Raw genomic sequence first — 55016 nt, 5'->3', positions numbered from 1 at the left:
GCGACACCCGGCGCACGGTCTGCCTGATCCCCTCGTCCGCGCACGGCACCAACGCCGCCAGCGCCGTGATGGCCGGGATGAAGGTCGTGGTCGTCAAGACCGCCGACGACGGCGAGATCGACGTCGAGGACCTGCGCGCCAAGATCGAGCAGTACCGCGACGAGCTGTCCGTACTGATGATCACCTACCCGTCCACGCACGGCGTGTTCGAGGAGCACGTCGCGGACATCTGCGCCCAGGTCCACGAGGCCGGCGGCCAGGTGTACGTCGACGGCGCCAACCTCAACGCGCTGGTGGGCCTCGCCAAGCCGGGCCACTTCGGCGGCGACGTCTCGCACCTCAACCTGCACAAGACGTTCTGCATCCCGCACGGCGGTGGCGGCCCCGGTGTCGGTCCGGTCGGCGTCCGGGCGCACCTCGCCCCGTACCTGCCCAACCACCCGCTCCAGCCCGCCGCGGGTCCGGAGACCGGCGTCGGCCCCATCTCGGCGGCGCCGTGGGGTTCGGCCGGCATCCTGCCGATCTCCTGGGCGTACGTCCGCCTCATGGGCGGCGAGGGCCTGAAGCGGGCGACGCAGGTGGCCGTGCTGGCCGCCAACTACATCGCCAAGCGCCTGGAGCCGCACTACCCGGTGCTGTACACCGGCCCGGCCGGGCTGGTGGCGCACGAGTGCATCGTGGACCTGCGGCCGATCTCCAAGGCGACCGGCGTCAGCGTCGACGACATCGCCAAGCGGCTGATCGACTACGGCTTCCACGCGCCGACCATGTCGTTCCCGGTGGCCGGCACCCTGATGATCGAGCCGACCGAGAGCGAGGACCTCGCCGAGCTCGACCGGTTCTGCGACACGATGATCGCGATCCGCGCGGAGATCGAGAAGGTCGGGTCGGGCGAGTGGCCCGCCGAGGACAACCCGCTGCGCAACGCCCCGCACACCGCGGCGGCGCTGGGCGGCGAGTGGACGCACGCGTACAGCCGTGAGGAGGCCGTCTTCCCGGCCGGTGTCTCCGCCGCGGACAAGTACTGGCCGCCGGTGCGCCGTATCGACGGCGCGTTCGGCGACCGCAACCTGGTCTGCTCCTGCCCGCCGCTGGACGAGTACGACAACTGACCGCCATGACGAAGGGCCGGTACGGGGTTTCCCGTACCGGCCCTTCGTCGTGCGGTGCCTCAGGCGGCGGTCACGACCTTCGCGGCGCTCAGCGGCCGGTGCGGCGCGATGATCTTGCCGTCCGGCAGCAGTTCACCGGTGTCCTCGAAGAGCAGGACGCCGTTGCACAGCAGGCTCCAGCCCTGTTCCGGGTGGTGGGCCACCAGGCGGGCCGCCTCCCTGTCGGCGGAGTCGGCGGTCGGACAGGCTGGCTGGTGCTGGCACATGGGTCGGTTCTTTCGCTGCGGTGTGGTGTGTGTCCTGCGGCTCGATGCGGTGTTCATGGCCGCCCCCCGTTTGTCGGTCGGTCCGTTCCCAGTGTTGCCCCACGGGCGTCAATCCGCAGGGATTTCGCGGCAGCGCTTCCTACTGCTTAATGACGTGTCACCCGCGTGGATGGTTCAGCTCAACCCCACTGTCCCTTCGGGTGGTTCGGCATGGCCCCAGCGGGCTAGTCCGATCGGACCGGGGTGATGTCACGCCGTTGACTCCAGCAACGGAGGCGGCACCAGTCGCAGGGTCAGCACGGGCAGCAGGTCGGCGACCCGGTACGGCAGGTGCGAGGCGATCCCCGGGGGCGCGGGCGCGAGCGGCACCAGCAGGTCCCCGGGGGCGGGGGCGCCGGCCGCGGGGTCGGCCTCCGGATCGGCGTGCAGCCACAGCGTCAGCATGTACAGGTCGGGTACGGACAGCAGGCGCGGCTGGTGCCGGGTCGCCATCGTCTCGGCCTGGCGCAGCGCCCGCTCCGTCGAGACCAGGTAGGGGCCCTCGAAGAAATGGGAGAAGGCCCAGCCGTCGGGCGTCAGGACGGTGTCCGCGGCGGCGACCGCCCGGTCGCCGTTGCGGATCTGGAATCGCCAGCCGGTCAGCCGGGTACGCGGTGCGCCGACGGGCGGGACCGTCTGGTCGCGGACGTCCAGGACGTGGACGGGCAGCGGGAGTTCGGGGCTCAGCGGTCCCTGGACGGACCGGAGAGCGGGGGTGTGGGCCTCGCGGACGGCGGGCGAGCCGAGCGCCGCGAGGACACTGCGCAGGGCAGCCGCGGGGGCCGGGGAGACATGGAGCGGCATGGTGGGTCGCCTCTCAGTCAAGAGACAGGGTGATGCGGGGGAGGGTGCGGACGGCAGTGTCAGCTTCGGGGTCAGAGGGTGCCGGAGGGCCGACGGGCCGTGGCCGGACTCGACTCTCTGCCTCGTCGCGGAGTTTATACGACACGTGTTCACGCGATGTTTCCGCTAGCCGTCGGCGATATTGCCGACAAGGCCGAATCCGGTCTTCAATTCGCGAGGTATCTGTGGATTTCCCGCGGGGCCCGAGGCCACTGCCAGCGGCGTTGTCCGGCACGCGGTAGGCCGAATGGCGCCGCCGTTTCCACCGTCCGCCGGCCGCGTCCCGCGGGCCCGGACCCGGTGCCGGAGGCGGTAACCGCCCGCTGCCTCATGCCTCCGGAATGTGCCGGACAAACATCGTAACCAGCCTACCGTCCACGGCCTGCCGATGTGGGCGTTACAGATCAGTCCGGCTGGGCATTATCGTCCGTGACGCGAGCGGAGGATGCCGCGCGCCGCCCACTCGAGGAGGGACACTTCGATGGGGGAGAAGATCGCGGCAGGCGGCTTCGACCTGTCCGATCGGCAGAGGTACCGCAGGAAACTCCAGGAGTGCCTGACGGGACTGGAGCGACTCCTTGCCGACAAGAGGTTCGACCGGCCACGCAATCTCGTGGGGCTGGAGATCGAGCTGAATCTGGCGGGTGCCGACGGCATGCCGCGGATGATGAATGCCGAGGTGCTGGAGAGGATCGCGAGCCGGGATTTCCAGACGGAACTCGGAATGTTCAACCTTGAGGTGAACATCGCCCCGCACCGGCTCGGCGGCCGCGTCTTCGACCAGCTCGCCGAGGAGTTGCGCACCGGCCTGGCGTACGCGCACCGCAAGGCGCAGGAGGTGGACGCCGGCATCGTGATGATCGGCATCCTGCCCACGCTGGCCCAGGACGACCTGGTGTCGGCGAACCTCTCGGACGTCGACCGCTACCGGCTGCTCAACGACGAGATAGTGACCGCGCGGGGCGAGGACTTCACCCTCGACATCGAGGGCGTGGAGCGGCTGAGCTGCACCGCGAGCTCCATCGTCCCGGAGGCGGCCTGCACCTCGGTGCAACTGCACCTCCAGGTCACCCCGGAGCGCTTCGCCGACGTGTGGAACGCGGCCCAGGCCATCGCCGCAGTCCAAATCGCGGTGGGGGCCAACGCCCCGTTCCTGTTCGGCCGGGAGCTGTGGCGCGAGTCCCGCCCGCCGCTGTTCACCCAGGCCACCGACACCCGCCCGCCCGAGCTCCAGGCCCAGGGCGTACGGCCGCGCACCTGGTTCGGGGAGCGGTGGGTCTCGTCGGCGTACGAGCTGTTCGAGGAGAACGTGCGGTACTTCCCCGCGCTGCTCCCGATCTGCGACGAGGAGGAGCCGCTGCGTGTCCTGGACGAGGGCGGCGTCCCGGCCCTCGCGGAACTCGCGCTGCACAACGGCACGGTCTACCGCTGGAACCGGCCGGTGTACGGGGTCGTGGACGGCGTGCCGCACTTGCGCGTGGAGAACAGGGTGCTGCCGGCCGGCCCGACCGTGGACGACGTGCTCGCCAACGCGGCCTTCTACTACGGCCTGGTGCGCGCGCTCGCCGAGGAGGCCCGGCCGGTGTGGAGGCGTCTCTCCTTCGAGGACGCCGCCGCGAACTTCGACGCGGCCTGCCGGTACGGCATCGAGGCCGAGCTGCGCTGGCCGCGACCGGGGCGGGGCGGCGGGGTCACCACGGTGCCGGCGGTGAAGCTGGTGCGGGACGAGCTGCTGCCGCTGGCCGCCGCGGGCCTGGACGCGTGGGGAGTGGAGCCCACCGACCGCAGGCGCTACCTCGGGATCATCGAGGAGCGCTGCAAGCGCAGGGTGAACGGCGCCTCCTGGCAGGTGGAGACGTTCCACCGGGCGCTGGAGGCCGGGCTCGGGCGGGAGGCGGCGCTGGCCGCCACCACCCGGCAGTACTGCCGGCTGATGCGCCAGGGGCACCCGGTCCACACCTGGCCGGTCGGCTTCCCCGGGGAGCCCTCGGCGCGACTGGAGGGCTGAGGGCAGGGGAGGCCGTCGCGCGGGCCCCGGCCGGGTCGGCGGCGCGACCGTCGGGCAAGCTGTGACGTCCCAGACGGTCGACCCGAGGCAGGTGCGCGTACGTGGCTGGATCTCTTCCCGCGGAGAGCGTGGGGGTACGGACCCTGCGGTCCGAGACGGTGCTCGTCCTGGCCCTCTCCCTCGGGGCGAGCGGGGTGTCCGCGCTGATCAGCTTCATCGGGTCGCTGACGAAACCGGGCGGGCTGAAGGACCAGGCGGCGACGCTCAACGGCTCGTACGCACCGGGGCGGCCCTGGCTGGACCTGGCCTGGCAGCTCTTCGGGATCGCGACCGCGCTGGTGCCCGTCGCGCTGGTGGCGCACCTGCTGACCCGCGAGGGCGCGGGGCTGCGGGCCATCGGTTTCGACCGGAGCCGGCCGTGGCCGGACCTGGGGCGCGGGGCGCTGGTCGCGGCCGGCATCGGCAGCGCGGGACTCGCCTTCTACCTGGCCGCGCGGGCGGCGGGGGCGAACCTCACCGTGGTGCCCGAGGCGCTGCCCGAGGTGTGGTGGAAGTACCCGGTGCTGATCCTGTCGGCGGTCCAGAACTCCGTACTGGAGGAGGTCATCGTCGTCGGCTACCTGCTGCGGAGGCTGGACCAGCTCGGGTGGAGCCCCGGGGCGTCGCTGGCGGCCAGTTCGGTGCTGCGGGGCTCGTACCACCTGTACCAGGGCATCGGCGGGTTCATCGGCAACATGGTGATGGGCGTGGTCTTCGTGCTGCTCTACCGGCGGTGGGGCCGGGTGGGGCCGCTGGTCGTGGCGCACGCGCTGCTCGACATCGTGGCGTTCGTCGGGTACGCGGTCCTGGCGGGCCGGGTGGGGTGGCTGCCCACGGCGTGAGGCGCGGTGGGACGAAGGGGCGTACGGAGGTGTCCGTACGCCCCTTCGTCGTGCCGGGGCCCGCGCGGTGCGGCCTCAGACCAGCAGGTCGCCCTCGATGACCGTCACGGCGTCACCCGTCAGCAGCGTCCGCCCGCCCCGCAGCGCCGTGCGCACCAGCCCGGTCCGGGCCCCGCCCTGGAGGCCGGTCAGCTCGTCACGGCCGAGGCGCGCGGACCAGAAGGGCGCGAGAGCGGTGTGCGCGCTGCCGGTCACCGGGTCCTCGTCGATGCCGAGTGCCGGGAAGAAGCAGCGGGAGACGAAGTCGTACCCGCGACCTGGGTCGTCCGCGGCGGCCGTGGCGATGACGCCCCGGTCCGACAGGGTGGTCAGGGCGGCGAAGTCCGGTGCGAGGGACCGTACGGACCGCTCGTCCGGCAGCTCGACCAGCAGGTCACCGATGTGGGCGGCGGTGTCGTGGACGGACACCACGTCCGCGCCCAGCGCCTTGGCCAGGCCGTCCGGGGCGGGGACGGGCGTCAGTGTCGAGGTGGGGAAGTCCAGCGTGAGGGAACCGTCCGGGGCCGCGGTGGCGGAGAGCGGGCCGCACCGCGCGGCGAAGCGGACGGTGCCGGTCGCACGCCCGGTGCTGTGCAGGACGTGCGCGGTGGCGAGCGTGGCGTGGCCGCACATGTCGACCTCGGCGACCGGCGTGAACCAGCGCAGCGCCCAGTCGGCCTCGCCGCCCGGGGGCAGCGGGTGGGCGAAGGCCGTCTCGGAGAGGTTGACCTCCGCGGCGACCTGCTGGAGCCGGTGGTCGTCCGGGAAGGCGTCCAGGAGCAGGACGCCGGCCGGGTTGCCGGAGAAGGGGCGATCGGTGAAGGCGTCGACGATTCGAATCCGCATGGGCCGACCGTAGGGCCGCCGCGGCCCTCGGGACCAAGGCCAATCCGTGGTGGGCGGCCTCTTCCGGGGGATCCGGCCGTCCGGCCCGTTCGAGGGGTGTTGCCCGACGAACTATTCCGATATATCGTTGACGCATCGCGACAGATCAACGATGGAAGGAGCGTGCGAGATGCGTACGCACGGGAACTGTGGACCCGGCCATCGGGGCCGGGGTGGGGAGCGCCACGGGGAGTTCGACGGGCGGCGAGGCGCCTTCGGCCCGTTCGGGCCGGGTTTCGGCGGCGGGCCGTTCGGCGGCGGCCCCTTCGGTGGCGGGCGCGGCCGGGGCGGCGGCCGTGGACGAGCGCGGCGCGGTGACGTCCGGGCCTCGATCCTCGCCCTGCTGAAGGACCGCCCGATGCACGGCTACGAAATGATCCAGGAGATCGCCGAGCGCAGCGGCGGTGCCTGGCGGCCCAGCCCCGGCTCGGTCTACCCGACGCTCCAGTTGCTGGAGGACGAGGGCCTGATCGCCAGCCGCAGCGACGGCGGCAAGAAGCTGTTCACGCTCACCGACGAGGGGCGCGCCGAGGCCGAAGCGGGCGCGGACGCCCCGTGGGAAGAGGCGGGGCGCGGCGTCGACTGGGAGGCCGTGCAGGAGGTCCGGCAGGCCGGCTTCGGGCTGCTCGAGGCCTTCGGGCAGGTCTGGAAGACCGGGGACGCCGACCAGCGGCGGAAGGCGCTGACCGTCATCAACGACGCCCGCAAGAAGCTCTACCTGATCCTGGCCGACGAGCACTGAGCCGCCGGCGGCGGAACGACGGAGGGTCCCACGGCACCGGCCGCGGGACCCTCCGTCGTTCCGCCGTCCCCCGCCCGCCCCGCGGCGACGGTCCGGGCCGCCTCGGCCGGGAAGCCCGTGAGCCTCACGTCCGCCTGGTTCCGCCGGCCGTCGGCGCCGTGGTCCCGGTGGGGGGCGCGCGTTCCGGCGGATCCAGGAGCCGTCTCAACAGGTGTCACGGCCTTTACGCTCCTGACGCGACGCTGCCATGATGTGCCGATGCACGCGTCTCAGGGGAGAAGCGCCGGCCTGGGACTCGCCCTGGCATCGGCCTTCGCATTCGGTGGATCAGGTGTCGCGGCCAAGCCGCTGATCGAGGCGGGGCTCGACCCGCTCCAACTGGTGTGGCTGCGGGCGACCGGCGCCGCGCTCGTGATGCTGCCCGTCGCCTGGCGCCACCGCGACCTGCTGCGTACCAGGCCCGCACTGCTCGCCGGCTTCGGCCTGCTCGCCGTGGCGGGCGTCCAGGCCTGCTACTTCGCCGCCATCTCGCGCGTCCCCGTGGGCGTCGGACTGCTCATCGAGTACCTGGCGCCCGCGCTGGTGCTCGGCTGGGTGCGGTTCGTGCAGCGGAGGGCGGTCACCCGGGCCGCCGCGGTCGGCGTGGTCCTCGCGGTCGGCGGGCTCGCGTGCGTGGTGGAGGTGTGGTCCGGGCTGCGCTTCGACCTGCTCGGCCTGGTGCTCGCCCTCGGCGCCGCCTGCTGCCAGGTGGGCTACTTCGTCCTCTCGGACCACGGCGGCGACGGAGCGGAGCCGGCCGACCCGCTGGGCGTCATCGCCTACGGCCTGCTCTTCGGCTCGCTCGTCCTCACCGTCATCGCCCGCCCGTGGGGCATCGACTGGTCCCTGCTGGGCGGCACCGCCGACATGGGCGGGTCCACGATGCCGGCGTGGCTGCTGCTCGGCTGGATCGTGCTGATCGCCACCGTCCTCGCGTACGTCACCGGCGTCATCTCCGTCCGGCGGCTCTCCCCGCAGGTCGCGGGCGTGGTCGCCTGCCTGGAGGCCGTGATCGCGACCGTCCTGGCGTGGGTGCTGCTGGAGGAGCACCTGTCCGGGCCGCAGGTGCTGGGCGGCGCGGTCGTGCTGGTGGGGGCCTTCATCGCCCAGTCGTCCACGCCCAAGGCGCCTTCCGGTCCGGTGGCCGGGTCGGACCACGTGCTGCCCGAGGACGAGGTGGCGGCCGGACGGGCCGCCCCTTAGCGGGCGGACCGCCCGTCAGCGGCGGGTGGCCGCGCCCCCGGCGCCCCGCCCCGCCGCCCCGGCCTCCCCGCGTCAGAGTGCGGTGACGTAGTCGGGCACGGGCACGGACGGATCCAGGTCGGAGGCCGGCACCGGGGTCCCGTAGGCCGTCGCCAGCGGGACGACGCCGGTCCAGTGGGGGAGCGCGAGGTCCTCAGGCTCGTCGTTGGGGCCGCCGGTGCGGAGCTTGGCGGACACCTCGTCGAGGTCCAGGCGGAGGACGGCGGTCGCGGCGAGCTCCTTGGCGTTCGCCGGGCGGGAGTCCGCGGAGCGGCCCGGGACGACGTGGTCGACGAGGGCGTCGAGCGCGATGCGCTTCTCCTCGGGGTCGGTGACCTGGTGGGCGATGCCGTGCACCACGACCGAGCGGTAGTTGAGCGAGTGGTGGAAGGCGGAGCGGGCCAGCACCAGGCCGTCGACGTGGGTGACGGTCAGGCAGACGGCGAGGCCCGGGTCGGCCTGGCCCGCCATGCGCAGCGGACGCGAGCCGGTGGAGCCGTGGACGTAGAGGCGCTCGCCGACGCGTCCGTACAGCGTGGGCAGGACGACCGGTGCGCCGTCGCGGACGAACCCGAGGTGGCAGACGTACGCCTCGTCGAGTATCGCGTGCACCAGTTCGCGGTCGTACGAGGCGCGGTCCCGGGAGCGGGTGGGGACCGTGCGGTCGGTGGGCCGGTAGTCGGTGGTGTCCTGCGGCATTGCGCTCTCCATTGCACTAGTGCATAATCCCGTTTGTGCTAGGAGAGTATCGGATCGTCGGCCGCCGCGCATCGGAGATCGCCGCCAGTGTCGAGCGGGGGGTCAGCTCGGGAGGACTGGAGCCGGGTCAACTCCTGCCGCCCATGCGGGAGTTGGCGGCGGTGCTGGGGGTGAACCCCAATACGGTCGCGGCCGCCTACCGCACCCTGCGCGAGCGCGGTGTGATCGAGACGGCCGGGCGCAGGGGCAGTCGGGTGCGGCCGCGCCCCGCCACCACCGCGCGCGGGTCGCTCCGGATCGACGCGCCGGCGGGTGTACGGGACGTGGGGCAGGGCAACCCCGACCCGGCCCTGCTGCCCCCGCTCGGCGAGGCGCTGGCGGCCGCGGCGCGGCGTGACGCCGAGGAGCCCGGGCTCTACGGGCGGCCGGCGGTGGACGGGGACTTCGCGCGGCTCGCCCGGGCGGCGCTGGACGCCGACGGCGTGCCGGACGGCCCGGTCGCCGTCGCGTCCGGTTCGCTGGACGCCGTCGAGCGCGTGCTGAACGTCCACCTGCGGCCCGGGGACGCCGTGGCGGTCGAGGACCCCGGCTGGGGCGCCCTCCTGGACCTGGTGTCGGCGCTCGGGCTCAAGCCCGTGCCGGTCGCCGTCGACGACGACGGCCCCCTGCCGGACGCCGTGGAGCGGGCCCTGCGGGACGCGGGGGCCCGCGCGCTCGTCGTGACCGACCGGGCGCAGAACCCGACCGGCGCGGCGCTGGGCCGGGCGCGGGCGGCCGAGCTGCGGCGGCTGCTGGCCCGCCACCCGGGCGTGCTGCTGATCGAGGACGACCACGGGCACGGTTTCGTCGACGTGCCGCTGCACCCGCTGGCCGGGGTGACGGACCACTGGGTGATGGTGCGGTCCGTCGCCAAGGCGTACGGGCCCGACCTCCGGGTCGCGGCCCTGACCGGCGACCCGGTCACCATCGACCGGGTGCAGGGGCGGCAGCGCCTCGGGCCGGGCTGGGTGAGCCGCCTGTTGCAGCGTGCGGTGGTGCACCTGTGGGAGACCGGCGCGGTGGACCGGGGCGCGGTGGCGGCGGCCTACGCGGAGCGGCGCGACGCGCTCGTGGCTGCCCTGGCGAGGAGGGGCGTCGAGGCCCACGGGCGCAGCGGGATGAACGTCTGGGTGCCGGTGGCCGACGAGACCGGCGCGGTGGCCCGTCTGTTGCACGCGGGGTGGGCGGTGGCGCCGGGTGCCCGGTTCCGGATGGCGGCCGGCCCCGGCGTGCGGCTCACCGTCTCGGGGCTGCCGTTGGCGGACCTGGAGCCGCTGGCCGACGCGGTGGCCGCGGCGGTCGGCCCGGTGGAGGCGCGCAGCCACGGCTGATCCCGTCCGGCCGGGCGGCCGGGCGGTTCCGTACGTCGTCGTCAGCCGCGGTCCCGTACGCCGCCGTCGTCAGCCGCGGCGCGGCGGGCCGGCCTTCGGGCGGCTCTGGGTGAGCGCCGCTCCGGCCAGCACGACCAGTGCCCCCACCGGGGTGTTCCAGGTCAGCGCCTCGTCCAGGAGCGTCACGCCCGCCGCGGTGGCGATGACCGGGATGAAGTACGTGACCATCTGGCCCGTGGTCGGGCCGACCTCGGCGACGATCCCGTACTGGAGCAGCACCGCCAGACCGGTGCCCAGCGCCCCGAGGGCGACAACCGCGAGCAGCGGAGCGACCGGGAAGGACGACGGCCAGGACGTGAACAGCGGTGTCACCACGGCCAGTTGCAGCGTGGCCAGGAAGAGCTGCGCCCCGGTCAGGGCCAGGTGCGACTCGCTGCGCCCCGCGAGCGTACGGCGGACGTAGATCCAGCCGATGGGGTAGCTGAGCGAGGCCAGCAGCGCCATCGCGGTGCCGGTCGCGTCCAGCCCCGAGAAGCCCTGCCAGGCCCCGAGGACGGTGAGCACGCCGAGGAAGCCGATCCCCAGGCCCGCCACCCGGCGGCGCGTGGGCCGGTCCTCGGACAGGGCGACGAGCGACAGCGCCATGCCCCACAGCGGGGAGGTGGCGTTGCAGATGCCGGCCAGCGTCGAGGGGATGGTGAGCTCGGCGTACGCGAAGAGGGAGAACGGCAGCGCGTTGAGGAAGAACGCGGCCGCCGCCAGGTGACCCCACGTGCGGGCGCCGCGCGGCAGCCCGGCGCGCTTGACCGCCATGGCGACGGCGAGCACCGCCGTACCGAACAGCAGACGCCCGAAGGTCACCTGGAACGGGGCGTACGCCTGGGTGCCCACCTTGATCAGAAGGAAGCTGAAGCCCCAGATGAGGGAGAGCAGCCCGAAACGGACGCGCCAGTCGAGGGCGCGGCGGCGCCCGGGCGGCGCGGCCGGGGCCGGAGCCGCGGAGCTTCCGGTGGAGGCTCCCGGGTGCTTGGTGGAGGACTCGGGGGAGGGGCCGGGGGAAGGGGAGTCCGCCGCGGGGGTGGGCGGCGTGGGGTGGGAGGGTGCGGTGGCGGCGCTCATGAACGACACCATGGCCCGGAGGATCCTCGTAGCACAAGCGAGATTTTCTGTGTGCCTTCGCTTAGCATTGCTTACATGTTGAACCTGGAGCGCCTGCGCACCCTGGACGCCCTCGCCCGCCACGGCTCGGTGAGCGGGGCCGCGGACGGGCTGCACGTGACCACCTCGGCGGTCTCCCAGCAGCTCTCCAAGCTGGAGCGGGAGGTCGGACAGCAGCTCGTCGCGAAGAACGGACGGGGCGTGCGGCTGACCGACGCGGGGCTGCTGCTGGCCGACCACGCGGCGCGGATCCTGTCCCAGGTGGAGCTGGCCCAGGCGGACATCGAGGCCCAGCGCGGCCAGGTGGTGGGCGAGGTGCGGCTCGCCGGGTTCCCCACGGCGGCACGGGGGCTGTTCCCGGGGGCGATCTCCGCCCTGCGCAGAGACCACCCGGACCTGGTCGTCCGCACCAGCGAGCTGGAGCCCGAGTACGGGGTGCGCCAGGTCCTGCGCGGGGACATGGACCTAGCCGTCGTGCTCGACTGGAGCAACAAGCGGCTCCCCGTCCCCGCCGGCCTGGCCAGGGCGGAGCTGCTGGACGACGCCGCCGACGTGGCGCTGCCCGCGGGGCACCGGCTCGCCGGGCGGGCGGAGGTGGACCTGGAGGAGCTCGCGGACGAGGACTGGGTGTCCTGGCCGGAGGGCGAGTTCTGCTACGAGTGGCTGATGTTCACGCTGCGGTCGAAGGGCGTCGAACCCCGTATCGCGCACCTGGCCGGGGAGCACCACACCCAGCTCGCCCTCATCCAGGCGGGCCTCGGCGTGTGCGTCACGCCGCGTCTGGGGCGCGGGGCCGTCCCGGAGGGTGTCGCCCTCGTGCCCGTGCGGCAGCAGATGCGGCGGCACATCTACGCGGTCTGGCGCGCGGACGCCGACCGGCGGCCCTCGATCAGGGCGGCCGTGGAGGCGTTGCGCGAGGTCGGCCGGTCGGCCGGCGGCTGACGGGTCAGGGGCCCGCCGGCGTCAGCCTGAGGAAGTCCCAGGACCCGACACCGTCTTCGGCGCCGTGTGCCCGGGCCACCCGGTGGTGGTCCCGGTGGACGCCCGGCCCGCCGGGGCCGGCCGGGCCGTGCCGCGGCCGGCCCCGGCCTCACGCGAGCTTGATCGAGTCGCCCTCGACCGTGATCGACGCGGGCGCCAGCGGCATGGTGGCCGGGCCCGCCTTGACGCTGCCGTCGGTCGCGTCGAACTTGCTGCCGTGGCACGGGCAGTTGATCACCCCGTTAGCGACCTCCTTCACCGCGCAGCCCGCGTGCGTGCACTTCGACGAGAACGCCTTGAACTCGCCCGCCTTCGGCTGGGTCACCACGACCGCGCCGAAGACCATGCCCCCGCCCTCGGGGACGTCCGTCGTCTTCCCCAGCACCTGACCCCCGCCGCCCCCCGTCCCGCCCGTGGCGGCGGCCGCGCCCGTCGGGCTCCCGCCCGCCTGGGCGTCGCCTGCCGAGGCGGCCTGCGTGTCGGACCCCCCGCACGCGGTGAGCACGGCGGCCAGGCCGGCCCCGCTCGCGGCCGCGACGACGGTACGGCGGGCCACTGCCCCGCTGCTCCCCTGCGATCCGGTCATTCCGGCATCCCCTTCCCTGGGTGTCGGGCGTCTGCGTGTCATGGGGGAGTACGGGAGGGCGGCGGGGGGTGTTCACCCGCTCAGGGAGCTTCTCAGGAACTCCGCTTCCGCCCTCAGCCGGCCGCTCACCACGTCCACCCCGGTGTCCCGGTGTGTCGCACCGGGCAGGGGGAGCACGCTGTGCGGCCGTCCGGCCGCCAGCAGCGCGGTGGAGAACCGCAGGGTGTGGGCCGCCACCACGTTGTCGTCGCCGAACCCGTGCATCAACAGCAGCGGCCGTGACAGCCGATGGGCGTACGGCACGTGGGAGGACCGCTCGTACTGCTCCGGCAGCACGTCCGGGTGACCGAGGAACCGTTCCTCCCAGTGGGTGTCGTACAGGCGCCGGTCGGTCGGCGCGGCGCCCGCGACGGCCGCGTGGAACACGTCCGGGCGGTGCAGCACCGCGCCGATCGCCAGGTAACCGCCGTACGACCAGCCCCGGATGCCCACCCGTCCCAGGTCCAGGTCCGGGTACCGCCCGGCGGCCGCGCGCAGCGCGTCGACCTGGTCCTCCAGGGGCGCGGTCAGCCGGTCGCCGCGGACAGCCGTCTCCCACGCCCGGCCGCGCCCCGGCGTGCCGCGCCCGTCCGTGACGAGCACCGCGAAGCCCTGCTCGGCGAACCACTGGGCCACCGCCCCGGGCCAGCCGGGGGCCCGCACGGCCAGTTGGAGTCCGTGGCCCCCGTACGGGCTGAGCAGCACGGGCAGCCGGTCCGAGCCGGGAGCGTGCCAGGACGGCAGGTACAGGTGCGAGCGCAGCTCCCGCACGCCCAGCGACAGGTGGACGGGGCGCGGGGTGACCAGCGGCGTCTCGGCGAGCACGCGGATGGTCCCGGCCGGCTCACCGCCACGCAGCACGGTCACGGCGCGCCCGTCCGGCGTGCGGCTGTCCAGCACGACGGTGTCGCCGCCGACCGCCGCCGTGTGGACCCCCGGCTCCCGGCTGAGGCGGCGGAACCCGGAGCCGGGTGCGTACGCCCACACATGGGTCTCGGCGGGGTCCTCGCCCGCGGTGAGGAACACCCGCTCGCCCACGGTGCCCAGGACGGCGCGGACATGGAGCCCCGGCGGGCTCGGCACGTCCCCGATCCGCAGTCCCCGCACGTCGTCCCGGACCACGGTCACCACCGGAACCCCGCCGCCGGTCCGGGCGGGGACGCCCGGGGTGAGCTCCACCCAGGCGGGGTCCGTCCGGCGCACCAGCGGGCGGGTCACGCCCGTGTCCGGTTCGACGGCCAGCAGCTCGGTCGTGCGCTGGTCGCGCGTCTGGACCTCGGCGAAGGGGCCGGTCCCGTCCCAGCCGGCGGCCGTGACGTACTCGAACGCCCGGTCCGTCCAGTCGCCCGGGGGATGGGTCGTGGGCGCGGCGCTCGCCGGTGTGAGGACCGGTGTCCGGCGCCCGTCGAGACGCAGGATGCACAGGGACACCTCCGCGTTGGGGGTGCCGGCCGCCGGGTAGCGGACGGCGCGCGGCGGCCGGGCCGGATCGGCCGGGTCCGCGAGGAACCAGCGCCCCACGCGCGCGTGGTCCGTCCGGACCACCAGGAGGGCGTCCCCGTCCGGCGACCACCAGTACCCCCGCGACCGCCCCACCGACTCGGCCGACACGTGGTCCGACAGCCCATAGGTGACCTCCGGCCCCTCCGGCGCGGCCAGCAGCCGGTCCTCCGCCCCGTCGGCGGTGCGGACCACCCGCACGGCGCCCCCCGTCACGTACGCCACCAGCGAACCGTCCGGCGAGGGTCTCGGGTCGACGGCGGGCCCCGCCGTGGGCACCCGCCACGGCGCACCGCCACCGGTGCGGACCGCCCACACCGCGCCGCCCAGCGCGAACACCGCCACGCGCGCGTGCCGGTCGGCGGCGTACCCCACCACCCCGGTCGACATCACCCCGGCGCGCTCCCGCCGCACCCGCTCCGCCACCGGCACGTCCTCCTCGCCGGCACCCTCCAGGGCGGCGGGATCGGCCAGGAGCCGCTCCTCCCCGTCCTCGTACAGCCACAGCCGCCCCACCGGGTCGGAGCCCGAGCCGGTGCGCACGAACAGCACCCGGGCGCCGTCCGGGGACACGGTGAACGCGCCCGGAACACCGAGCGAGAAGCGGCGCGTACGGGCGAACTGGCGCGGGAAAGCGGGGACGTTCAGGGTGTCGGTCGGGGTCATGGGGCAGATCATGACAGGGACGTAACCTGGGGGGATGCTCTCCGAAGTCACAGCGACCCGCTATGTCACGCCCTTGCGTGAGGGCGGCTCCCTCCCCGGGATCGTCGAGGCCGACGACCTCGGCACGTACGTCATGAAGTTCACCGGCGCGGGCCAGGGCCGCAAGACCCTCGTCGCCGAGGTCGTCTGCGGCGAGCTGGGCCGCCGGCTCGGCCTGCGCGTCCCGGAGCTGGTCACCATCCAGCTCGACCCCGTCATCGGACTCGGCGAGCCCGACCAGGAGGTGCAGGAGCTGCTCAAGGCGAGCGGCGGACTGAACCTCGGTATGGACTACCTCCCCGGCTCCATCGGGTTCGACCCGCTCGCCTACACGATGGACCCGGAGGAGGCGGGCCGGGTCGTCTGGTTCGACGCGCTGATCAACAACGTCGACCGGTCCTGGCGCAACCCCAACATGCTGGTCTGGCACGGACAGCCGTGGCTGATCGACCACGGCGCCACCATGATCTGGCACCACAACTGGCCGGGCGCCCGGGCCTCCGCCGCCAAGCCGTACGACGCCTCCGACCATGTCCTCGCCCCCTTCGCGCCCGACGTCGCCGCCGCGGCGGCCGAGCTCGCCCCCCTGGTCACCGAGGACCTGCTGACCGAGGTGGCCGCCGACGTCCCCGACGAGTGGCTGGTCGACGAGCCGGGCTTCGACACGGCCGACGCGCTGCGCCGCGCCTACGTCGAGGCGCTGCTGCCGCGCGCGGCCACCATCCACGAACGGATCACCCTCGGGGAGCGGACCGGGCGGCGGCCGTCCCAGGCACCCGGCTGGCTCACCGACCACCTGGCCCCCTGGCCGCACCCCACCAAGCAGGACCGCACGAAGGACAGCAGCAAGTGACCGACCGCGACGTCTTCGAGTACGCGCTGCTGCGCGTCGTCCCGCGCGTCGAGCGCGGCGAGTGCTTCAACGCGGGCGTGGTGGTCTACTGCCGCGCCAAGGCCTTTGTGTGCGCCCGTACGCACCTCGACGAGGCCAAGCTGCGCGCGCTCGACCCGCACGCCGACGTGACCGGCGTCCGGGCCGCGCTGCACGCTGTCGAGGGGGTCTGCGCGGGCGGCGAGCGGGCCGGCCAGGCGGCGCGGGACGACGCCGGACGGCGCTTCCGCTGGCTGATCGCGCCGCGCTCCACGGTCGTCCAGCCGGGGCCCGTGCACACCGGGCTCACCGCCGACCCCTCGGGCGAGGCGGAGCGGCTGCTCGACCTGCTGGTGCGCTGAGTGACCGGGCGCACCCGGTGGGCCGTTGACACCGGGTGCCAGGGTCTCTAGCGTCTCGTCTGCTGAAGGTACTAAGCGGTCGCTCACCGGCATGGACGTGCCGGTCGAACCGCTTATCCGGGATCCAAGGGCGAGGAGAACCAGCATGTCCACCACCGAGCAGCGCGTCGCCGTCGTGACCGGGGCCGCGCGGGGCATTGGCGCGGCCACCGCGGTCCGGCTCGCGGCCGAGGGCCGCGCCGTCGCCGTACTCGACCTCGACGAGGCGGCCTGCAAGGACACCGTCGAGAAGATCACCGCGGCGGGCGGCAGGGCCATCGCCGTCGGCTGCGACGTCTCCGACGGCGCCCAGGTGGAGGCCGCCGTCGCGCGCGTCGCCGCCGAGCTCGGGGCGCCGACGATCCTCGTCAACAACGCGGGCGTGCTGCGCGACAACCTGCTCTTCAAGATGAGCGAGTCCGACTGGGACATGGTCGTGAACGTGCACCTCAAGGGCGCGTTCCTGATGGCCAAGGCGTGCCAGAAGCACATGGTCGACGCGGGCTTCGGCCGGATCGTCAGCCTCTCCTCGTCCTCGGCGCTCGGCAACCGCGGCCAGGCCAACTACTCCGCCGTCAAGGCGGGCCTCCAGGGCTTCACCAAGACCCTCGCCAAGGAGCTCGGCAAGTTCGGCATCACGGCCAACGCCGTGGCGCCCGGCTTCATCGTCACCGAGATGACCGCGCAGACCGCCGCGCGCGTGGGCATGGGCTTCGAGGAGTTCCAGGCCGCCGCCGCCACCCAGATCCCCGTCCAGCGCGTCGGCCGGCCCGAGGACGTCGCCCACGCGATCGCCTTCTTCACCGGCGACGACGCCGGCTTCATCTCCGGCCAGGTCATGTACGTGGCCGGCGGCCCGCTCAACTGACGAGGAAGTGACGGACATGACCGCAACAGAACTGCCCCCGCTGTCGGGCAAGGTCGCCCTCGTCACGGGCGCCAGCCGCGGCATCGGGTACGGCGTGGCCGAGGCGCTCGTCGCCCGCGGCGACCGGGTGTGCATCACCGGGCGCGGCGAGGACGCGCTCAAGGAGGCCGTGGAGAGGCTGGGCGCCGACCGGGTGATCGGCGTCGCCGGCAAGGCCCACGACGAGGCGCACCAGGCGCTCGCCGTGGAGCGCACCATGGAGGCCTTCGGCCGCGTCGACTTCCTGGTCAACAACGCCGGCACCAACCCGGTCTTCGGCCCGATGGCCGAGCTGGACCTGAACGTGGCGCGCAAGGTCTTCGAGACCAACGTCATCTCGGCGCTCGGGTTCGCCCAGCAGACCTGGAGGGCGTGGCAGAAGGACAACGGCGGTGCGATCGTGAACATCGCGTCGGTCGCCGGTATCGCTCCCTCGCCCTTCATCGGCGCCTATGGCATGAGCAAGGCCGCCATGGTGAATCTGACCCTCCAGCTCGCGCACGAATTCGCCCCGAAAGTCCGGGTCAATGCGATCGCCCCGGCCGTCGTCAAGACGAAATTCGCCGAGGCGCTCTACGAGGGCCGGGAAGCGGAGGCCGCTGCCGCGTATCCGCTGGGCAGGCTCGGTGTGCCCGAGGACATCGGCGGGGCCGCCGCATTCCTCACCTCCGGCCAGTCGGATTGGATCACCGGCCAGACCCTGGTCGTTGACGGCGGAATTTTCCTCAATGCCGGAGTCGGCTGATCCCCTTTTTGCCGATTGACCGTTTAATGCGGTAAGTGCCCCGCCCGGCCACCTCATTGACCTGGCGGGGCACTGCGGTATGGTCGGCCGACCCATGGCTGAACGAGGAGCGTGCGCACGTGTTCAACCGGACCAGTCTGCAGGCGGCTGCAGCCCTTGCGTCCATATCCCTGCTGGCGGGATGCAGCCTCTTTTCGGGCGATGACGCCGATGGGGAGAACAAGATCGTTGTCGGCACGACGAGCGCGCCCACCACGCTCGACCCCGCTGCGGCCTGGGACAACTCCTGGGAGCTCTACCGGAACGTCTTCCAGACCCTTCTGAGCTTCCCCACCGGCAGTGCGACGCCCCAGCCGGACGCGGCCGAATGCAAATTCACCGACACCGTGAGCAAAGTCTTCGAGTGCCGGCTCAAGGACGGGCTGACCTTCTCCGACGGGGCCAAGCTCGACGCCGCCGCCGTGAAGCACTCGATCGACCGGATCCGCACGATCAACGCGAAGGGCGGCCCCGCCCCGCTCCTCGGATCGCTCGACAAGATCGTCACCAGCGGTGACACGCTCGTCACGTTCCACCTGAAGGAATCCGACGCCACCTTCCCGTTCATCCTGGCCACCCCGGCCATGTCCATCGTGCCGCCCGGGAAGTACCCCGCGGACGCGCTGCGCGAGGACGGCAAGGTCACCGGCTCCGGCCCGTACGTGCTGGACTCCTACCAGGAGGGCGCCCAGGCCGAGCTGACCCGGAACACCACCTACAAGGGGTTCGCCAACCGCAAGAACGACGCCGTCACCATCCGGTACTTCAAGGAGTCCGAGGCGATGGTCGGCGCGCTGCGGAAGAAGGAGATCGACGCGACCTACCGCGGTCTGACCGCGGAGGAGGTCGTCCAGCTCGAGGAGAAGAAGCCGGAGAACGAGGGCCTCCAGCTCGTCGAGTCCACCGGTGCCGACATCCGTTACCTGGTGTTCAACGCCGAGGACCCCTCCGTGAGCAAGCTCGCCGTCCGGCAGGCGATCGCCCAGGTCGTCGACCGTGACGCGCTCGTCGCCAAGGTGTACCAGGGGACCGCCGAGCCGCTGTACTCCATGGTCCCCAAGGGCATCGCGGGCCACACCACCGCCTTCTTCGACCGGTACGGCGAGCCGGACGTCACCAAGGCGAAGAAGCTGCTGGGCGAGGCGGGTGTCGACGGGCCGGTCAAGCTGACGCTCTGGTACACCACCGACCGCTACGGCTCCGGCACGGAGCCGGAGTTCAAGGAGCTCAAGCGGCAGCTCGAGGCGTCCGGGCTGTTCCGGGTCACCGTGCAGGGCAAGCCCTGGAAGGAGTTCCAGGCGGGCTACCAGAAGGGTGAGTACCCGGCGTTCGGACGAGGCTGGTTCCCCGACTTCCCGGACCCGGACAACTTCATCGCCCCGTTCGTCGGCAAGGAGAACGTGCTGAACACGCCGTACGTCCGGCCGGAGATCACCGACCAGCTTCTGCCCAAGTCCCGCAAGGTCAGCGACCGCGGCGCGGTCACGGAGGAGTTCGAGCGGGCGCAGCAGATCCTCGTGGACGACGTCCGGCTGCTGCCGCTGTGGCAGGGCAAGCTCTACATCGCCGCGAGCGAGGAGATCGCGGGCGGCGAGCGGGCGCTGGACCCGCAGACGGTCATGCAGATGTGGGAGCTCCAGCGCAAGACGAGCTGGTAGTACGGCCCGGAGGGCCAGGAACGGACCGGCCGGACGGCGGCCCCGCGCGGGGTCACCGCCCGGCCGGTCCGCGTTCTCCCGGTACGCCCTGGAGGCCCGCCCTCCCGGCGCGGCGTCGAGGAGGGGGCCGTCCTTCCGCCGGTATCCCGCCCGCCTTCCGCCGGTATCCCGGCCGTCCGTCCGCCCGTTCCTCCGGCGGAAGATCATCCGGCGGGTCCGTTGTCAGTGGTCACCGGTAAGTTCTGTGAACAGACAAGGCGATCACCCCACCGGAGGTTGTTGACGTGACCGACACCGACATGCTGCCCGAGTCCTGGCGCGGCGTCCTCGGCGACGAGCTGCAGAAGCCGTACTTCAAGCTGCTCACCGAGTTCGTCGAGGAGGAGCGGGCCAAGGGGCCGGTCTACCCGCCGCGCGAGGAGGTGTTCGCCGCCCTGGAGGCCACTCCGTACGACAAGGTCAAGGTCCTCGTCCTGGGTCAGGACCCGTACCACGGCGAGGGCCAGGGGCACGGCCTGTGCTTCTCGGTGCGCCCCGGCGTCAAGACCCCGCCCTCGCTGCGCAACATCTACAAGGAGATGCAGGAGGAGCTCGGCCACCCGGTCCCGGACAACGGCTATCTGATGCCCTGGGCCGAGCAGGGCGTCCTGCTCCTCAACGCGGTGCTCACGGTCCGGGCCGGCGAGGCGAACTCCCACAAGGGCAAGGGCTGGGAGAAGTTCACGGACGCGGTGATCACCGCCGTGGCGTCGCGGCCCGACCCGGCCGTGTTCGTCCTGTGGGGCAATTACGCGCAGAAGAAGCTGCCGCTGATCGACGAGACCCGACACGTGGTGGTCAAGGGCGCGCACCCCTCGCCGCTGTCCGCGAAGAAGTTCTTCGGCTCGCGTCCCTTCACGCAGATCGACAAGGCCGTCGCCGACCAGGGGCACGACCCCATCGACTGGCGCATCCCCGACCTGGGCTGACCGGTCCGGCCGCCGCGCTCGGGACGACCGGCCGGCCGGCGCACGGCCACACGGCGGCAGTGCGTGCGGGACGCCGCGGGCCGGGCGAGACTTTGCGGACACGACCCAGCGTCGGAACACCGGCCTCCGGGACTTCGCCGGCTCCCGGCTCCCGGGCCGGGTCGCCGACGGACGAGCGGAGGCCGCAGTGCGGGAGCAGCAGCAGGACGCGTCGGACGCGCCGGAGGACGCGGTCCTCACCAGGATGGGGCAGACCATGATGCTGCTCCATGGCGGTGACCGGGAGGAGGCGCGCAATCGTTTCGGTGCGCTGTGGCGGCGGCTCGGCCCCGACGGCGACCCGGTGCAGCGGTGCACGCTCGCGCACTGCATGGCCGACGCCCAGGACGACCCCTACGACGAGCTGGCCTGGGACCTGCGGGCGCTGACCGCGGCGGAGGAGGCGACGGGCGAGCCCCGCGCGGAGCTGCGGGCCCTGTACCCGTCGCTGCACCTCGACCTGGCGGCCGACTACGCCGGGCTGCGGCGCCCGGAGGTGGCGCGGATCCACCTGGACCGCGCCCGCGCCGCCTCGGTCACCCTGGCCGACGGCGGCTACGGCGACGCCGTCCGCGCCGCCATCGCCCGCCTGGCCCGCCGCCTGGCCGCCGACTGAGCGGGGCCCGCGGGTGGGCGGGAGCCCGCGGTGGGCCGAGCGGGACTCCACGGGCCGCGCCGGGCCGGGGGCCGGTCGGGCGGGCGGGTGGCGTCAGTGGCCGTAGGCCTCCCGGCAGAGCTGGGCCTGGCGGCTGTGCGGGTCCCAGCCGCCGTAGCTCCGGCCGAGGGCGCAGACGTCGGGGACGGTGTCCGGGACGGCCGGCACCGCGGGGGGCCGGATCCGGGGGAGCTGGTCGCGCAGCCGTTCCGGTGACGGGACCCGGGCCGGGCGCTCGGCCCGCGGCGTGGCGCGCGGCGGCGCGGACGGCGCGGCGGCGGCCGGGGCGCCGTGGTGGGGCCCGGCCGCGGCAGGCCGCCCGCGCGGGGCGGGCGGCGTCACGGGGGGCGGAAGCGCGGCCTCCAGAGCCTCCCGCGCGGGGCCCTCGACGATCTGCGGCGCCACGTCCTGGCGCGCCGCCCCGCTCGCCTCCGGGGCCGCCGGTACGGGGCGCGGCCCCTGGTCCACCGACACGCAACCGGAAACGGCCGCCACGGCCACGGTCACCAGGACCTTCGCTGTCATTCTCGTTCGTTGCACCCCGCAACTCTGCGGGGTGACCGGGCGCTTGGGGATCCCTACCGGCCGTTATTGCTCCGCACGGGTGATGGGTGCGGCCGGCCGGTCACCGAGCATGCCGCCGAGCAACTCGCCGAAACCGGCGCGCAGTTCCGCGACGGTCGGGACGGCGGTGTGGAACGTCCCCACCGCGACGGAGAACAGCATCCCCTCGCACCAGGCCACCAGGGACAGGGTGTGGCGCTCCGGCCGCGCCGACCCGACCGCCCGCATCAGCGCGGTCAGCGGTTCCCGGAACCGGCGCCCGGTCTCGTCGTAGAACGTCCGCAGCTCGGGGCGCCGGGTGGCCTCGAGGCCCAGCTCGTACCGCGCCACGAGCAGCTCGCGGTGGCCGGTCAGGTAGCGGTGCAAGGTCTGGGACAGGGCGTCCAGCAGTCCGTCGATCCCCTCGCCCGGTGCCGGCATCCCCTCCAGGGACAGCACCTGCGCCTCCCGGTCGGCGAGCCGCCGCACCGCCGCCTCCAGCAGCGCCTGGCGGGTGCGGGCGTAGTTGGACGTGGAGCCCTGGGGCAGTCCGGCGGCCTCGTCCACGGCGCGGTGGGTCAGCCCGCGCATGCCCCGCTCCGCGAGCAGGGCGAGTGCGGCGTCGGCGATCAGGTCGGCACGTGCGGTCATGACCCCAACCTACCGCCCTCACTACATCCGTAGTACCTTGATGGTGTCACTACAGATGTAGTTCCGGCTCTCGGAGGAGTCATGGACAAGCGCACCGTCACGCCCCGTGCCGTCGTCGTCGGCAGCGGCATCGGCGGACTCACCGCCGCCATCGCCCTGCACCGGAGCGGCTGGCACGTCACCGTCCTGGAGCGCGCCCCGTCGCTGCGGCCCGTCGGCGCCGGCATCGGCCTCGCGCCCAACGCCCTGCGCGCCCTCGACGTCATCGGTCTCGGCGACGAGATCCGCGCCCTGGCCGCCTGGCAGGGCGACGGCGGCATGCGCACCGCCCACGGCCGCTGGCTCGCCCGCACCGACGCCCGGGCCGCCGCCGAGCGGTACGGCGGCCCGCTGGTCGTGGTCCACCGGGCCACGCTCATCGACACCCTCGCCGCCCGCCTCCCGGACGGAACCGTCCGCACCGGCGCCCCCGCCACGCTCACCGACCCCGGAACGGCCGCCACCGGGCACCGCGCCGTGGTCACCACCCCGGACGGCGACATCGAGGCCGACCTCGTGGTCGGCGCCGACGGCATCAACTCGGCCGTACGCCCCGCCCTGTTCCCCGCCCACCCCGCGCCCGAGTACACCGGACTCACGAGCTGGCGCGTCGTCGTGCCCGCCCCCCGCCGGCCCTTCGCCCCGCACGAGTCCTGGGGGCGCGGCGCACTGTGGGGCACCCAGCCGCTCAAGGACGGCCGTGTCTACGCGTACGCGGCGGCCGTCGCCCCGGCCGGCGGGCGGGCCCGCGACGACGAACGCGCGGAGCTGGTGCGCCGCTTCGGCGCCTGGCACGACCCCATCCCCGAGATCCTCGCCACCATCACCCCCGACCAGGTCCTCCGGCACGACATCCGCCACCTCACCACCCCGCTGCCCGCCTTCCACCGCGGCCGGACCGCCCTGCTCGGCGACGCCGCCCACCCCATGGCGCCCACCCTCGGCCAGGGCGGCAACCAGGCCATCGAGGACGCCATCGTGCTCGCCCACCACCTGGCGCCCCACCACGACACCGGCGCCGGCCTCGCCGCGTACTCGGCCGCCCGGGTGCCCCGCACCACCGGAGTCGTGCGCACCTCCGCGCGCGTGGCCCGGCTGCTGACCCGCACCAGCGCCCCGGTCGTCGCCCTCCGCGAGACGCTGATGGGCCTCGTCCGCCTCGCCCCCGGCCTCGGCCTGCGCGCGTTCGACGGCATCGCCGACTGGCGGCCGCCCCAGCACACGTATTCTGACCGGGCGCGCCGGCACGACGACGGTGGCGTACGGCGATAGGGAGAGCGTTGTGAGGATCGGCTGCATCGGACTCGGCGACATCGCGCAGAAGGCCTACCTGCCGGTGCTCGCCACCGTCCCCGGCGCCGAACTGCACCTCCAGACCCGCACCCCCGCCACCCTCACCCGGGTCGCCGCGACCTACCACGTGCCCGCCGGCCGGTGCCACACCGACCTGGACGCGCTGCTCGCCGCCCGCCCCGACGCCGCGTTCGTGCACGCGCCGACGTCCGTGCACGCCGAGATCGTCACCCGCCTGCTGGAGGCGGGGGTGCCCACGTACGTCGACAAGCCCCTGGCGTACGAACTCGACGAGTCCCGCCGCCTGGTGGAACTCGCCGAGCGGCGCGGCGTCGGCCTCGCCGTCGGCTTCAACCGCCGCCTCGCCCCCGCCTACGCCCAGTGCGCGGACCACCCGCGCGAGCTGATCCTCATGCAGAAGAACCGGATCGGCCTGCCCGAGGACCCGCGCACCCTCGTCCTGGACGACTTCATCCACGTCGTGGACACCCTCCGGTTCCTGCTGCCCGGCCAGGTCGAGCACACCGACGTACGCGCCCGGATCCGCGACGGGCTGCTGCACCACGTGGTGCTTCAGCTCTCCGGGGACGGCTTCACCGCCATCGGCATGATGAACCGCATGAACGGCTCCACCGAGGAGGTCCTCGAGGTGTCCGGCCAGGACACCAAGCGCCAGGTTCTCAACCTCGCCGACGTCGTCGACCACAAGGGCCAGCCCAGTGTCCGGCGGCGCGGCGACTGGGTGCCGGTCGCCCGCCAGCGCGGCATCGAGCAGACCGTGCACGCCTTCCTCGACGCCGTACGGGCCGGAAGGACGCTCAGCGCCCGGGACGCACTCGCGACCCACGAGCTGTGCGAGCGGGTGGTACGGGAGTGCCTGGAGCAGGCCGCCGCCTGACCACCCGGCCGGCCCCGGCGGCGCACAGCGCGGCCAGCACGGCCACCGCCGCGTACACGGCCCAGTCACCGAACCGGACGTACGGCGTCGTCGCCCCGGCGAGCGGGACCTCGTACACGGCGGCCCCGCTCACCTCCGTGCCGAGCGGCGCCCCCACCCGCCCGCCGTCCGGGCCGTACACCGCGCTCACCCCGGTCAGCGTCGCGTGCACCACCGGCCGCCCCGTCTCGGCCGCCCGCAGCGCCGCCAGCGACGCGTGCTGACCCGGCGCCCAGCTCTCCTGGAACGTCGACGTCGCCGACTGCGCCACCAGCAGCTCCGCCCCCTCCCGGGCCAGGTGCCGGCTCATGTCGGGGAACGCGGACTCGAAGCAGACCAGCGGGCCCACCCGCGGGCCCCGCTCCCCGACCGTCATCACCACCGGGCGCTCGCCGCGCCGCCGGTCCTCGGCCGCCGCCTTGCCGACGGAGGTGGCCCAGCCCAGCAGCGACCGGAAGGGGACGTACTCTCCGAACGGCACCAGCCGCATCTTGTCGTACCGGTCACCGGTGATGCCCTCCGGGCCGACGAGGACGCTGCTCTTGTAGATGCCCGGCCGGTCGGACCGGCGCGCGTCCACGTTCACCAGCACCGGGGCGCCGACCTCGCGCGCCAGCGCCGCCAGCCGGGCGCTGTACCCGGGCCGGGCCGCCAGGTCCGTACCGACGCTGCTCTCGCCCCACACCACCAGGTCCACGTCCCGGCCTGCCAGCTCCCGCGTCAGCTCCTCGCCCCGGTCGAACCGCCGCTCCGGACCGTCCGCCCCGCCGATGACACCGGGCTGCACCACGCCCACCCGCACCCGCCCGGCCGGCTCCGGGCCCGGCACCCACCGCGCCGCCGCCCCCACGGCGACCCCGCACACCACCAGGCCGGCCACGGCGGCGCGGCGCAGCGAGGGGACCGCCACCAGAAGGACCACCGCCGTGTTGACCGCCACCACCAGCAGGCTCACCAGCCACACCCCGCCCGCCGCGGCCACCCGCAGCACGGCCGGCACCTGCCATTGACTGGCGCCCAGCAGCCCCCACGGACCGCCCAAGCCCTCCCAGGACCGGGCCAGTTCCACCATCAGCCAGCCCGACGGGACGACGGCGAGCGCGGCCGCGCCCCGGGCCGGGGACGGCGCCCCGCCCAGCATCCGGCGCACCAGCACCCCCCACGGCGCCCACAACAGCCCGAGCAGCGCCGCCAGCAGCAGGATGAACACGTGCAGGCTCGGCATCAGCCAGTGGTGCACGGCCAGCATGAAACCGACCCCGCCCAGCCAGCCGTCCAGCGCGGCCCGGCGCCCGGTGGGAGCCGTACGGACCAGCAGCATCCACGGCACCAGCGCCAGGTACGCCCACCACCACAGGGACGGCGCCGGAAAGGCCGCCGCGGGCAGCGCCCCGGCGGCCGCCGCGGCCGTACCGCGCCACCACGGGGACAGCGGCGCACCCGCCCCACCACCCGGCCGGCCCACCGGAATCCGCATACCGCGCCTCCTCGCGCCCAGGGGCCCGCTGACGCCTCCAGTGTGCGGGAGCGGGTCATTCCGCCGACAGTACGCCCCCGGTGCGCCGCCACTTCTCGTGCACCACCACCGTGCTCAGCCGCCAGCCGCCCCCGGTGCGCGCCATGGCGAACGCGTACCGCCCGCCCGAGACGACGTCGTCCCCCGCCGTCATCCGCATCGGGTTCACGTAGTCGGCGAACGCCCGGGCACGGTCGCCTGGGTAGCCGCCCAGGTCCTCGATGGTCACCCGCCGGTTGACGATCAGGTGCTGGCGCACGGGGAAGTGCGCCATCGTCTCCGCCAGCCAGTCCGCCACCTCACCGGCCCGTCCGGCGACACCGCCCGCGGCCCGGTAGTCGGCGTGGCCGTCCTCGGTGAACAGCCCCCGGTAGGCGCCCCAGTCGGCGTCGTCCACGGCCACCGCGTACCGGGTGATCAGCTCGTCGATGGCCAGCCGGTCCATCACGGTCGCGAGGTCCACGCGCTGCGTCATCGCCTCAGTGTCGGGCAGCGGCGGCCGCGGGCCAAGAGCCGTGCACCGCCCCGTCCGGGGCCGTCCTCCCCGCGTCCTCCCGCCGTCCTCCGGGCGTCCTCCGGGTGTTCCTCAGGCCGCTTCCCAATGGTGGGCCCGCCCGCCGCGCCACTCCACCAGATGGGGGTCGTCCAGGGAGATGTCCGCCTCGTCCAGCCCGGCGCGGCGCAGGAACTCGACGAGGTCCGCGTCGTTGTGGGCCAGTCCCACGATCTGCCCCCGTACGGTCACGCGCCGTCCGCCGCCGGGGGAGGGGCGGTGCACGACGACGGGTGTCTGCCAGGCCATGGGACCAGGGTGCGCCGTACGGCGGGTGATCGCAGCCCGGGCGCCGCGCGGCCCGCTCCTCCGGGCGGCCTCCCGGGGCCAGGGCCCGGACGCGTGCCCGCGATTCACACGGGGTGTGAACGGAACGCATGCATATATGCGCCGTGCGCCCTCGTGCCCACCCCCGGTGCGCGGCAGGCTCTGTCGTACGTGTTCGGGACGGAGGACCCGGGCATCGGGGCCGCCGGTCACCCCCCCTGCCGGCGGCCCCCGCCCATGCCCGGCCGCTTTCCGCCACCCGTGCCCGGCCGCTCCCCGCCGCCAGGCCCGGCCCCGCCCGTGCCCCCGCCGTCACGGCACCCGGACCCGCCGCCTCCGCCGGGGCGCCGTCATGGGGCCAGGGACCGCCAGATGCGCTCCGGCAGGTCCCGGGCGGCCTCGTCGAGATCGACGTCCTCGATGCCGGAGAGCCAGCGGCGGGCCACGGCGACGACCGGGCCGAGGGCCAGGGACTCGATCAACGGCAGCGGCAGTGGCGCGAGTTCGCCCGACTCGACACGGGGCTGTATCCACTGGGCGAAGGCCGAGAGCCGGGCCTCCTGGGTGTCGCGCAGCTCCTGGCCCCTGGCCATCCCGTGGCGGTCGGTCGTGGAGGAGTGCAGCAGCAGCGCGGCGGCCCGGTGTTCCCGGACGAACCCCAGGTAGGCCTCGACGAGGGCGCGGACACCCGCGCGGGCGCTGTCCGCGCCCAGGAGGGCGGTGGCCAGCTCCTCCAGCAGGCGCCCCAGCCAGCGGTGCGTCAGGGCCGCGACGAGGCCGTCGATACTGCCGAAGTGGTGGTACAGGCTGCCCAGGCTGACCCCGCTCGTCCGGGTGACGGCGGCGACGGTGACGCCCCGCTCGCCCTCGGCGGAGTAGACGCGCAACGCGGCGTCCAGGAGGAGATCGGCGGTCACCTCACCGCGTTGCTGCTTGGGGCTCACGAGGTTCCTTTCGGGGCTCCGTCCGGAGTAGATTTCCAGAGCGACTTTCTAGAAACTGATTCCAATATCGTACGGGGCTGACGTGGTGGAGCTGAGGGGGAGCGGCGCCGAGCCGCTGGAGACGGACGACCCGCGCAGGATCGGTCCGATCCCGCTGGCGGGCAGGCTCGGGGCCGGCGGCATGGGGCGGGTGTACCTGGGCGTCCATGAGGGCCGGTACGTCGCCGTCAAGCAGTTACTGGCCTCCGTGGTCGGGGAGGACGCGGACTTCCTGCGCCGCTTCGGGCACGAACTGGACAACATCGCCCGGCTGCCCGCCGGGGCGACCGCGCCGCTGATCGCCGGCGACCGTGCCGCGCGCCCGCCGTGGTTCGCCACCGCGTACGTCCCCGGGCTCACCCTGCGCGAGGCCGTCGAGCTGAACGGCGACCCCCTGCCCGCCCGGGCGCTGTGGCTGCTGCTCCGCGAGGCGGCCGCCGCCCTGGCGCCCGTGCACGCGCTGGACATGGTGCACCGGGACCTCAAGCCGTCCAACGTCATGCTGACCCTGGACGGCCTCACACTGATCGACTTCGGTGTGGCCCGGGCCGCCGAGCAGAGCCGGCTCACGAGGACCGGCATGGTCGTGGGGACGCCCGCCTACATGGCGCCTGAACAGGCCTCCGGCTCGCGCCGGTTGAGCGGCGCCACCGACGTGTTCGCCCTGGGGTCGGTCCTCGCGTACGCGGCGTGCGGCCGGCCGCCCTTCGGCAACGAGTCGGGGCACGGGGTGCTGTATCGCATCGTGCACGAGCAGCCCGATCTGGAGCCGCTGCGGGAACGGGAGCCGGACCTCGCCGAGGTGGTCGCGGCCTGCCTGGACAAGGACCCGGACGGGCGCCCCACCGCCGCCGGACTCCTCGCGACCGCCGCCCGGCGCGGCCCCTTCACCGCCCCGCTCTGGCCGGAGGCCGTCACCGCGGTCCTCTCGGAGCGGGCCGCCTTCGCGGCGGACGTGCGGCGGATCGACGTACCGACGCTCCCGCTCACCAGCGGGCCGGACCCCGCCCAGGGCCCGGACCCCGCCCAGGGCCCGGACACCGCCCCGGACGCGGCCCCCGGTCGGGCGCCCGACCGAGCGCCCGACCGGAAGACGGAGCCGGAACCGGAGCCGGAGCGGGCGCCGGAACCGGATCGGGCGCCGAAGGCGGCGGCAGCGGCGCGGCCCGAACGCAGCCGCCGCACCCGCGTGCTGCTGGCCGCCGTCCCGGTGGTCGTGGTGGTGGGCGGTACGACACTCGCCGTCCAGCTCCTGCCCCACACGTCCGCGCCCCGCGCCGAGGGCCCGGTCTCGCCGTCCGCCTCCGCCCCGGCGCGGGGCGGGCCGCCCCCGTCGGCGGCGGGCGGGGCCCCGGCGGGCACGGCGTCCCCCGCGGCCTCGCCGGGCACCTCACCGGCCGGGAAGACGCCCGGCGGGGGCGCCGGGAGCGCCGGGGCCGTGCCGCCCGGAGCGGTCGCGGCGGGCGCGGCCGGTACGGCGGGCGGGGTCCCGGCCGGGGGCGCCGGGGGAGCCGGCTCCGGCGGAACGTCCCCGGCGTCCGGCGGATCGGGTACGAGCACCTCGGGCGGCTCCACGGCGACGTCCGGCGGCACGAGCGGCACCAGCGGCACGAGCGCCGGCGGCACCGGAGGGTCCGGCGGCTCCTCCACCAGCACGTCCGGCGGGTCCGGCACGAGCACGTCCGGCGGAGGAACGTCCGCGCCCCCGGCGTCCGGCACCCTCCGCTACCGCAACGGCGACAACGGCAGGTGCGTCACCCAGGTCTACGGCGCGGCCGACCACGGCAGCTGCGCCGACTCGACCGCCCGGTGGACGGTGCGGAGCACCTCGGGCGGGAGCTTCAGGCTGGTCAACCAACAGACCGGCCAGTGCCTGTACTCGAACGGGCTGGGCCAGGCCGTCTTCGTGGGTGACTGCGCGCAGGACATCGGCCGGCTGTGGCGCAGCGGTTCGGGCGGCAGCCTCCGCAGCGACTACGGCGGCGGCTGCCTCGACCTGGGCATGAGCAGCGGACTGGTGACGAAGACGTGCGCGGGGGAGGCGTCGCAGCGCTGGACGGGACAGACCTAGGTCGTGTCCTGTCGGTCGGGCCGGGTCGGTGAGCGGCCTCCTCCGTCGTGCGACGCACGGCGGAGGAGGCCAGGCGTGGCGGCCTCTGGGGCGGGGCGGCCCGGCGGGTGGCCCTACGCGGCCCGGGCGATGTCGCCCTGTTGCGACGTCCGGGCCCACTGGACGACCAGGGCGCTGTAGATGCGCTGCTCGTCCTCCGAGAGCTGCCCGCCGGAACGCGCCCACAATTCACGGATCGCCGCGTTCAGCGCGTCGGCATCCGGGGTGGGCAGCTCGGCAGGGGATCGGGTCATGGCATCCAGCGTAGGCGGACCCTCCGCCGATCCCCCCACTCGTCGGCCACTTTGTGACGAAGCTCCCGAACGGTGTGTGACGAAGCTCGCGCCGCCGGGCCCCGTCCTTCCGGGCGGGGGGACGGTCAGCCCGCCGACTCGCCCGCGTGCGGGCTGAGGACACCCATCCCCACCAGCGCGAGCAGCACCAGGCCCAGCAGGATCCGGTAGATCACGAACGGCATGAAGCTCTTGGTGGTGATGAACTTCATGAACCACGCGATCACCGCGTACCCCACGCCGAAGGCGATGATCGTCGCGAAGATCGTCGGGCCCCACGACACATGACCGCCCTCGCTGGCGTCCTTCAGCTCGAAGAGGCCGGACGCGAGTACCGCCGGGATGGCGAGCAGGAAGGAGTAGCGGGCCGCCGCCTCGCGGGTGTAGCTCATCAGCAGGCCGCCGCTGATCGTCGCGCCGGACCGGGAGACACCGGGGATCAGCGCCATCGCCTGGCACATGCCGAAGATCAGGCCGTCCTTGACGCCCAGGTCCCGCAGCGTCTTGCGCTCCGGGGCGGCGCGGTGCCGGCCGCCCTCCTCGACCCGGGCCGCCAGCCGGTCGGCGATGCCGAGCACGACGCCCATCACGATCAAGGTGGTCGCGATCAGCCGCAGGTCGCGGAACGGGCCCTCGATGTGGTCCTTGAGCGTGACGCCCAGCACGCCGATCGGGATCGAGCCGACGATCACCAGCCAGCCCATCTGGGCGTCGTGGTCGCCGCGCATCTCCTTGTTCGTCAGCGAGCGGAACCAGGCCGAGACGATCCTCGCGATGTCCTTGCGGAAGTAGATGAGGACGGCCGTCTCCGTGCCGATCTGGGTGATCGCCGTGAAGGCAGCGCCCGGGTCGTGCCAGCCCGCGAAGGCCGCGGTGAGGCGCAAGTGCGCGCTGGATGAAATGGGGAGGAACTCCGTCAGCCCCTGGACGAGCCCGAGGATGAGTGATTCGAACCAATTCATGGGGCTACGGCCGTCCCGAAGGTGCTCGTGCGGTCAATGGGGGGCGGCCGTTGATCGACGGCCGGTCGGTGCGCAGCGTACAGCCCTCAGATGAATGGACCGGCCACAGGACCCGGCCAGGGGACCCCGTCACAGGGCGACGGCCAGGACCCGGCCACAGGATCCGGCCGCGGGACCCGCCCCGGTCTCCCCGGGCCCGGGCAGGTTCCGGCCCCGTCTCCGCCGGGCCCGCTCCAGGGCCGGACTCAGGACTCGACCGGCCCCGCCGTGGTCCAGCCTGCAGCCCGCACGTGCGGGGTCAGGCCGTCGCCGTGGGCCTCCTCGCCGCAGTGGCGGCAGACCACGACCGGGTCGAGCCGGGCGCCGCAGGAGTGCTCGACCACGGTCGGCGGCTCGTCGTTGAGGTGCCGGTCGCCCCAGGCCATGAGGGTGAGCAGCACGGGATGGAGGTCGCGCCCGGCGTCGGTGGGGCGGTACTCGAAGCGCTGGGGGCGCTCGCTGTACGGGACCTTCTCCAGGATGCCCGCCCCGACGAGGCGGCGGAGGCGGGCGGTGAGGATGTCGCGCGGGGCGCCGGTGTTGCGGGCGATCCGGTCGAAGCGGCGTACGCCCAGGAACACCTCGCGCAGCACCAGCAGCGAGTACTTCTCGCCCACCAGCGCCAGGGTGTCCGCGATCGAGCAGGGGCGTGGGTCCTTCATGCGGCTCCTCCGTGCCGGCCACGGGGCTGTTCCCGGGTGGGTGTCCCTTCCGGCGGCCAGCCTAGAAGGCATGGGTTGGATTTCCCAACCCACTCAGCTATGTTACCGATGAGTGTTGGTCCAGTTTTCCAACTCACCTCCCGCGAGCGAGGAGCCGTACCCATGCGCGACGCCGTCATCGTCGAGGCCGTCCGGACCCCCATCGGCAAGGGCAAGAGGAACGGGGCCCTGGCCGGAACCCACCCCGTCGAACTGCTCTCCCACACCCTCCGCGCGCTCGTCGAGCGCAGCGGCATCGATCCCGTCCTCGTCGACGACGTCATCGGCGGCTGCGTCGACCAGGTCGGCGAGCAGGCCATGAACACCACGCGGTACGCCTGGCTCGGCGCCGGACTGCCCGACTCGGTGCCCGCGACCACCGTGGACCGCCAGTGCGGCTCCTCCCAGCAGGCCGTCCACTTCGCCGCCCAGGGCGTGCTGTCGGGGGCGTACGACATCGTCGTCGCGTGCGGGGTCGAGTCGATGAGCCGTGTCCCCATGTGGTCCAACGTGCCGCCCGGTGCCGACCCCTTCGGCCCCGGTGTCGCCGCCCGCTATCCCGAGGGCCTGGTCCCGCAGGGCATCAGCGCCGAACTGATCGCCGCCAAGTGGTCCATCGGGCGCACCGCGATGGACGAGTACGCGGTGACCTCGCACCGGCGCGCCGCCCGGAGCTGGGAGGACGGGCTGTTCGACGCCGAGGTCGCGCCCCTGGCGGACCTCCGGCGCGACGAGTGCGTCCGGCCCGGCACGACCACGGAGGTCCTGGCCGGCCTGCGGCCCGCGTACCACGACCCGGCCTTCGCCGAACGGTTCCCGCAGATCGACTGGTCCGTCACCGCGGGCAACGCCAGCCCCATCAACGACGGGGCGTCGGCCGTCCTCGTCATGGCCGGCGACACCGCCCGGGCGCTGGGGCTGCGCCCGCTCGCCCGGCTGCACAGCTTCGCCGTCACCGGCTCCGACCCGCTGCTGATGCTGACCGGGGTGATCCCCGCGACCGAGAAGGTGCTGCGCAAGGCGGGGCTCCGGCTCGACGACATCGACCTGTTCGAGGTCAACGAGGCCTTCGCCGCCGTCGTCCTCGCCTGGCAGCAGGAGACCGGCGCCGACCTCGACCGGGTCAACGTACACGGCGGCGCCATCGCGCTCGGCCACCCGCTGGGCGCCAGCGGCACCCGGCTGACGACCACCCTCGTCCACGCCATGCGGGAACGCGGCGCGCGCTACGGCCTCCAGACGATGTGCGAGGCCGGCGGACTGGCCAACGCGATGATCCTCGAAGCGGTGTGACCCCCGGACACCGAACCCGAGCCCCCGGCTCCCGCCCGCCGCCGCCCACCGACCACCGCCGGCCGGTGGGCCGGGCTGACGGCGGTCTAGCGGGCGCGCAGGCGGTGGCGCTTGCACCAGGCGACGGTCGCCGCGCCCAGCCCGCTCAGCACGATGAACCCCATGGCGAACAGGAAGGCGGGCGAGGTCGGCGACGCCGCCTCGCTCCCGGCCACCACGTACGCCGCCGTGTTGGGGACCGAACCCAGCCCCGTGGCCAGCAGGAACGGCAGGTAGCCCATCCGCGACACCGCGGCGCAGTAGTTGGCGGCGGCGAACGGCACCCCCGGGAACAGCCGGATCGCCAGCATGGAACGGAACCCGTGCCGGCTCAACTGCCCGTCCGCCGCCTCCAGCCAGCGCCCCCGCACCAGGGGCCGCAGCGCGTCCTGCCCCAGCACCCGGCCGAGCCCGAACGCGATCCCCGAGCCCAGCACCGTCCCGGCGACCGCCGCCGCGAGCCCCGCCTGTGAGCCGAACAGCGCGCCGGCCGCCAGGTTCAGGATCGGCCGCGGCACGAAGGCGGCGGTGCACAGCCCGTACGCCAGCGCGAACAGCACCACCGCGCCCGCGCCGCCGACCTGTGGCGGCCAGCCCGCCGACAGCAGCCGCTGTGGCTCGTACAGCACCACGGTCACCGCCGCCGACGCCAGGAGCGCGAGCAGCAGCGACAGCCGCGACCAGGGCGACAGCAGGACACGGGAGCAGCGGACGGCGAGACCGGCCTGGGGCCTGGTGACGGGGTCGAGCATCCGGGGAGACTAACCGACGCGGCCCGGTGATCGCCGTAACGCCCGCCTCACGTACCCGTCTCGCGCATCCGTAACGCCCGCCTCGGGCACCCGCCTCGCGCATCCGTAACGCCCGCCTCGCGCACCCGTCTCGCGCATACGTAACGCCCGCCTCGCGCACCCGTCTCGCGCATCCGTAACGCCCGCCCACGGCCCCGCCCACCGCCACGGGCGCCCCAGGGGCACCGCCCTCCCGGGCGCCCCGAAAACCGGTCGACCACGCCCACCCGGCTGCGCCATGATCGGCCCATGTTCCGGTACGCCTTCCACTCGAGCCCGTCCGCTGTCGCGGACGCGCCGAAGGCTGCCGTGACCCCGGCGCTCCTGATCCTCGACGGCGCCCGAAGCTGACCCTCCCCGGATCGTCCGGCGGACCCCGCAGGGGGAGGGTCGGCCGGGCCGCGGGGTCCCCTCAACGCTTCGAGTTCCGGGAAGGAACCGCGAACAGCCATGTCCAAGACGGCGTACGTGCGGACCAAGCCGCACCTCAACATCGGCACCATGGGCCACGTCGACCACGGCAAGACCACCCTGACCGCCGCCATCACCAAGGTGCTCAGCGAGCGCACCGGCAGCGGCACCTCCTACGTGCCCTCCGACCGGATCGACCGCGCGCCCGAGGAGGCGCGCCGCGGCATCACCATCAACATCGCGCACGTCGAGTACGAGACCGACACCCGGCACTACGCGCACGTCGACATGCCCGGCCACGCCGACTACGTCAAGAACATGGTCACCGGCGCCGCGCAGCTCGACGGGGCGATCCTCGTCGTCTCCGCGCTCGACGGGATCATGCCCCAGACCGCCGAGCACGTGCTGCTCGCCCGCCAGGTCGGCGTCGACCACATCGTCGTCGCCCTCAACAAGGCCGACGCGGTCGAGGACGGCGAGGACGCCGTGCTCGCCGACCTCGTGGAGCTGGAGGTACGGGAGTTGCTCACCGCGCACGGGTACGGCGGGGACGCCGTGCCGGTCGTCCGGGTGTCGGGGCTCAGGGCCCTGGAGGGCGACCCGCGCTGGACGGGTGCCATCGAGGCGCTGCTGGACGCCGTGGACACCTATGTGCCCATGCCCGAGCGGTACGTGGACGCGCCGTTCCTGATGCCGGTGGAGAACGTGCTCACCATCACCGGGCGCGGCACGGTCGTCACCGGTGCCGTCGAGCGCGGCACGGTCCGGGTCGGCGACCGGGTGGAGGTGCTCGGCGCGGGCACGGAGACGGTCGTCACCGGGCTGGAGACGTTCGGCAGGCCGATGGAGTCGGCCCAGGCCGGTGACAACGTGGCGCTGCTGCTGCGCGGCGTCCCACGGGACGCGGTCCGCCGCGGCCACGTGGTCGCCGCGCCCGGCAGCGTGGCCCCGAGCCGGCGCTTCACCGCGCGGGTGTACGTCCTGTCCGGGCGCGAGGGCGGCCGCACCACGCCCGTCACGACCGGGTACCGGCCGCAGTTCTACATCCGCACCGCGGACGTCGTCGGCGACGTGCACCTCGGCGACGCGGCCGTCGCGCGCCCCGGCGACACGGTCACCATGACCGTCGAGCTGGGCCGCGACGTCCCGCTGGAGCCGGGCCTCGGCTTCGCCGTCCGCGAGGGCGGCCGCACCGTGGGCGCCGGGACGGTGACCGAGGTCCTGTGAGATCCGCTGCCCGCTCCCACCGGCGATCACCCCGGTGGGAGCGGGCGGGCCGGGCGCTCCCGGCCGCACGGGACGCCCGGGACACGTCCTACGCTGGTCCGATGGACGAACCGCTCCCCGTGCTCCGCGAGGTGGACCACGGCACCGCCAAGCTCATGCCCGACGTCGACCGCGACCGGGCCTGGCTGCTGACGGTCGACGGGGCGCCGCAGTCGTACGTGGACCTCGACGACCCGACGCACCTGGAGTTCGAGTACGCCCGGCGGCTCGCCCACGCCGTCGACTGCGCGGCGCCCGAGGGACAGCCGCTGGACGTCCTGCACCTGGGCGGCGGGGCGCTGACCCTGCCCCGCCGGCTGGCGGTGACCCACCCGGGCTCGCGCCAGGACGTCGTCGAGGCGGACCGGGGGCTCATCGCGCTGGTGGCCGAGCACATCCCGCTGCCGCCCGGCTCCGGCGTCACCGTGCACGGCGCGGACGCGCGCGCCTGGCTGGAGGCGGCGCCCGAGCGGTCGGCGGACGTGCTGGTGGCGGACGTCTTCGGCGGGTCGCGGGTGCCCGCCCACCTGACGTCCCTCGCGTACGCGCGGGCCGCGGAGCGCGTGCTGCGCCCGGACGGGGTCTACGTGGCCAATCTGGCGGACGGCACGCCCTTCACGTTCCTGCGCTCCCAACTGGCCACCTTCGCCGCCGTGTTCGCTCATCTCGCCCTGGTCGCCGAGCCCGCCGTTCTGCGCGGGCGGCGGTTCGGCAACGCCGTGCTCGTGGCCTCGCGGCGGGAACTCGACACCGGGAGCCTGGCCCGGCTGACGGCCGCCGACGCCTTCCCGGCGCGGGTGGAGCACGGCCCGGCGCTGGCGCGGTTCACCGGCGACGCGCGGGTGGTGCGGGACGAGGACGCCGTCGCGTCACCCGAGCCGCCCGGCGGGGCCTTCACTATCGGCTGACGGTACCGGCAGGTCCGGCCGCGCGGTCACCCGCTTCGTACGCCGGGTCATGTTCCGTACGTCGGGGACCAGCAGCACCAGCGCCGTCGCCAGCACCACCAGGGCGGCGCACCCCCACAGCGCCGCGGACCGCCCGAACAGGCTCTCCGCCGGTCCGGCCAGCGCCGTCGACAGCGGGACCATCGCGGTCGAGCCGAACCAGTCGTAGGCGGACACCCGCGACAGCCGCTCCTCCGGGATCTCCTGGTGCAGCGTGGTCATCCACGCGACGCCGAAGACCTCCAGCGCGACTCCGCACACGAACATCGCCGCGATGAGACCGCCCACCGGCAACGGCACCGCCAGCGCGGCCGACGGCAGCGCCAGTGGGAAGACGCACAGGGTGCCGGCCAGCAGCAGCCGGCGCGGCTTCCAGCGCATCGCCAGCAGCGCCCCGCCGACGGTGCCGGCGCCGAACGCCGCGAGCGCCAGGCCCCAGGGCCGGGCGCCGCCCAGCCGGTCCTCGGCGACCAGCGGCCCGTACACCGACTCCGCCGCGGCGACCACCGCCACGACCACCGAGAACTGAGCCACGATCGACCAGAGCCAGGGCCGCCCGGTGAACTCCTCCCAGCCCTCGCGCAGGTCGGACAGCAGGCCGCCGCCGGGTGGGCGCTCCGCGATGTGGCCGACGTCGAGGAACGCGCGCAGCGCGGCGGCCACCGCGAACGCCGCCGCGTCGACGGCGAGCACCCAGCCGGGCCCGAACGCCGCGATCATCGCGCCGCCGAGCGCGGCGCCCCCGATGCCGGCGCCGTTCATCGCCATCCGGAAGAGCGCGAACGCCCGGCTCGCCTGTTCACCGCCGACGCTCGACATCAGCATGCCCTCGGCCGCCGGGCTGAAGAACGCCTGTCCGGTGCCGCACAGGCCGGTGAGCAGCATCATTTGCCACAGGTGCGGGTCGCCCGCCAGGACGAGCACGGCGAACACCGCCTGGGAGACGCAGTTGAGCGCGTTGGCGGCCACCATGACCCGGTGGCGCGGGAAGCGGTCCGCCACCGCGCCGCCTATGAGCAGGAACAGCACCAGCGGCAGCGTCCGGGCCGCCGCCACCAGCCCCACGTCCCCGCCGTCCCCGCCGGACTCCAGCACCGCGAACGCCGCCGCGATCAGGGCGCCGTGGGTGCCCAGATTGGTGACGACCGCGGCGGCGGTCAGCAGGACGTAGTTGCGTCCGGCCCACTCGGGGCGCCGGGGACGCGGGCGCCTGTGGGGCGCGGCGACGGGAGTGCTCACCGGAGGACTATCCCCGGCACCGCCCCCCGACGCCAAACCGTTTCCCCTCCGGGGACGGTCAGGACCCGCCCTCGGGCGCCAGCCTCACGGTGGACAGCACCTTCTGGATCGTCGCCTCGTCCAGCTCGCCGGACACCCCGGTGGCGCCGTACAGGACCCAGCTCACGAAGTCGCCCTTGGCGTTCTTGAAGGAGAAGGCGATGGACTTGCCGTCCGTGTCGCACTTGCCCTCCTTCTTGGTGTTCAGGGCGGTCGCCGTGGCGACGTGCCCGGTCAGCCCGGACTTCGTCGTGTACGGGACGGCCTTGGTGACCTTCACGGTCCCCTTGGGCTCGGTCTGGGCGTAGGCCGCCCACACCCAGTTGCCCGCCTCGTTGTACGCGGCCTCGGCGGTGTTCTTGGCACCCTGGCCGCCCTTGGTGCCGGCCACGGCGAGGCCGGTCTCCTCCTGACGGCCGTCCTTGTTGGTGTCCTCCGTGCACCACTTGCCCTTGTACTCGGCCGGGGCGGACATGACGACGACCGAGCTGCCGTCCTTCTTCTTCTGGTCCTCGAACCCGACGCTCGTCCCCGCGCCGATGACCTCCCAGTCGGCGGGCACGTCGAACTGGGTGCTGCGCTTGGGGTTGTAGACGACCTTCCAGCCCGGGACGGTGGGCTTGGCCGCGGCGGAGCCGGCCCGCGGGTTGTCGCTCGGCGACGGGGCGGGCGCGGAGGAGGTGGCGGTGGTCTGCGAGGGCTTGGGGTCCCCGCCGACGGTCGTCTTCTTCTCGTCCTCGTCCCCGAGCACCAGGAACCCGGTGACGCCCGCGGCGACGATCACGGCGGTCGCCGCGACGATCGCGACGACGGTCGTCTTCCGTTTGTCGTCGGCGTCGCGCTGCGGCGGTACGGGCGGGCCGGGCACGCCGTACATCGGGGCCGTCGGCTGCTGGTACGGGTTGGGCTGGGCGTAACCCGGCTGCTGGCCGGACTGCGCCGGGTACCCGGGCTGCTGCGGCGGAGCGCTCGGCGGCGGCGGGGTACCGGGCTGCTGGTACGGGTTGGGCTGCTGGTACCCCGGCTGCTGGTACGGATTCTGGTCCTGCGGGTTCTGCTCGCCCCCGGGCGGCTGCTGTCCTGGCCACATGGCGAGTAACCATAGAGGGACGGGGTGACGGGTGCCACGTCCGCCCCCCGGCGCCCGGCTCCGGGGGAGGGTTCCCGCGCTTACTACTGCCTGGTAACTTCGGCTCATGTCCGAGACCCAGCCGAACATCGGCGACATGCTGCTGGCCACCGTTCCCATGGCCAAGACCCTGAACCTGGAGGTCCTCGAGGCGACCGCCGAGCGCGCGGTGCTCCGCCTCCCGGACCAGGACGCCTTCCACAACCACGTCGGCGGCCCGCACGCCGGCGCGATGTTCACCCTCGGTGAGTCCGCCAGCGGCGCCATCGTCATCGGCGCGTTCGGCGACCAGATGAACCGGGCCGTACCGCTCGCCGTCAAGGCCGAGATCGGCTACAAGAAGCTCGCCATGGGCCCCGTCACCGCCACCGCCACGCTCGGCCGCACCAAGGCGGAGGTCGTCGCCGAACTGGACGCCGGACAGCGCCCCGAGTTCCCGGTGCACATCGCGATCACCCGCGAGGACGGCGCGGTGACGGGTGAGATGACCATCACCTGGACGCTGCGCCCCCACTCCTGACGCGCACCGCCCCGGTCGCGTACTGACGCGCACCGCCCCGGTCGCACGCGCGCGTGGTCGGACGCGCGCGTGGAAGGGCGCCCCCGCACCCCTCTTCGGGTGCGGGGGCGGCCCGGTTCCGCCGTACGTCGCCTGAAAAACCCCATATGCGGCGCATAGTGCGGCTATGTCAGAAAATGTCTCGCGGAGGACCACGCTCCGCCTGCTCACCGGAGCGGCCGCCGCCGCGGCGGCCACCACCGGCCCCCCGCCCGCCCGGGCCCGCGCCGCCGCGACCCCCGGCGCCGGTGACCGCGCCGCCGACCTGCTCGCCCGGCTCACCCTCGACGAGAAGCTCACCTTCCTGCACGGCGCCAAGGACCCGAACGGCCTCGGCCAGGCCGGCTGGATCCCCGGTGTGCCCCGGCTCGGCATCCCGCCACTGCGCCTCGCCGACGGCCCCGCCGGCGTCCGCGTCCGGGCCCGCGCCACCGCCCTGCCCGCCCCCGTGATGCTGGCGAGCGCCTTCGACCCCGCCCTCGCCCACGCGTACGGCCGCGTCATCGGCCACGAGGGCCGGGCACTCGGCCAGGACGTCCTGCTGTCGCCCATGGTCAACCTGATCCGCACCCCGTACGCGGGACGGAACTTCGAGACCTTCTCCGAGGATCCCCTCCTCACCTCCGATCTGGTCGCCGAGGAGATCCGCGGCATCCAGGACGAGGGCCTGATCGCCACCGTCAAGCACTTCGCCCTCAACAACCAGGAGAAGGACCGCACCACCGTCGACGTGCGCATCGGCGAACAGGCCCTGCACGAGACGGAACTGCGCGGCTTCGAGGCCGCCGTCGCCGCCGGCACCGGTGCCGTCATGGGCGCCTACAACAAGGTCGACGGCGTCCACGCCTGCGAGAACCGGAACCTGCTCACCGGCGTCCTGCGCGACCTGTGGGGCTTCGACGGCTTCGTCATGAGCGACTGGGACGCCACCCACAGCACCGCCCCGGCCCTCACCGCCGGCCTCGACATGGAGATGCCCGCCGGCCGCTGGTTCGGCGACGCCCTCCGGCGGGCCGTGCGGGACGGCACCGTCCCCGAGGACGCCGTCGACCGCTCCGTACACCGGGTCCTGACCGTCATGGACCGCTTCGGCCTCCTCGACGGCACCGCGCCCGCCCGCCCCGCCGCCCGCGACCGGGACGCCGGGGCGCGCCTCGCGTACCGGGTCGCCGTCGCCGGCGCCACCCTGCTGCGCAACGAGCACGCCACGCTGCCGCTCACCGGGCCCGCCGCCCGATCCGTCGCCGTCATCGGCCCCACCGCCTCCGTGCCGTTCGTCAGCGGCGGCGGCAGCGCCCATGTCGTCCCCGACCGCGCCGACAGCCCGCTCCGGGCGCTCACCGCCCGCGCCGGTGACGACGCCCGGGTCACCCACGCCCTCGGCGAGGACCTCTACGGCAAGCCCCTCCCGGTCCGCGGCGCGTCCTTCGAGGGACAGCGGGTCCGCCCCGGGAAGACCTACACCTACGAAGGGACGCTCACCCTCGACGCGCCCGACGAGTGGACCTTCGTCGTCCACTACGGCGGCACCCGCCCCACGGTCCACGTGGACGGCAACGAACTCTTCGCCGCCCAGGACCGCGAGGCCGAGCTCTTCGCCGGCTTCGGGCTCGTCTCCACCGCCCCCGACGGCCTCAAGGTCCGCCGCCGCACCCTCCACCTCGCCGCCGGACGCCACACCCTGCGCGTCACCGCCCCCGGCGGGGACGCGGGCCAGCTCTTCCGGCTGCGCCACATCACCGCCGCCACCCGCGCCGCCGACGTCGCCGAAGCGGTACGCGTGGCCCGCGCCGCCTACGGGGTGGTGCTGTTCGCCTACGAGGACGCCGCCGAGGGCCGCGACCGCACCACGCTCGCCCTGCCCGGCCACCAGGAGGCGCTCATCGAGGCGGTGACCGCCGCCAACCCCCGGACGACCGTCGTCCTCAACACGTCCTCCGCCGTCACCATGCCGTGGCTGGACCGCACCGGCGCCGTGCTCCAGATGTACTACCCCGGCCAGGAGGGCGCCGCTGCCACCGCCGCCGTCCTCTTCGGCGACGCCGACCCCGGCGGCCGCCTCACCCAGACCTACCCCGTCTCCGACACCCGCCACCCCACCGCCGGCGACCCGCGCCGCTACCCCGGGGCCGGCGGCGTCCAGGAGTACTCCGAGGGCATCCGCACCGGCCACCGCTGGTACGACGCCGAGGGCGTCGAGCCGCTCTTCCCCTTCGGGCACGGCCTGTCGTACACCACCTTCGCCTACGCCGGGCTCGCCGTGACCCCCGCGCCTGGCGGCGGCCTCACCGCCCGCTTCACCGTCCGCAACACCGGGCGGCGCACCGGCGTCACCGTCGCCCAGCTTTACGCCGGGCCCTCGCCCGACCTGGCCCTCGACCAGCCCGAGCGCATCCTGGCCGGCTACCGGCGCGTCGAGCTGCGCCCGGGCCAGGTCCGCCACGTCACGGTGCCCATCGCCGCCCGGACGCTCTCCTCCTGGGACCCGGCACGGCACGCCTGGGTGCTCGGGACGGGCACCCGCACCGTCCGGCTGGGCACCTCCGCCAGGGACCTGCGGCTGACCGCTCGGGCGGAGGTCCTCCCGGCGTGACGAGGTAGGCTGCCCGGCGTGCGCCACGCCGGGCAGCACGGAACGACGACGGAGGGACCGGCTTTGCACGTCCAGGAGTGGCTCGAGACCGTTCCCGCGGTCAGCATCTACATCCTGGTGGGGGTGGTGATCGGGCTGGAGAGCCTCGGCATCCCGCTGCCGGGCGAGATCGTCCTCGTCAGCTCGGCCCTGCTCGCGTCCCAGCACGGCGACATCAACCCGTACGTCCTGGGCGCGTGCGCCACGGCGGGCGCCATCATCGGTGACTCCATCGGCTACGCCATCGGCCGCAAGGGCGGCCGGCCCCTGCTGGCCTGGCTGGGCGGCAAGTTCCCCAAGCACTTCGGCGAGGCCAACATCGCGGTGGCGGAGCGGTCGTTCGAGAAGTGGGGCATGTGGGCCGTCTTCTTCGGGCGGTTCGTGGCCCTGCTGCGGATCTTCGCCGGGCCGCTCGCGGGCGTGCTGCGCATGCCGTACTGGAAGTTCCTCGTCGCCAACGTCTTCGGCGGCATCCTCTGGGCGGGCGGCACCACGGCCGTCATCTACTCGGTCGGTGTGGTGGCCGAGGCCTGGCTGAAGCGCTTCTCCTGGCTGGGCCTGGTCCTCGCGGTCCTGGTGGGCCTGACGTCGCTGCTGGTCCTGAAGAACCGCGCCAAGAAGGCGGCCGCCGAGGCCGAGGCCCGGGCGGCCACCGCCCCCGCCGCCGCCACCACCGACTGAGCCCCCGGGGGCGTCAGGACGGGTGGGCGGCCCCGTGGGCCCGCGCGAGCTCCAGGTACATCGCGGCGTTCAGCTTGATCCCCTCGCGCTCCTCGTCCGTGAGCGCCCGCTTGACCTTGGCGGGCACGCCCGCGACCAGCGAGCCCGGCGGGACGCGCATGCCCTGCGGGACGAGGGCCTGCGCGGCGATCAGTGAGCCGGCGCCGATGTGGGCCCCGTTCAGCACCGTCGCGCCCATCCCGACCAGCACGTCGTCCTCGACGGTGCAACCGTGCAGCACCGCGTTGTGCCCGACCGAGACGCGCTCGCCGACCGTGACGGGGAACCCGGGGTCGACGTGCACGGTGCAGTTGTCCTGCACGTTGCTGTCGGCGCCCAGGACGATCGGCCCGCAGTCGGCGCGCAGCACCGCGTGGTACCAGACGCTCGCCCCCGCCGCCATCGTCACCTCGCCGACCACCACGGACGTCGGGGCCGCGAACGCGTCCGGATGGACGTCCGGTTCCTTGCCGGCCACCCCGGTGATCAACGCCCGCTCTGTCATCGCCTGCTCCTCGTGTTGCGGAAGTCGCGCCAGGGGAACCGTAAGCGACCCCCGACGCGGCGGCGACGGTGGGGCGAACATCACAGACCGCGCTGCGGGCCGCTCGTGACCCGGCCGATTACGGTTGCCGGGTGCCGAAGAACAGAAACACGTTCTCTTCCCTGGCCGCGTGGCGGCGCCGGGTCCTCAGCCGGGCCGTGCAGGGCGGCTGGCGTTGGGTGCAGGAGACGGGTGCCGTGACCGCCGAGCACCCCGGGCGGCTGCGGTTCCGCCGGCTCGGTCCCGGTACCCGGCTGGCGTTCCCGCAGGGCACGGTCTTCGGCGAGGAGTGGATCGAGCTGGGGGACCACTGCATCATCGCCGAGCAGGTCACGCTGACCGCCGGGATGCTGCCCGGCCTCGACCTCGGGCCGGACCCGGTACTGACCCTCGGCGACGGGGTCGTCCTGGGCCGCGGCAGCCATGTCGTGGCGGACGCGGCCGTGACCATCGGGTCGGACACCTTCTGCGGCCCGTACGTCTACATCACCTCGACGAACCACAGCTACGACGACCCCGACGAGCCCATCGGACGCCAGTGGCCGCGCTCGGCGCCGGTGGAGATAGGCCCCGGCTGCTGGCTCGGCACCGGCGCGGTGATCCTCCCCGGCGCCCGGATCGGCCGTAACGTGGTGGTCGCCGCGGGGGCCGTCGTCCGGGGCGAGGTGCCCGACCACGCGGTGGTCGCCGGCGCGCCGGCGCGGGTCGTACGCCGCTGGGACGCCGAGCGCGGCTGGCAGCCGCCGCTGCGCACGCCCGCTCCGGTGCCGGTGCCGGAGGGCGTCACGTCCCAGCAGCTCGCCGCGCTGGCCGAACTGGACCTCGACAGCGCCTGATCAGCCGGCCGCCAGCAGCACGGTGCCGACCAGGGCCAGCCCCGCCCCCGCGGCCTGCACCGCCCGCAGCCGTTCCCCGAGGACGCCCCGGGCGGCGAGGGCCGTCACCACCGGGTAGAGGCTGGCGAGCACGGCGGCCACGGTGACCGGACCGTGCTGCGCGGCGATGGCGTACGTCCCGTTGGCGGCGACGTCCGCGAGGCCCACGAAGGCCAGCGCGGGCACCGACGCCCACAGCACCCGCATCCCGCCGTCCTCAGGCAGGGCCCGCCCGCCCCGCCGCACCGAGATCCACAGGGCCGGCCCGGCCACCGCGACATTGGTCACGCGCTGCACGAACAGGGCGAGGAACAGTCCGGTGAGGGTCGTGGACGCCTCCGCGATCAGGGCCATCACCGAACCGAAACCGAACGCCGCGACCAGCGTCAGCAGCACCGCCTGCCGTTGCACCGGCGCCCCGCGCAGCTCCGGCCCGCCCGCCAGGACGACGCCGGCGACGGCCACCCCGATGCCGGCGAACTGGAGCAGCCCGGGCCGGTCGCCGACCAGCAGGCCCACCGACACGGGGACGACCACGCCGAGCGAGCCCAGCGGGGAGACCACGCCCATCGGGCCGAGGGCGAGTGCCTTGTAGAAGGCGAGCATGGCGGCCGGTCCGACCGCTCCGGCCGCCACCGCGTACCAGAGCTGCGGCCCCGCCTCGCTCCAGCCGCCCGTCGCGAGCACCACCGCGCCGAGCACGGCGACGGCGATGGTCTGCGAGGCGAGCACGACGGTCAGGGCGGGCGCGCGCCGGGTCAGCAGGCCGCCGCCGAAGTCGGCCAGCCCCCACAGGAGGCTGGTGGCCAGGGCGAACAGTGCTGTCATGACATCCTCGCAGTACAGTGCGGTGAACATGGGGGTGCACCACACCGTAGTGCAATCCATTGAACTCTGTCATCCAGAATATTGGACGGAATGTGTCGGACCTCGACCAGCTCACGCAGTCGCTCGCCCGCAACCTCAAGCGCTGGCGCGGTGAGCGCGGCTTCACGCTCGACGCGCTCGCGGCCCGTGCCGGCGTCAGCCGCGGCATGATCATCCAGATCGAGCAGGCCCGTACGAACCCCAGCGTCGGCACCACCGTCAAGCTCGCCGACGCCCTGGGCGTGTCCATCACCACGCTCCTGGACTACGAACAGGGCCCGCACGTCCGCCTCGTGCCCCAGGAACAGGCGGTACGGATGTGGTCCACCGACAAGGGCAGCAGCACCACCCTCCTCGTCGGCGCCGAGGCCCGCGGCCCCCTGGAACTGTGGGCCTGGACACTGGTGCCCGGCGACGTCAGCGCCTCCGACCCGCACCCGGACGGCACCACCGAGCTGCTCCACGTCACCGCCGGCGAACTGACCCTCGTCGTCGACGGGGTGCACCACCCGGTGCCCGCCGGGACCTCCGCCGTCTTCGAGTCCAACGTCCCGCACGCGTACCGCAACGACGGCGAGGAGACCGTCGAGATGACCATGGCGGTCTCCATCCCGCCCGTACGCTGAGACGGCCGGCCGCCCCCGTCCTCCGGGCAGCGGCCGGCGCCGGGGCGAGCCGGCCGTGCCCGGCGAGGCCCTGGAGCGACTGCCGGGCGCGGTCGTCCTCGAGCGCCTGGGACCCGGCGTCAGCGCGGGCTGAGCAGCGGGATCTCGATCGCGGGGCAGCGGTCCATCACCATGTCGAGCCCGGCCGCCCGGGTGCGCTCGTACGCCTCCTCGTCGACCACCCCGAGCTGGAACCACACCGCCTTGGCGCCCTTCGCGACCGCCTCGTCCGCGACCGCGCCGGCCAGGCGGCTGTTCACGAACACGTCCACGACGTCCACCGGGAACGGGATCTCCGCGATCGAGGCGTACCCCCGCTCGCCGTGCACCGTCTCGGCCTTCGGGTGCACCGGCACCACCCGCTTGCCGAACCGCTGGAGGACGGCGGCCACCCCGTAGGCCGCGCGGGCCCGGTTGCCGGACAGTCCCACCACCGCCCAGGTGTCCCCGGACTCGGTCAGGATCTTCGCGATGGTCTCCGCCTCGCCGGTCACGTCCGCCTCCTGTGCGTGGATCACGTGGGGTTCAGGTCCACCCGCGCCAACCGCCGGACGCCGCCGGAGATTCCCGCGCACCCGTACGCATAGGGTTGGGGGATGCAGGAGCAGTACCGGACCGTCGCCCGCGCGGGCGTGCACGAGACCGAGATCAACCGATCGCGCTTCATCTGCGCCCTCGCGCCCGCCGCGACCGAACAGGAGGCGCAGGACTTCGTCGCACGCGTCCGCAAGGAGCACCCGGCCGCCACCCACAACTGCTTCGCGTACGTCATCGGCGCCGCCGCCGCCGTGCAGAAGGCGAGCGACGACGGGGAACCGGGCGGCACCGCCGGCGTCCCCATGCTCCAGATGCTCCTGCGCCGCGAGGTCCGGTACGCCGTCGCCGTCGTCACCCGCTACTACGGCGGCGTTAAGCTCGGCGCGGGCGGCCTCATCCGCGCCTACGGCGGTGTGGTCGGAGAGGCCCTGGACGCGCTCGGCACCCTCACCCGGCAGCGCTTCCGCCTCGCCACCGTCACCGTCGACCATCAGCGCGCCGGGAAGCTGGAGAACGACCTGCGGGCCACCGGCCGCGCGATCCGCGACGTGCGCTACGCCGAGGCCGTCACCATCGGGATCGGGCTGCCCGACGCCGACGTCGACGCCTTCCGCGCCTGGCTCGCCGACACGACCGCCGGCACCGCCCGGCTGGACCTCGGCGGCGAGGCGTACGGGGACGCCTGACACCGCCCGAAGGGCCGGCACCGGCCGGGCCCGCCGCCCCGGCGACGGTCGGCCGCCGCCCCCGCCCACCGGTGAAAAAAGAGGTCCGTGACGTAGGGGGTGCCGCGCACCGTTAGCGTGTACGGGGTGCACAGAGGTGCCCGTGGGGGCCCCGGGGGCGGAGGAGCGGAACACATGCAGGTCGGAGCGGCGTCGTGAGGATGCTGCACACATCGGACTGGCACCTGGGGCGGTCGTTCCACCGGGTGGGCCTGCTCGACGCGCAGTCCGCCTTCCTCGACCACCTGGTGGCCACGGTCCGCGAGCACGACGTGGACGTGGTCCTGGTGGCCGGGGACGTCTACGACCGGGCCGTGCCGCCGCTGCCCGCCGTGGAGCTGTTCGACAGCGCCCTGCACCGGCTCGCCGAGGCGGGCGTCGCCACCGTGATGATCTCCGGCAACCACGACTCCGGCCGCAGGCTCGGCGTCGGCGCCGGGCTCATGGAACGGGCCGGCATCCATCTCCGCACCGACCCCGCCGGCATCGGCACCCCCGTCCTCCTCCCGGACGCCCACGGCGACGTGGCCCTCTACGGACTGCCGTACCTCGAACCCGCGCTCGTCCGCGATCAGCTCGGCGCGGAGAAGAGCGGCCACCAGGCCGTCCTCACGGCCGCCATGGAACGGGTGCGCGCCGACCTCGCCGGCCGCCCGCCCGGCACCCGCTCCGTCGTCCTCGCCCACGCCTTCGTCGCGGGCGGCGAGCCCAGCGACAGCGAGCGCGACATCACCGTCGGCGGCGTCGCCGCCGTCCCCGCCGGGGTCTTCGACGGCGTCGACTACGTGGCCCTCGGCCACCTGCACGGCAGCCAGACCCTCACCGAACGGGTCCGCTACTCCGGCTCGCCCCTCGCCTACTCCTTCTCCGAGACCGACCACCGCAAGACGATGTGGCTCGTCGACCTCGACGGGGACGGGACGGTCCGCGCCGAACGCGTCGACTGCCCGGTGCCCCGCCGCCTCGCCCGCGTCCGGGGACGGCTCGACGACCTGCTCGCCGACCCCGCGCTGGAACGCCACGAGGACTCGTGGGTCGAGGCCACCCTCACCGACCCGGTCCGCCCCGCCGAACCGATGGCCCGCCTCACCGAGCGCTTCCCCCACACCCTCAGCCTCCTCTTCGCCCCCGAACGGCCCGACGACGACCCCGGCGCCTCCTACGCGCAGCGCCTCCAAGGCCGCGACGACCACCAGATCGCCGAGGACTTCGTCGCCCATGTACGCGGCGGCGCCGGCCCCGACGATCACGAACGGGCGGCGCTGCTGCGCGCCTTCGACGACGTACGGACCGGGATGACCCGGCGCGAGGTGGCCGGATGAGGCTCCACCGGCTCGACATCACCGGCTTCGGCCCCTTCGGCACCACCCGGACCGTCGACTTCGACACGCTCTCCCGCGCCGGCCTCTTCCTGCTCCACGGACCGACCGGCGCCGGCAAGACCTCCGTCCTCGACGCCGTCTGCTACGCCCTGTACGGAGCGGTGCCCGGCGCCCGCCAGAGCCCCGGAACGTCCCTGCGCAGCGACCACGCCCCGGTGGGCACCCCCACCGAGGTGGTCCTCGACCTGACCGTCGCCGGCCGGCGGCTGGAGATCACCCGCCGGCCCGCCCAGCCGCGCCCCAAGAAGCGGGGCGGCGGCTTCACCACCGAGAAGGCCCAGTCCTGGCTGCGGGAGTACGACCCGGCGAGCGGCACCTGGAAGGGCCTCAGCCGCTCCCACCAGGAGATCGGCGAGGAGGTCACCCAGCTCCTCGGCATGAGCCGGGACCAGTTCTGCCAGGTGGTGCTGCTGCCACAGGGCGACTTCGCGCGGTTCCTGCGGGCCGACGCCGAGGCACGCGGCAAGCTCCTCGGCCGGCTCTTCGACACGCGGCGCTTCGCCGCCGTCGAGGAGCGCCTCGCCGAACTCCGGCGCGCCGCCGAGCAGCAGGTCAAGGACGGCGACGAACGGCTCCTCGCCCTCGCCCACCGGATGGTCCAGGCCGCCGGCCCCGCCGCCGAGGGCCCCGCCCCGGACGCCAGGCCCGGCGACCCCGGCCTCGCCGGTGCCGTGCTGTCCTGGGCGGCCGTCGCCCGGTCGGGCGCCCGCGAGGCGCTGGACGCCGCCGGACTGGCCCTGCTGGCCGCCGAGGACCGGCGGGCCGCCGCGCGCCAGGCCCTCGACGACGAACGGGACCTGGCCGCACGGCAGCGGCGGTACGAGGACGCCCGGCGGCGCGGTGCCGAGCTGGACGCCCGGCGGGCCGAGCGCGACGGCTGGCAGGCCCGCCTGGAGCGGGGCCGCAAGGCCGAACGGGTCGCCGGGCCGCTGAGCCTGCGCGACGACGCCGAACGGGAGCACCGGGCGGCCCGCGCGACGCACGAACGGGCCGTCGCCGGGCTCCCCGCCGAGCTCGCGGAGGCGGGCGCCGAGCGGCTGGCCGCCCGCGCTGGCACCCTGCGCGAGGAGCTCGGCGGCCTCGACACCGCACGCCGGGCAGAGCGCCGCGCCGGGGAACTCGCCCGCGAACGCGACGAGCTGGACCGGCAGGCCCGGGCCGACGAGGAGGCCCTGCACGACGCGGACGGGTGGCTCGCCGGCTGGGAGACCACCCGCCGCGCCCTCCTGGACCGGGTGGAGGCCGCCCGGGAGGCCGCCACCCGCGCCGAACACCTCGCGGGCCGCCTGGAACCCGCCCGCCGCCGGCTCGCCGCCGCCCGCCGGCGCGACGCGCTGGTACGGGACGCCGAGGAGGCCGCCGGCCGCCTGACGGCCGCCCGGGAGGAGGCCAACGCCGCCCACGAGCGGTGGCTGGACCTCCGCGAGCGCCGCCTCCGGGGCATCGCCGCGGAACTGGCGGCCGCCCTCACGGCCGGCGAACCGTGCGCGGTGTGCGGTTCCGCGGAGCACCCGGCACCCGCCCGCGCCGGCGCCGGGCACGTCGACCGGACGACGGAGGACGCCGCCTACGCGGCCCACACCCGGGCGGACGAGACCCGCTCGGCGGCCGAACGCGCCCTCGCGGTCGCCCAGGAGGCGCTGACGGCCGCCCGCGCCGAGGTCGCCGGGTACGGCACCCGGCGTTCCGGCGCCGGCGCCCGGCCGGCCGGCGCCGCACCGGAATCGGGCGCCGGCGCCCGGCCGGAGCGGGCCCCGGGCGACGATCCGGCGGCCCCCGCGGGCGGCCCGGGCGCGGCCGGTGACCAGCCCTCCGTCCCCGTACTGGCCGACGAGGTCGCCCGGCTGGAGGACGCGTACGCCGAGGCGCGGGACGAGGCCGGCGGCGCGCACGCGGCGCGCGAGGCGCTGGACCGGGCCGAGGAGGAGCACCTGCGGAGGCTGGAGGTGCGCCGGCAGGTCGAGCGCCGGGCCGCCGCCCGGACGTCGCGCCGCGAGGCGCTCGACCGGGAGCAGGCCACCGTGGACGCCGAGCTGGCCCGCGTCCCGGGCGGCGCCGTGGCCGGGCACGCCGCGGCCCTGGAGCACCGGATCGCCCGCCTCACCGAGGCCGCCGAGGCGGTGCGTACCGTCGAGGACACCGCCCGCCGTCTCAAGGAGGCCGACGGCCGGCTCGCCGACGCCGCGTTCCGGGCCGGCTTCGACACCCCGGCCGCCGCGGCCGCCGCGCTGCTCGACGACGCGGCCCACCGCGACCTCCAGCGGCGGCTGGACGCCTGGCAGGCGGAGGCGGCCGCCGTCGCCGACCGGCTCGCCGAGCCCGGGACGCGGGCCGCGGCCGAGCGCCCGCCCGCCGACCCGGACGCCGCCCTCGCGGCCCACACCGCCGCCGACCGGACCGCCCGCGACGCCGACGCCGCCCTGGCCGCCCACCGCGAGCGCTGCGCCGAGCTGGACCGGCTGTCCCGGCAGGCCGCCGCCGAGGTGCGGCGCCTGGGCCCGCTGCGCGAGGACTACGAGCGGGTGGCGCGGCTCGCGGCGCTCACCGCCGGCACGTCCGCGGACAACGAGCGCAAGATGCGGCTGGAGTCCTACGTGCTCGCGGCCCGGCTCGAACAGGTGGCGGCCGCCGCGACGGCACGCCTGGCCCGCATGTCGTCCGGCCGGTACACCCTCGTCCACTCCGACGCCCGGGCCGGCGGCAGGCGGGCCGGTCTCGGACTGCACGTCGTCGACGCCTGGACGGGCGTCGAGCGGGACACCGCGACGCTCTCCGGCGGGGAGACCTTCTTCGCGTCCCTGGCGCTGGCCCTGGGCCTCGCCGACGTCGTCACCGAGGAGGCCGGCGGCGTACGGCTGGACACGCTCTTCATCGACGAGGGCTTCGGCAGCCTAGACGACCAGACCCTCGACGAGGTGCTCGACGTGCTGGACTCGCTGCGTGAACGCGACCGCAGCGTGGGCATCGTCAGCCACGTCGCCGACCTGCGCCGCCGGATCCCGGTCCAGCTCGAGGTCGTCAAGGAGCGCGGCGGCTCGACGGTGCGGCTGCGCGGCGGGGGAGCGGTCAGCGGCTGACCGGGCGGCGCGGCAGGGGCGACGAGTAGACCACGCTCGTGGTCACCGATCCCAGCGCGCCGACCTTCCCGGAGACCTCCTCCAGGTGCCGCATCGAACGGGCGGCGACCTTCAGCACGAAGCAGTCGTCGCCCGTCACGTGGTGCGCCTCCAGCACCTCCGGCGTCGTGTCCAGCAGGTCGTGGAACGGCTTGTAGTTGCCGTGGGGGTAGCGCAGCCGCACGAAGGCCAGGATCGGCAGTCCGAGGCTCTCCGGGTCGACGACCGCGGTGTACCCGGCGATGACCCCGGCCTCCTCCAGCCGGCGGACCCGTTCGGTCACGGCGCTGGCGGACATGGAGACCGTACGGGCCAGTTCGGCGAAACTGGCCCGGCCCCGGTCCTGGAGGGCGGCGAGGATGCGCCAGTCGGTGGCGTCCGGGGAATACGCGGTCATGCCCGAGGAATAGCAGGGGAATCCCCGGCCGGACAAGACGAGCTCCGTGGATCGTCACTTCACCGGAATGATCGACGAGCCGTAGATTTCCGGACATGACGACGACACCGAACACCAGCGCCCCCGCCCCCGCCAACCCCGTCCTCCGCGTCCCGCCCGCCTCACCGGCGGCCGCCGCCGCGTACTTCTCCGCGTCCCTCGCCTTCCACGCCGACGTCTCGGACGTCGCCTCGGCGCTCGCGGCCGGCGGCGACCCCGGCTTCGTCGTGCTGGACACCGTTATCCGGGCAGATACCTGTCTCACCAGCGAATCTGTCTCTGTGGACGTGCGGGGGAGATTCACTCGATCGAGCACGTTGTCTCCGCCCGGAGGCGCCGTCCGATAGTGGAAGTGACGGAGAGACAGCCGGCGGGTGCACTTCTCGGCCCGGCAGCGATGGAGGGTCTGTTCAGCCTGGTCGTTGATGGTGCACGTGTGGACTTTGTAGGTGGCAGCTTTTGGAGGTTCGCCTCGGGCCGCTCCCTCCTGATCATTAGGCTGCTGCCATGGCTGAAGGCGAGAGCGCGGCGGTTGTCGAGGCTGGCATCGACGACCTGGGCTGGTCCAACACCCGCCTGTGGGTGGAGCGGAGCTTGTGCCCCGGAGACCGGATCCGTGCAGTGGCAACGCTGCGAGGGGGCTGGACATCACAGATGCGCCGTCTCGATGTTGAGGGAGAGGGTGGGCCGTACTCCGTCGTCCTTCGGTCCTTCGTCAAGCCGTTCTTCGTGAAGCACGCACTGGGACTGCTCACGCGGGAAGCGGACATCCTTCGTCTGCTCGCGGATACGAACGTGCCAGCCGCTTCTCTTCGTGGTGTTGATGCCGCAGCCGAGCACTGCGACCATCCGTCGCTACTGATGTCGTTGCTGCCAGGGAGCGTCAGGCTGGACGGGGAGGACATCGAGCGAAAGACCGAACTCCTAGCCCGGCAGTTGGTAGCGATTCACAGGCTGGTCGTGCCAGAAGAAGTTCGGCCGCGCATCTATCAGGCTTGGACCAGCCCAGAGCGAGTGCAGGTTCCCGAGCAACCGAAACAGCCGGATGTGTGGCAGCGTGCCGTGGATGTGATCCGCCGTCCGCCGCCCGCCTACCAACCTTGTTTCCTGCACCGCGACTTCCACCCGGGGAACGTGCTCTTCTCAGGAGAAGGAGCCGATCTGGCGATCACGGGTGTCGTGGACTGGGTGGAGACGTCCTGGGGACCCGCTGACCTGGATGTGGCCCACTGCTCCACCGCCCTTGCTCTGCTGCACGGAGTGCACGTCGGCATGCGCCTGGCGGATCACTACATCGCAGCCGGTGGAACGCTCAGCGCCGACCCGGCTGATCACCTGTACTGGCGCGTGCTGGATGCCTTGGCCTTTGCTCCCGACGCGGAGAAGGTAGCCGAGCCGTGGCGGGAACTTGGGAGGGTGGACCTGACGTCGGCCGTACTCGCCCAGCGCTTGGAGGAGTACCTCCAAGCGCTCTTCAGTCGGTACGGCTGAGCTGTAGGGTCTCGCGTTCCGTGTCATAGAGAATCGCTCTGAGCTGCGGTGCTTCAGGCTGTCTCACGCGAAGCGAGTTCGTCTCCGGGAGCGTGTCATTTCCTCGGGCACTTCCCTGTCCCAGTTCGGTGCGCCTCGTGGAGACCCCTCTGCTCAGGCGCCTCCACGAGGTCTGCGATCAGTCGAGTTCCTTGGGCCCCTAGTGAGCGGCTTCCGCTCCTGTCATCAAGGCCCAGTATCGGTCTCCGTATGACCAGTGCCACCACTCTGTGGGGTAGTTGACCAGGCCAGCAGCGGTAAGCGCCATGCTCAAGATGTTCCGATGGGAGCGGGCCTCGGCGCTGATGATGTCGGCTTGCGTGTAACAGGCACCTGCGCTCTCCTCAGGAGTCGCATTCATGCGGGTGCCCATGTCGAGTTCACGACCGTCGGCATCGGCCAGCGTCAGGTCAACGGCTGCGCCTGCGCTGTGCGGTGCGATCTCGGGCGGCGAGACATAGCGACTGGCGGCCGAACGAACCTGGTCAACGGACCATCCCGGGTGATCGGCCCGCAGGTGGGCGGCGTATTCGTCGAAGTACTGACGTTGAAGGGACGGCGGGCGATACCCCTCGACGAACAGCAGCCGTACTTCTTCGGGTAACAGTGCCTGTGCTTTGAGAAGTCGATCGAGTACTCCTTCTCGCAGGTGGGTGAAGGCGCCAGCGGAGTCCTGCCACTTCCGCTCATCGACCAGCAGGGGGTGTCTCGTCGCACATCCACGAGCCGTTCACCGCCCTCCTGAACAGGCACGGCTGGTGAGGACCGCTTCGGGGAACGCGGGCAGGACCTGCGTCAGGATCCGCTGCCGGGTGCGGCGGTGGACGAGCTCGAACGCCTCGGCGGGCATCTCCTGGCGCTGGTCTTCGATGTGGTCCAGATAGGCCAGGACGGCGGGCAGCTTTCGCGAGGTGATCACTGCGTTGGAGCAGTCCAGGCAGCTCCAGAACGGAACCGGGCAGGCCTGCCC

Annotated in this window: 53 protein-coding genes and 2 pseudogenes (2 of these 55 cut by a window edge); 30 read left to right on the top strand and 25 right to left on the bottom strand. The window is 74.0% G+C overall.

Going from position 1 to position 55016, the window contains the following annotated elements:
- A protein-coding gene (gene gcvP / locus ACZ7LK_RS17220) for an aminomethyl-transferring glycine dehydrogenase (protein ID WP_471141531.1) crosses the window boundary here: on the top strand, window positions 1-1112 show its final stretch. 1774 nt of this gene lie to the left of the window's left edge; only the last 1112 of its 2886 coding nucleotides appear in the window; its start codon lies off the left edge, out of view; its stop codon occupies window positions 1110-1112.
- Between the two features lie 59 nt (window positions 1113-1171).
- Here the strand turns inward: gcvP and ACZ7LK_RS17215 are convergent, their stop codons facing one another.
- Both ACZ7LK_RS17215 and ACZ7LK_RS17210 read right to left on the bottom strand, forming a co-directional pair.
- Entirely contained in the window at window positions 1172-1378 is a 207-nt protein-coding gene (locus tag ACZ7LK_RS17215) for a DUF5999 family protein (protein WP_392273298.1), read from the bottom strand.
- Between the two features lie 249 nt (window positions 1379-1627).
- The gene (locus ACZ7LK_RS17210; RefSeq protein WP_392273299.1) at window positions 1628-2221 is read right to left on the bottom strand and encodes a hypothetical protein; all 594 of its coding nucleotides are present in this window, start codon (window positions 2219-2221) and stop codon (window positions 1628-1630) included.
- Between the two features lie 520 nt (window positions 2222-2741).
- On the opposite strand from ACZ7LK_RS17210, the gene ACZ7LK_RS17205 reads away from it, so the two are divergent.
- Together ACZ7LK_RS17205 and ACZ7LK_RS17200 are read left to right on the top strand one after the other, a co-directional pair.
- A complete protein-coding gene (locus ACZ7LK_RS17205) occupies window positions 2742-4268 on the top strand; it encodes a glutamate-cysteine ligase family protein (protein WP_392273300.1) in 1527 nt (508 codons plus the stop codon).
- A gap of 101 nt (window positions 4269-4369) precedes the next feature.
- Window positions 4370-5149, top strand: coding sequence for a CPBP family intramembrane glutamic endopeptidase (locus ACZ7LK_RS17200; protein ID WP_392273301.1), 780 nt, complete (start codon window positions 4370-4372; stop codon window positions 5147-5149).
- Between the two features lie 75 nt (window positions 5150-5224).
- Here the strand turns inward: ACZ7LK_RS17200 and ACZ7LK_RS17195 are convergent, their stop codons facing one another.
- The gene (locus tag ACZ7LK_RS17195; protein ID WP_392273302.1) at window positions 5225-6034 is read right to left on the bottom strand and encodes a PhzF family phenazine biosynthesis protein; all 810 of its coding nucleotides are present in this window, start codon (window positions 6032-6034) and stop codon (window positions 5225-5227) included.
- A 169-nt stretch (window positions 6035-6203) separates the two neighbouring features.
- Here ACZ7LK_RS17195 and ACZ7LK_RS17190 point away from each other — a divergent pair, with 169 nt between their 5' ends.
- Together ACZ7LK_RS17190 and ACZ7LK_RS17185 are read left to right on the top strand one after the other, a co-directional pair.
- Window positions 6204-6815: a PadR family transcriptional regulator gene (locus tag ACZ7LK_RS17190; protein WP_392273303.1), complete on the top strand. Its 612-nt coding sequence runs from the start codon at window positions 6204-6206 to the stop codon at window positions 6813-6815.
- Window positions 6816-7073: 258 nt separating this feature from the next.
- Window positions 7074-8057 (top strand): EamA family transporter, encoded by a 984-nt coding sequence (locus tag ACZ7LK_RS17185; RefSeq protein ID WP_392273304.1) that lies wholly within the window; start codon window positions 7074-7076, stop codon window positions 8055-8057.
- A gap of 72 nt (window positions 8058-8129) precedes the next feature.
- Here ACZ7LK_RS17185 and ACZ7LK_RS17180 read toward each other — a convergent pair whose 3' ends face one another.
- Complete coding sequence (locus ACZ7LK_RS17180; RefSeq protein WP_392273305.1) at window positions 8130-8807, bottom strand: pyridoxamine 5'-phosphate oxidase family protein; 678 nt, start codon at window positions 8805-8807, stop codon at window positions 8130-8132.
- A gap of 23 nt (window positions 8808-8830) precedes the next feature.
- Between ACZ7LK_RS17180 and ACZ7LK_RS17175 the strand changes: the two genes are divergently transcribed.
- On the top strand, window positions 8831-10165 hold the full coding sequence (locus ACZ7LK_RS17175) for an aminotransferase class I/II-fold pyridoxal phosphate-dependent enzyme (RefSeq protein ID WP_469462754.1): 1335 nt from the start codon (window positions 8831-8833) through the stop codon (window positions 10163-10165).
- 69 nt (window positions 10166-10234) lie between these two features.
- Here ACZ7LK_RS17175 and ACZ7LK_RS17170 read toward each other — a convergent pair whose 3' ends face one another.
- Window positions 10235-11284 (bottom strand): DMT family transporter, encoded by a 1050-nt coding sequence (locus tag ACZ7LK_RS17170; protein ID WP_469462752.1) that lies wholly within the window; start codon window positions 11282-11284, stop codon window positions 10235-10237.
- Window positions 11285-11359: 75 nt separating this feature from the next.
- Between ACZ7LK_RS17170 and ACZ7LK_RS17165 the strand changes: the two genes are divergently transcribed.
- A complete protein-coding gene (locus tag ACZ7LK_RS17165; protein ID WP_392273308.1) occupies window positions 11360-12265 on the top strand; it encodes a LysR family transcriptional regulator in 906 nt (301 codons plus the stop codon).
- Window positions 12266-12413: 148 nt separating this feature from the next.
- Here the strand turns inward: ACZ7LK_RS17165 and ACZ7LK_RS17160 are convergent, their stop codons facing one another.
- Together ACZ7LK_RS17160 and ACZ7LK_RS17155 are read right to left on the bottom strand one after the other, a co-directional pair.
- Window positions 12414-12890, bottom strand: a complete 477-nt coding sequence (locus tag ACZ7LK_RS17160) for a Rieske (2Fe-2S) protein (protein ID WP_392273309.1) — start codon at window positions 12888-12890, stop codon at window positions 12414-12416.
- Between the two features lie 72 nt (window positions 12891-12962).
- Entirely contained in the window at window positions 12963-15095 is a 2133-nt protein-coding gene (locus ACZ7LK_RS17155) for a S9 family peptidase (RefSeq protein WP_471141521.1), read from the bottom strand.
- A gap of 34 nt (window positions 15096-15129) precedes the next feature.
- Between ACZ7LK_RS17155 and ACZ7LK_RS17150 the strand changes: the two genes are divergently transcribed.
- The 7 genes from ACZ7LK_RS17150 (at window position 15130) to ACZ7LK_RS17120 (ending at window position 21378) form a co-directional block, all read left to right on the top strand.
- Window positions 15130-15987 (top strand): HipA family kinase, encoded by an 858-nt coding sequence (locus tag ACZ7LK_RS17150; RefSeq protein WP_392273311.1) that lies wholly within the window; start codon window positions 15130-15132, stop codon window positions 15985-15987.
- Window positions 15984-16367, top strand: coding sequence for a DUF3037 domain-containing protein (locus ACZ7LK_RS17145; protein WP_392273312.1), 384 nt, complete (start codon window positions 15984-15986; stop codon window positions 16365-16367). Before ACZ7LK_RS17150 ends, ACZ7LK_RS17145 begins: the two co-directional genes overlap by 4 nt.
- A 145-nt stretch (window positions 16368-16512) precedes the next feature.
- On the top strand, window positions 16513-17274 hold the full coding sequence (gene fabG, locus ACZ7LK_RS17140) for a 3-oxoacyl-ACP reductase FabG (RefSeq protein ID WP_392273313.1): 762 nt from the start codon (window positions 16513-16515) through the stop codon (window positions 17272-17274).
- 16 nt (window positions 17275-17290) lie between these two features.
- Window positions 17291-18058: an SDR family oxidoreductase gene (locus ACZ7LK_RS17135; RefSeq protein ID WP_469462745.1), complete on the top strand. Its 768-nt coding sequence runs from the start codon at window positions 17291-17293 to the stop codon at window positions 18056-18058.
- Window positions 18059-18177: 119 nt separating this feature from the next.
- Window positions 18178-19755 (top strand): ABC transporter substrate-binding protein, encoded by a 1578-nt coding sequence (locus ACZ7LK_RS17130; RefSeq protein WP_392273315.1) that lies wholly within the window; start codon window positions 18178-18180, stop codon window positions 19753-19755.
- 284 nt (window positions 19756-20039) lie between these two features.
- Window positions 20040-20723, top strand: coding sequence for a uracil-DNA glycosylase (ung, locus tag ACZ7LK_RS17125; protein WP_392273316.1), 684 nt, complete (start codon window positions 20040-20042; stop codon window positions 20721-20723).
- A gap of 244 nt (window positions 20724-20967) precedes the next feature.
- On the top strand, window positions 20968-21378 hold the full coding sequence (locus tag ACZ7LK_RS17120; RefSeq protein ID WP_471141576.1) for a hypothetical protein: 411 nt from the start codon (window positions 20968-20970) through the stop codon (window positions 21376-21378).
- A 93-nt stretch (window positions 21379-21471) separates the two neighbouring features.
- Here ACZ7LK_RS17120 and ACZ7LK_RS17115 read toward each other — a convergent pair whose 3' ends face one another.
- Window positions 21472-21942, bottom strand: coding sequence for a hypothetical protein (locus ACZ7LK_RS17115; protein ID WP_392273317.1), 471 nt, complete (start codon window positions 21940-21942; stop codon window positions 21472-21474).
- A gap of 63 nt (window positions 21943-22005) precedes the next feature.
- Window positions 22006-22611: a TetR/AcrR family transcriptional regulator gene (locus ACZ7LK_RS17110; protein ID WP_471141515.1), complete on the bottom strand. Its 606-nt coding sequence runs from the start codon at window positions 22609-22611 to the stop codon at window positions 22006-22008.
- Between the two features lie 81 nt (window positions 22612-22692).
- Here ACZ7LK_RS17110 and ACZ7LK_RS17105 point away from each other — a divergent pair, with 81 nt between their 5' ends.
- Window positions 22693-23922, top strand: a complete 1230-nt coding sequence (locus tag ACZ7LK_RS17105; RefSeq protein WP_471141513.1) for an FAD-dependent monooxygenase — start codon at window positions 22693-22695, stop codon at window positions 23920-23922.
- 10 nt (window positions 23923-23932) lie between these two features.
- Window positions 23933-24841, top strand: a complete 909-nt coding sequence (locus ACZ7LK_RS17100) for a Gfo/Idh/MocA family protein (RefSeq protein WP_469462738.1) — start codon at window positions 23933-23935, stop codon at window positions 24839-24841.
- Here ACZ7LK_RS17100 and lnt read toward each other — a convergent pair.
- The 4 genes from lnt to ACZ7LK_RS17080 form a co-directional block, all read right to left on the bottom strand.
- Window positions 24762-26357, bottom strand: a complete 1596-nt coding sequence (gene lnt / locus ACZ7LK_RS17095) for an apolipoprotein N-acyltransferase (RefSeq protein WP_469462736.1) — start codon at window positions 26355-26357, stop codon at window positions 24762-24764. The genes ACZ7LK_RS17100 and lnt overlap by 80 nt on opposite strands.
- Window positions 26358-26412: 55 nt before the next feature.
- Window positions 26413-26871 carry a nuclear transport factor 2 family protein gene (locus ACZ7LK_RS17090; protein ID WP_392273322.1) on the bottom strand — a complete coding sequence of 153 codons (459 nt, stop codon included), beginning with the start codon at window positions 26869-26871 and terminating at the stop codon, window positions 26413-26415.
- A gap of 111 nt (window positions 26872-26982) precedes the next feature.
- Window positions 26983-27198, bottom strand: a complete 216-nt coding sequence (locus tag ACZ7LK_RS17085) for a hypothetical protein (protein ID WP_469462734.1) — start codon at window positions 27196-27198, stop codon at window positions 26983-26985.
- 368 nt (window positions 27199-27566) lie between these two features.
- Entirely contained in the window at window positions 27567-28160 is a 594-nt protein-coding gene (locus ACZ7LK_RS17080) for a TetR/AcrR family transcriptional regulator (RefSeq protein WP_471141508.1), read from the bottom strand.
- Window positions 28161-28242: 82 nt separating this feature from the next.
- Here ACZ7LK_RS17080 and ACZ7LK_RS17075 point away from each other — a divergent pair, with 82 nt between their 5' ends.
- A complete protein-coding gene (locus ACZ7LK_RS17075; RefSeq protein WP_471141506.1) occupies window positions 28243-30270 on the top strand; it encodes a serine/threonine-protein kinase in 2028 nt (675 codons plus the stop codon).
- A gap of 113 nt (window positions 30271-30383) precedes the next feature.
- Here the strand turns inward: ACZ7LK_RS17075 and ACZ7LK_RS17070 are convergent, their stop codons facing one another.
- From ACZ7LK_RS17070 to ACZ7LK_RS17060, 3 genes are all read right to left on the bottom strand, one after another.
- Entirely contained in the window at window positions 30384-30563 is a 180-nt protein-coding gene (locus ACZ7LK_RS17070; protein WP_392273326.1) for a hypothetical protein, read from the bottom strand.
- 125 nt (window positions 30564-30688) lie between these two features.
- Complete coding sequence (locus ACZ7LK_RS17065; RefSeq protein WP_392273327.1) at window positions 30689-31564, bottom strand: undecaprenyl-diphosphate phosphatase; 876 nt, start codon at window positions 31562-31564, stop codon at window positions 30689-30691.
- A gap of 245 nt (window positions 31565-31809) precedes the next feature.
- Window positions 31810-32265: a winged helix-turn-helix transcriptional regulator gene (locus ACZ7LK_RS17060; RefSeq protein WP_392273328.1), complete on the bottom strand. Its 456-nt coding sequence runs from the start codon at window positions 32263-32265 to the stop codon at window positions 31810-31812.
- Window positions 32266-32427: 162 nt separating this feature from the next.
- On the opposite strand from ACZ7LK_RS17060, the gene ACZ7LK_RS17055 reads away from it, so the two are divergent.
- On the top strand, window positions 32428-33597 hold the full coding sequence (locus ACZ7LK_RS17055) for a thiolase family protein (RefSeq protein WP_392273329.1): 1170 nt from the start codon (window positions 32428-32430) through the stop codon (window positions 33595-33597).
- An 86-nt stretch (window positions 33598-33683) separates the two neighbouring features.
- Here ACZ7LK_RS17055 and ACZ7LK_RS17050 read toward each other — a convergent pair whose 3' ends face one another.
- Window positions 33684-34388, bottom strand: a complete 705-nt coding sequence (locus ACZ7LK_RS17050) for a TVP38/TMEM64 family protein (protein WP_471141501.1) — start codon at window positions 34386-34388, stop codon at window positions 33684-33686.
- A 489-nt stretch (window positions 34389-34877) separates the two neighbouring features.
- Here ACZ7LK_RS17050 and tuf point away from each other — a divergent pair, with 489 nt between their 5' ends.
- Entirely contained in the window at window positions 34878-36065 is a 1188-nt protein-coding gene (gene tuf, locus ACZ7LK_RS17045) for an elongation factor Tu (RefSeq protein ID WP_471141498.1), read from the top strand.
- A 101-nt stretch (window positions 36066-36166) separates the two neighbouring features.
- A complete protein-coding gene (locus tag ACZ7LK_RS17040; RefSeq protein ID WP_471141495.1) occupies window positions 36167-37012 on the top strand; it encodes a spermidine synthase in 846 nt (281 codons plus the stop codon).
- Here ACZ7LK_RS17040 and ACZ7LK_RS17035 read toward each other — a convergent pair.
- Together ACZ7LK_RS17035 and ACZ7LK_RS17030 are read right to left on the bottom strand one after the other, a co-directional pair.
- The gene (locus tag ACZ7LK_RS17035) at window positions 36974-38290 is read right to left on the bottom strand and encodes an MFS transporter (protein WP_471141492.1); all 1317 of its coding nucleotides are present in this window, start codon (window positions 38288-38290) and stop codon (window positions 36974-36976) included. The genes ACZ7LK_RS17040 and ACZ7LK_RS17035 overlap by 39 nt on opposite strands.
- A 58-nt stretch (window positions 38291-38348) precedes the next feature.
- Window positions 38349-39419: a DUF8017 domain-containing protein gene (locus tag ACZ7LK_RS17030; RefSeq protein WP_471141490.1), complete on the bottom strand. Its 1071-nt coding sequence runs from the start codon at window positions 39417-39419 to the stop codon at window positions 38349-38351.
- A gap of 106 nt (window positions 39420-39525) precedes the next feature.
- Between ACZ7LK_RS17030 and ACZ7LK_RS17025 the strand changes: the two genes are divergently transcribed.
- The 3 genes from ACZ7LK_RS17025 (at window position 39526) to ACZ7LK_RS17015 (ending at window position 43330) form a co-directional block, all read left to right on the top strand.
- On the top strand, window positions 39526-39978 hold the full coding sequence (locus ACZ7LK_RS17025) for a DUF4442 domain-containing protein (protein ID WP_392273335.1): 453 nt from the start codon (window positions 39526-39528) through the stop codon (window positions 39976-39978).
- A gap of 166 nt (window positions 39979-40144) precedes the next feature.
- Window positions 40145-42610, top strand: coding sequence for a beta-glucosidase (locus ACZ7LK_RS17020; RefSeq protein WP_471141486.1), 2466 nt, complete (start codon window positions 40145-40147; stop codon window positions 42608-42610).
- A 63-nt stretch (window positions 42611-42673) separates the two neighbouring features.
- Window positions 42674-43330, top strand: coding sequence for a DedA family protein (locus tag ACZ7LK_RS17015; RefSeq protein ID WP_392273849.1), 657 nt, complete (start codon window positions 42674-42676; stop codon window positions 43328-43330).
- Window positions 43331-43343: 13 nt separating this feature from the next.
- Here the strand turns inward: ACZ7LK_RS17015 and ACZ7LK_RS17010 are convergent, their stop codons facing one another.
- A complete protein-coding gene (locus ACZ7LK_RS17010; RefSeq protein WP_392273337.1) occupies window positions 43344-43874 on the bottom strand; it encodes a gamma carbonic anhydrase family protein in 531 nt (176 codons plus the stop codon).
- Between the two features lie 131 nt (window positions 43875-44005).
- On the opposite strand from ACZ7LK_RS17010, the gene ACZ7LK_RS17005 reads away from it, so the two are divergent.
- Window positions 44006-44749 (top strand): acyltransferase, encoded by a 744-nt coding sequence (locus tag ACZ7LK_RS17005; RefSeq protein ID WP_392273338.1) that lies wholly within the window; start codon window positions 44006-44008, stop codon window positions 44747-44749.
- Here ACZ7LK_RS17005 and ACZ7LK_RS17000 read toward each other — a convergent pair whose 3' ends face one another.
- A complete protein-coding gene (locus ACZ7LK_RS17000; RefSeq protein ID WP_392273850.1) occupies window positions 44750-45616 on the bottom strand; it encodes a DMT family transporter in 867 nt (288 codons plus the stop codon).
- 92 nt (window positions 45617-45708) lie between these two features.
- On the opposite strand from ACZ7LK_RS17000, the gene ACZ7LK_RS16995 reads away from it, so the two are divergent.
- The gene (locus ACZ7LK_RS16995) at window positions 45709-46281 is read left to right on the top strand and encodes a helix-turn-helix domain-containing protein (protein WP_392273339.1); all 573 of its coding nucleotides are present in this window, start codon (window positions 45709-45711) and stop codon (window positions 46279-46281) included.
- 119 nt (window positions 46282-46400) lie between these two features.
- On the opposite strand, the gene ACZ7LK_RS16990 is transcribed toward ACZ7LK_RS16995, so the two are convergent.
- Complete coding sequence (locus ACZ7LK_RS16990) at window positions 46401-46814, bottom strand: CoA-binding protein (protein ID WP_392273851.1); 414 nt, start codon at window positions 46812-46814, stop codon at window positions 46401-46403.
- Window positions 46815-46916: 102 nt separating this feature from the next.
- Between ACZ7LK_RS16990 and ACZ7LK_RS16985 the strand changes: the two genes are divergently transcribed.
- The 3 genes from ACZ7LK_RS16985 (at window position 46917) to ACZ7LK_RS16975 (ending at window position 52041) form a co-directional block, all read left to right on the top strand.
- Window positions 46917-47543, top strand: a complete 627-nt coding sequence (locus ACZ7LK_RS16985; RefSeq protein WP_471141482.1) for a YigZ family protein — start codon at window positions 46917-46919, stop codon at window positions 47541-47543.
- A gap of 194 nt (window positions 47544-47737) precedes the next feature.
- Window positions 47738-48904 carry an exonuclease SbcCD subunit D gene (locus ACZ7LK_RS16980; RefSeq protein WP_469462716.1) on the top strand — a complete coding sequence of 389 codons (1167 nt, stop codon included), beginning with the start codon at window positions 47738-47740 and terminating at the stop codon, window positions 48902-48904.
- On the top strand, window positions 48901-52041 hold the full coding sequence (locus ACZ7LK_RS16975; RefSeq protein ID WP_471141479.1) for an AAA family ATPase: 3141 nt from the start codon (window positions 48901-48903) through the stop codon (window positions 52039-52041). Before ACZ7LK_RS16980 ends, ACZ7LK_RS16975 begins: the two co-directional genes overlap by 4 nt.
- Here the strand turns inward: ACZ7LK_RS16975 and ACZ7LK_RS16970 are convergent.
- Window positions 52031-52477 carry an Lrp/AsnC family transcriptional regulator gene (locus ACZ7LK_RS16970; RefSeq protein WP_392273343.1) on the bottom strand — a complete coding sequence of 149 codons (447 nt, stop codon included), beginning with the start codon at window positions 52475-52477 and terminating at the stop codon, window positions 52031-52033. The genes ACZ7LK_RS16975 and ACZ7LK_RS16970 overlap by 11 nt on opposite strands.
- Before the next feature lie 95 nt (window positions 52478-52572).
- Between ACZ7LK_RS16970 and ACZ7LK_RS16965 the strand changes: the two are divergent.
- Window positions 52573-52755, top strand: a pseudogene (locus ACZ7LK_RS16965) (rhodanese-like domain-containing protein); the annotation flags it as partial.
- Window positions 52756-53023: 268 nt separating this feature from the next.
- Complete coding sequence (locus tag ACZ7LK_RS16960; RefSeq protein WP_471141475.1) at window positions 53024-54007, top strand: phosphotransferase family protein; 984 nt, start codon at window positions 53024-53026, stop codon at window positions 54005-54007.
- Between the two features lie 199 nt (window positions 54008-54206).
- On the opposite strand, the pseudogene ACZ7LK_RS16955 reads toward ACZ7LK_RS16960, so the two are convergent.
- Both ACZ7LK_RS16955 and ACZ7LK_RS16950 read right to left on the bottom strand, forming a co-directional pair.
- Window positions 54207-54799: pseudogene (locus ACZ7LK_RS16955) on the bottom strand (M15 family metallopeptidase).
- Window positions 54777-55016, bottom strand: partial view of a hypothetical protein gene (locus tag ACZ7LK_RS16950; protein WP_471141472.1) — the end only. It continues 1569 nt past the right edge of the window; the window shows 240 of its 1809 coding nt (coding positions 1570-1809); its start codon lies beyond the right edge, outside the window; it ends in the stop codon at window positions 54777-54779. The pseudogene ACZ7LK_RS16955 and the gene ACZ7LK_RS16950 overlap by 23 nt, the downstream one beginning before the upstream one ends.

The organism is Streptomyces sp. NPDC039423 (genome assembly GCF_055598725.1).
This window is presented reverse-complemented; position numbering and strand designations above follow the sequence as displayed.

What these genes read in the sequence shown, in the direction of transcription:
- ACZ7LK_RS17215 (WP_392273298.1), bottom strand. Translation starts at nt 1,378, where the DNA reads ATGTGCCAGCACCAGCCAGCCTGTCCGACCGCCGACTCCGCCGACAGG.
- ACZ7LK_RS17210 (WP_392273299.1), bottom strand. Translation starts at nt 2,221, where the DNA reads ATGCCGCTCCATGTCTCCCCGGCCCCCGCGGCTGCCCTGCGCAGTGTC.
- ACZ7LK_RS17205 (WP_392273300.1), top strand. Translation starts at nt 2,742, where the DNA reads ATGGGGGAGAAGATCGCGGCAGGCGGCTTCGACCTGTCCGATCGGCAG.
- ACZ7LK_RS17195 (WP_392273302.1), bottom strand. Translation starts at nt 6,034, where the DNA reads ATGCGGATTCGAATCGTCGACGCCTTCACCGATCGCCCCTTCTCCGGC.
- ACZ7LK_RS17190 (WP_392273303.1), top strand. Translation starts at nt 6,204, where the DNA reads ATGCGTACGCACGGGAACTGTGGACCCGGCCATCGGGGCCGGGGTGGG.
- ACZ7LK_RS17185 (WP_392273304.1), top strand. Translation starts at nt 7,074, where the DNA reads ATGCACGCGTCTCAGGGGAGAAGCGCCGGCCTGGGACTCGCCCTGGCA.
- ACZ7LK_RS17180 (WP_392273305.1), bottom strand. Translation starts at nt 8,807, where the DNA reads ATGGAGAGCGCAATGCCGCAGGACACCACCGACTACCGGCCCACCGAC.
- ACZ7LK_RS17170 (WP_469462752.1), bottom strand. Translation starts at nt 11,284, where the DNA reads ATGAGCGCCGCCACCGCACCCTCCCACCCCACGCCGCCCACCCCCGCG.
- ACZ7LK_RS17165 (WP_392273308.1), top strand. Translation starts at nt 11,360, where the DNA reads ATGTTGAACCTGGAGCGCCTGCGCACCCTGGACGCCCTCGCCCGCCAC.
- ACZ7LK_RS17160 (WP_392273309.1), bottom strand. Translation starts at nt 12,890, where the DNA reads ATGACCGGATCGCAGGGGAGCAGCGGGGCAGTGGCCCGCCGTACCGTC.
- ACZ7LK_RS17155 (WP_471141521.1), bottom strand. Translation starts at nt 15,095, where the DNA reads ATGACCCCGACCGACACCCTGAACGTCCCCGCTTTCCCGCGCCAGTTC.
- ACZ7LK_RS17150 (WP_392273311.1), top strand. Translation starts at nt 15,130, where the DNA reads ATGCTCTCCGAAGTCACAGCGACCCGCTATGTCACGCCCTTGCGTGAG.
- fabG (WP_392273313.1), top strand. Translation starts at nt 16,513, where the DNA reads ATGTCCACCACCGAGCAGCGCGTCGCCGTCGTGACCGGGGCCGCGCGG.
- ACZ7LK_RS17135 (WP_469462745.1), top strand. Translation starts at nt 17,291, where the DNA reads ATGACCGCAACAGAACTGCCCCCGCTGTCGGGCAAGGTCGCCCTCGTC.
- ACZ7LK_RS17120 (WP_471141576.1), top strand. Translation starts at nt 20,968, where the DNA reads ATGGGGCAGACCATGATGCTGCTCCATGGCGGTGACCGGGAGGAGGCG.
- ACZ7LK_RS17115 (WP_392273317.1), bottom strand. Translation starts at nt 21,942, where the DNA reads ATGACAGCGAAGGTCCTGGTGACCGTGGCCGTGGCGGCCGTTTCCGGT.
- ACZ7LK_RS17110 (WP_471141515.1), bottom strand. Translation starts at nt 22,611, where the DNA reads ATGACCGCACGTGCCGACCTGATCGCCGACGCCGCACTCGCCCTGCTC.
- ACZ7LK_RS17105 (WP_471141513.1), top strand. Translation starts at nt 22,693, where the DNA reads ATGGACAAGCGCACCGTCACGCCCCGTGCCGTCGTCGTCGGCAGCGGC.
- lnt (WP_469462736.1), bottom strand. Translation starts at nt 26,357, where the DNA reads ATGCGGATTCCGGTGGGCCGGCCGGGTGGTGGGGCGGGTGCGCCGCTG.
- ACZ7LK_RS17090 (WP_392273322.1), bottom strand. Translation starts at nt 26,871, where the DNA reads ATGACGCAGCGCGTGGACCTCGCGACCGTGATGGACCGGCTGGCCATC.
- ACZ7LK_RS17085 (WP_469462734.1), bottom strand. Translation starts at nt 27,198, where the DNA reads ATGGCCTGGCAGACACCCGTCGTCGTGCACCGCCCCTCCCCCGGCGGC.
- ACZ7LK_RS17070 (WP_392273326.1), bottom strand. Translation starts at nt 30,563, where the DNA reads ATGACCCGATCCCCTGCCGAGCTGCCCACCCCGGATGCCGACGCGCTG.
- ACZ7LK_RS17065 (WP_392273327.1), bottom strand. Translation starts at nt 31,564, where the DNA reads ATGAATTGGTTCGAATCACTCATCCTCGGGCTCGTCCAGGGGCTGACG.
- ACZ7LK_RS17060 (WP_392273328.1), bottom strand. Translation starts at nt 32,265, where the DNA reads ATGAAGGACCCACGCCCCTGCTCGATCGCGGACACCCTGGCGCTGGTG.
- ACZ7LK_RS17055 (WP_392273329.1), top strand. Translation starts at nt 32,428, where the DNA reads ATGCGCGACGCCGTCATCGTCGAGGCCGTCCGGACCCCCATCGGCAAG.
- ACZ7LK_RS17050 (WP_471141501.1), bottom strand. Translation starts at nt 34,388, where the DNA reads ATGCTCGACCCCGTCACCAGGCCCCAGGCCGGTCTCGCCGTCCGCTGC.
- tuf (WP_471141498.1), top strand. Translation starts at nt 34,878, where the DNA reads ATGTCCAAGACGGCGTACGTGCGGACCAAGCCGCACCTCAACATCGGC.
- ACZ7LK_RS17040 (WP_471141495.1), top strand. Translation starts at nt 36,167, where the DNA reads ATGGACGAACCGCTCCCCGTGCTCCGCGAGGTGGACCACGGCACCGCC.
- ACZ7LK_RS17030 (WP_471141490.1), bottom strand. Translation starts at nt 39,419, where the DNA reads ATGTGGCCAGGACAGCAGCCGCCCGGGGGCGAGCAGAACCCGCAGGAC.
- ACZ7LK_RS17025 (WP_392273335.1), top strand. Translation starts at nt 39,526, where the DNA reads ATGTCCGAGACCCAGCCGAACATCGGCGACATGCTGCTGGCCACCGTT.
- ACZ7LK_RS17020 (WP_471141486.1), top strand. Translation starts at nt 40,145, where the DNA reads ATGTCAGAAAATGTCTCGCGGAGGACCACGCTCCGCCTGCTCACCGGA.
- ACZ7LK_RS17010 (WP_392273337.1), bottom strand. Translation starts at nt 43,874, where the DNA reads ATGACAGAGCGGGCGTTGATCACCGGGGTGGCCGGCAAGGAACCGGAC.
- ACZ7LK_RS17000 (WP_392273850.1), bottom strand. Translation starts at nt 45,616, where the DNA reads ATGACAGCACTGTTCGCCCTGGCCACCAGCCTCCTGTGGGGGCTGGCC.
- ACZ7LK_RS16985 (WP_471141482.1), top strand. Translation starts at nt 46,917, where the DNA reads ATGCAGGAGCAGTACCGGACCGTCGCCCGCGCGGGCGTGCACGAGACC.
- ACZ7LK_RS16975 (WP_471141479.1), top strand. Translation starts at nt 48,901, where the DNA reads ATGAGGCTCCACCGGCTCGACATCACCGGCTTCGGCCCCTTCGGCACC.
- ACZ7LK_RS16970 (WP_392273343.1), bottom strand. Translation starts at nt 52,477, where the DNA reads ATGACCGCGTATTCCCCGGACGCCACCGACTGGCGCATCCTCGCCGCC.
- ACZ7LK_RS16960 (WP_471141475.1), top strand. Translation starts at nt 53,024, where the DNA reads ATGGCTGAAGGCGAGAGCGCGGCGGTTGTCGAGGCTGGCATCGACGAC.